Annotated in this window: 47 protein-coding genes and 1 tRNA gene (2 of these 48 running past the window's edge); 9 read left to right on the top strand and 39 right to left on the bottom strand. The window is 70.7% G+C overall.

Annotated features, from left to right (window positions below; all coding sequences use genetic code 11):
* The 5 genes in view from AC07VX_RS21030 to maiA are tightly spaced (at most 32 nt apart) and all read left to right on the top strand, a layout consistent with a single transcriptional unit that may run on beyond the window.
* A protein-coding gene (locus AC07VX_RS21030; protein ID WP_493166125.1) for a 3-hydroxybenzoate 6-monooxygenase crosses the window boundary here: on the top strand, positions 1–950 show its 3' portion. The gene continues 256 nt to the left of window position 1, outside the view; only the last 950 of its 1206 coding nucleotides appear in the window; its start codon lies off the left edge, out of view; its stop codon occupies positions 948–950.
* A complete protein-coding gene (locus AC07VX_RS21025; RefSeq protein ID WP_493166126.1) occupies positions 947–1987 on the top strand; it encodes a cupin domain-containing protein in 1041 nt (346 codons plus the stop codon). The genes AC07VX_RS21030 and AC07VX_RS21025 overlap by 4 nt, the downstream gene beginning before the upstream one ends.
* Before the next feature lie 24 nt (positions 1988–2011).
* A complete protein-coding gene (locus tag AC07VX_RS21020) occupies positions 2012–2716 on the top strand; it encodes a fumarylacetoacetate hydrolase family protein (protein ID WP_493166127.1) in 705 nt (234 codons plus the stop codon).
* 32 nt (positions 2717–2748) lie between these two features.
* Positions 2749–4125, top strand: coding sequence for an MFS transporter (locus tag AC07VX_RS21015; RefSeq protein ID WP_493166128.1), 1377 nt, complete (start codon positions 2749–2751; stop codon positions 4123–4125).
* A gap of 5 nt (positions 4126–4130) precedes the next feature.
* Positions 4131–4775, top strand: a complete 645-nt coding sequence (gene maiA, locus AC07VX_RS21010; RefSeq protein ID WP_493166129.1) for a maleylacetoacetate isomerase — start codon at positions 4131–4133, stop codon at positions 4773–4775.
* A gap of 21 nt (positions 4776–4796) precedes the next feature.
* Here the strand turns inward: maiA and ypfH are convergent, their stop codons facing one another.
* The 4 genes from ypfH to AC07VX_RS20990 are packed head-to-tail and all read right to left on the bottom strand — an operon-like array spanning position 4797 to position 7827.
* Entirely contained in the window at positions 4797–5870 is a 1074-nt protein-coding gene (gene ypfH, locus AC07VX_RS21005; RefSeq protein WP_493166130.1) for an esterase, read from the bottom strand.
* 9 nt (positions 5871–5879) lie between these two features.
* Positions 5880–6680: a dioxygenase family protein gene (locus tag AC07VX_RS21000; protein ID WP_493166131.1), complete on the bottom strand. Its 801-nt coding sequence runs from the start codon at positions 6678–6680 to the stop codon at positions 5880–5882.
* A 34-nt stretch (positions 6681–6714) separates the two neighbouring features.
* Positions 6715–7161, bottom strand: coding sequence for a DoxX family protein (locus AC07VX_RS20995; protein ID WP_493166132.1), 447 nt, complete (start codon positions 7159–7161; stop codon positions 6715–6717).
* A gap of 33 nt (positions 7162–7194) precedes the next feature.
* Positions 7195–7827 (bottom strand): NADPH-dependent F420 reductase, encoded by a 633-nt coding sequence (locus AC07VX_RS20990; RefSeq protein WP_493166133.1) that lies wholly within the window; start codon positions 7825–7827, stop codon positions 7195–7197.
* A gap of 122 nt (positions 7828–7949) precedes the next feature.
* Between AC07VX_RS20990 and AC07VX_RS20985 the strand changes: the two genes are divergently transcribed.
* Together AC07VX_RS20985 and AC07VX_RS20980 are read left to right on the top strand one after the other, a co-directional pair.
* Entirely contained in the window at positions 7950–8849 is a 900-nt protein-coding gene (locus AC07VX_RS20985; RefSeq protein WP_493166134.1) for a LysR family transcriptional regulator, read from the top strand.
* A 90-nt stretch (positions 8850–8939) separates the two neighbouring features.
* Complete coding sequence (locus AC07VX_RS20980; protein ID WP_493166135.1) at positions 8940–10112, top strand: MFS transporter; 1173 nt, start codon at positions 8940–8942, stop codon at positions 10110–10112.
* Positions 10113–10348: 236 nt separating this feature from the next.
* Here AC07VX_RS20980 and AC07VX_RS20975 read toward each other — a convergent pair.
* The 5 genes from AC07VX_RS20975 to hemC form a co-directional block, all read right to left on the bottom strand.
* Positions 10349–10425: transfer RNA gene (locus AC07VX_RS20975), tRNA-Arg, on the bottom strand.
* Positions 10426–10518: 93 nt separating this feature from the next.
* Positions 10519–11766, bottom strand: coding sequence for a heme biosynthesis HemY N-terminal domain-containing protein (locus AC07VX_RS20970; protein WP_493166136.1), 1248 nt, complete (start codon positions 11764–11766; stop codon positions 10519–10521).
* A 13-nt stretch (positions 11767–11779) separates the two neighbouring features.
* Positions 11780–12823, bottom strand: a complete 1044-nt coding sequence (locus tag AC07VX_RS20965; RefSeq protein WP_493166137.1) for a uroporphyrinogen-III C-methyltransferase — start codon at positions 12821–12823, stop codon at positions 11780–11782.
* 127 nt (positions 12824–12950) lie between these two features.
* Positions 12951–13700 carry a uroporphyrinogen-III synthase gene (locus tag AC07VX_RS20960; protein ID WP_493166138.1) on the bottom strand — a complete coding sequence of 250 codons (750 nt, stop codon included), beginning with the start codon at positions 13698–13700 and terminating at the stop codon, positions 12951–12953.
* The gene (gene hemC / locus AC07VX_RS20955; RefSeq protein WP_493166139.1) at positions 13697–14623 is read right to left on the bottom strand and encodes a hydroxymethylbilane synthase; all 927 of its coding nucleotides are present in this window, start codon (positions 14621–14623) and stop codon (positions 13697–13699) included. The genes AC07VX_RS20960 and hemC overlap by 4 nt, the downstream gene beginning before the upstream one ends.
* Before the next feature lie 52 nt (positions 14624–14675).
* Here hemC and AC07VX_RS20950 point away from each other — a divergent pair, with 52 nt between their 5' ends.
* The gene (locus AC07VX_RS20950) at positions 14676–14984 is read left to right on the top strand and encodes an antibiotic biosynthesis monooxygenase family protein (protein ID WP_493166140.1); all 309 of its coding nucleotides are present in this window, start codon (positions 14676–14678) and stop codon (positions 14982–14984) included.
* Here AC07VX_RS20950 and AC07VX_RS20945 read toward each other — a convergent pair.
* The 5 genes from AC07VX_RS20945 to AC07VX_RS20925 all read right to left on the bottom strand — a co-directional run bounded on the left by AC07VX_RS20945 (position 14965) and on the right by AC07VX_RS20925 (position 23446).
* Positions 14965–17184: a DUF6445 family protein gene (locus AC07VX_RS20945; RefSeq protein WP_493166141.1), complete on the bottom strand. Its 2220-nt coding sequence runs from the start codon at positions 17182–17184 to the stop codon at positions 14965–14967. The two genes, AC07VX_RS20950 and AC07VX_RS20945, sit on opposite strands and share 20 nt — an antisense overlap.
* 6 nt (positions 17185–17190) lie before the next feature.
* A complete protein-coding gene (locus AC07VX_RS20940; RefSeq protein ID WP_493166142.1) occupies positions 17191–18156 on the bottom strand; it encodes a cupin-like domain-containing protein in 966 nt (321 codons plus the stop codon).
* A 1-nt stretch (position 18157) separates the two neighbouring features.
* On the bottom strand, positions 18158–18853 hold the full coding sequence (locus AC07VX_RS20935; protein ID WP_493166143.1) for a SapC family protein: 696 nt from the start codon (positions 18851–18853) through the stop codon (positions 18158–18160).
* A gap of 268 nt (positions 18854–19121) precedes the next feature.
* Entirely contained in the window at positions 19122–22175 is a 3054-nt protein-coding gene (locus AC07VX_RS20930; RefSeq protein WP_493166144.1) for a TonB-dependent receptor, read from the bottom strand.
* A 533-nt stretch (positions 22176–22708) separates the two neighbouring features.
* Positions 22709–23446 (bottom strand): hypothetical protein, encoded by a 738-nt coding sequence (locus AC07VX_RS20925; RefSeq protein WP_493166145.1) that lies wholly within the window; start codon positions 23444–23446, stop codon positions 22709–22711.
* 63 nt (positions 23447–23509) lie between these two features.
* Here AC07VX_RS20925 and AC07VX_RS20920 point away from each other — a divergent pair, with 63 nt between their 5' ends.
* Positions 23510–24202: a glutathione S-transferase N-terminal domain-containing protein gene (locus tag AC07VX_RS20920; protein ID WP_493166146.1), complete on the top strand. Its 693-nt coding sequence runs from the start codon at positions 23510–23512 to the stop codon at positions 24200–24202.
* Between the two features lie 18 nt (positions 24203–24220).
* Here AC07VX_RS20920 and AC07VX_RS20915 read toward each other — a convergent pair whose 3' ends face one another.
* From AC07VX_RS20915 to AC07VX_RS20795, 25 genes are all read right to left on the bottom strand, one after another.
* Complete coding sequence (locus AC07VX_RS20915; protein WP_493166147.1) at positions 24221–27508, bottom strand: phage tail protein; 3288 nt, start codon at positions 27506–27508, stop codon at positions 24221–24223.
* Positions 27509–27510: 2 nt separating this feature from the next.
* A complete protein-coding gene (locus tag AC07VX_RS20910; RefSeq protein WP_493166148.1) occupies positions 27511–29427 on the bottom strand; it encodes an ATP-binding protein in 1917 nt (638 codons plus the stop codon).
* Positions 29424–31148 carry a hypothetical protein gene (locus AC07VX_RS20905; RefSeq protein ID WP_493166149.1) on the bottom strand — a complete coding sequence of 575 codons (1725 nt, stop codon included), beginning with the start codon at positions 31146–31148 and terminating at the stop codon, positions 29424–29426. The genes AC07VX_RS20910 and AC07VX_RS20905 overlap by 4 nt, the downstream gene beginning before the upstream one ends.
* Before the next feature lie 2 nt (positions 31149–31150).
* Positions 31151–32413 carry a hypothetical protein gene (locus AC07VX_RS20900; RefSeq protein ID WP_493166150.1) on the bottom strand — a complete coding sequence of 421 codons (1263 nt, stop codon included), beginning with the start codon at positions 32411–32413 and terminating at the stop codon, positions 31151–31153.
* A gap of 2 nt (positions 32414–32415) precedes the next feature.
* Positions 32416–34863 carry a hypothetical protein gene (locus tag AC07VX_RS20895; protein ID WP_493166151.1) on the bottom strand — a complete coding sequence of 816 codons (2448 nt, stop codon included), beginning with the start codon at positions 34861–34863 and terminating at the stop codon, positions 32416–32418.
* 18 nt (positions 34864–34881) lie between these two features.
* Positions 34882–37599: a phage tail protein gene (locus AC07VX_RS20890; protein ID WP_493166152.1), complete on the bottom strand. Its 2718-nt coding sequence runs from the start codon at positions 37597–37599 to the stop codon at positions 34882–34884.
* Entirely contained in the window at positions 37599–39785 is a 2187-nt protein-coding gene (locus tag AC07VX_RS20885; RefSeq protein ID WP_493166153.1) for a baseplate J/gp47 family protein, read from the bottom strand. The genes AC07VX_RS20890 and AC07VX_RS20885 overlap by 1 nt, the downstream gene beginning before the upstream one ends.
* 6 nt (positions 39786–39791) lie before the next feature.
* Positions 39792–40193, bottom strand: coding sequence for a GPW/gp25 family protein (locus tag AC07VX_RS20880; protein WP_493166154.1), 402 nt, complete (start codon positions 40191–40193; stop codon positions 39792–39794).
* The gene (locus tag AC07VX_RS20875; protein ID WP_493166155.1) at positions 40190–42160 is read right to left on the bottom strand and encodes a hypothetical protein; all 1971 of its coding nucleotides are present in this window, start codon (positions 42158–42160) and stop codon (positions 40190–40192) included. Before AC07VX_RS20875 ends, AC07VX_RS20880 begins: the two co-directional genes overlap by 4 nt.
* Before the next feature lie 124 nt (positions 42161–42284).
* Positions 42285–43001 carry a phage baseplate assembly protein V gene (locus AC07VX_RS20870; RefSeq protein ID WP_493166156.1) on the bottom strand — a complete coding sequence of 239 codons (717 nt, stop codon included), beginning with the start codon at positions 42999–43001 and terminating at the stop codon, positions 42285–42287.
* Positions 42998–44077 (bottom strand): phage late control D family protein, encoded by a 1080-nt coding sequence (locus AC07VX_RS20865; RefSeq protein WP_493166157.1) that lies wholly within the window; start codon positions 44075–44077, stop codon positions 42998–43000. Before AC07VX_RS20865 ends, AC07VX_RS20870 begins: the two co-directional genes overlap by 4 nt.
* Before the next feature lie 2 nt (positions 44078–44079).
* Positions 44080–44259 (bottom strand): hypothetical protein, encoded by a 180-nt coding sequence (locus AC07VX_RS20860; protein ID WP_493166158.1) that lies wholly within the window; start codon positions 44257–44259, stop codon positions 44080–44082.
* A 13-nt stretch (positions 44260–44272) separates the two neighbouring features.
* Positions 44273–45160 carry a CIS tube protein gene (locus tag AC07VX_RS20855; protein WP_493166159.1) on the bottom strand — a complete coding sequence of 296 codons (888 nt, stop codon included), beginning with the start codon at positions 45158–45160 and terminating at the stop codon, positions 44273–44275.
* A complete protein-coding gene (locus AC07VX_RS20850) occupies positions 45153–45629 on the bottom strand; it encodes a phage tail protein (RefSeq protein ID WP_493166160.1) in 477 nt (158 codons plus the stop codon). The genes AC07VX_RS20855 and AC07VX_RS20850 overlap by 8 nt, the downstream gene beginning before the upstream one ends.
* Positions 45629–48004, bottom strand: a complete 2376-nt coding sequence (locus tag AC07VX_RS20845; RefSeq protein ID WP_493166161.1) for a hypothetical protein — start codon at positions 48002–48004, stop codon at positions 45629–45631. The genes AC07VX_RS20850 and AC07VX_RS20845 overlap by 1 nt, the downstream gene beginning before the upstream one ends.
* Positions 48005–48007: 3 nt before the next feature.
* Entirely contained in the window at positions 48008–48460 is a 453-nt protein-coding gene (locus AC07VX_RS20840) for a phage tail protein (RefSeq protein ID WP_233390321.1), read from the bottom strand.
* Positions 48461–48473: 13 nt separating this feature from the next.
* The gene (locus tag AC07VX_RS20835; protein ID WP_493166162.1) at positions 48474–50528 is read right to left on the bottom strand and encodes a phage tail sheath family protein; all 2055 of its coding nucleotides are present in this window, start codon (positions 50526–50528) and stop codon (positions 48474–48476) included.
* Between the two features lie 20 nt (positions 50529–50548).
* The gene (locus AC07VX_RS20830) at positions 50549–51361 is read right to left on the bottom strand and encodes a hypothetical protein (RefSeq protein ID WP_493166163.1); all 813 of its coding nucleotides are present in this window, start codon (positions 51359–51361) and stop codon (positions 50549–50551) included.
* A complete protein-coding gene (locus AC07VX_RS20825) occupies positions 51361–51975 on the bottom strand; it encodes a Pvc16 family protein (protein WP_493166164.1) in 615 nt (204 codons plus the stop codon). Before AC07VX_RS20825 ends, AC07VX_RS20830 begins: the two co-directional genes overlap by 1 nt.
* 190 nt (positions 51976–52165) lie before the next feature.
* Entirely contained in the window at positions 52166–52888 is a 723-nt protein-coding gene (gene soxA, locus AC07VX_RS20820; RefSeq protein WP_493166165.1) for a sulfur oxidation c-type cytochrome SoxA, read from the bottom strand.
* Entirely contained in the window at positions 52885–53208 is a 324-nt protein-coding gene (locus AC07VX_RS20815; protein ID WP_493166166.1) for a thiosulfate oxidation carrier complex protein SoxZ, read from the bottom strand. Before AC07VX_RS20815 ends, soxA begins: the two co-directional genes overlap by 4 nt.
* Positions 53208–53618 (bottom strand): thiosulfate oxidation carrier protein SoxY, encoded by a 411-nt coding sequence (locus tag AC07VX_RS20810; protein ID WP_493166167.1) that lies wholly within the window; start codon positions 53616–53618, stop codon positions 53208–53210. Before AC07VX_RS20810 ends, AC07VX_RS20815 begins: the two co-directional genes overlap by 1 nt.
* On the bottom strand, positions 53615–53980 hold the full coding sequence (gene soxX / locus AC07VX_RS20805) for a sulfur oxidation c-type cytochrome SoxX (RefSeq protein WP_493166168.1): 366 nt from the start codon (positions 53978–53980) through the stop codon (positions 53615–53617). Before soxX ends, AC07VX_RS20810 begins: the two co-directional genes overlap by 4 nt.
* Entirely contained in the window at positions 53980–56130 is a 2151-nt protein-coding gene (locus tag AC07VX_RS20800; protein ID WP_493166169.1) for a xanthine dehydrogenase family protein molybdopterin-binding subunit, read from the bottom strand. The genes soxX and AC07VX_RS20800 overlap by 1 nt, the downstream gene beginning before the upstream one ends.
* On the bottom strand, positions 56127–56465 hold the 3' portion of the coding sequence (locus AC07VX_RS20795; protein ID WP_493166170.1) for a (2Fe-2S)-binding protein. The gene runs 156 nt beyond the window's last position; 339 of the gene's 495 nt are visible here — the last part of the coding sequence; its start codon lies beyond the right edge, outside the window — the gene reads right to left on this strand; its stop codon occupies positions 56127–56129. The genes AC07VX_RS20800 and AC07VX_RS20795 overlap by 4 nt, the downstream gene beginning before the upstream one ends.

The following is a 56465-nucleotide window of genomic DNA, read 5'->3' as shown; positions in this document are numbered from 1 at the left end:
TCGGGCGCATCCCGACCGGCGAGGCCTTCCGCCAGCGTTTCGGCAACCCCTACGCCGTCATTCACCGAGCGGACGTGCACCAGTCGCTGCTCGAAGGCGCCCAGGCCAGCGACCGCATCCGTGTGCATACCGGCACCACGGTGCAGCGCATCGACCAGGACGACGAGGGCGTCACCGTCCACGATGCCCAGGGCTGCAAGCACCGCGGACAGCTGCTGATCGGCGCGGATGGCGTCAAGTCGGCCGTGCGGCGCCAGTACGTCGGCGACGAGGCCCGCGTGTCCGGCCATGTCGTCTACCGCGCCGTCGTCGACCGCCAGGACTTCCCCGCGGACCTGCGCTGGAATGCCGCCAGCATCTGGGTCGGCCCCAACTGCCACCTCGTTCATTACCCGCTGCGCGGTGGCGAGCAGTACAACGTCGTCGTCACCTTCCACAGCCGCGAGCGCGAGGAGTGGAGCGTGCGCGAGGGCAGCCGCGCCGAGGTGCAGAGCTACTTTGAAGGCATCTGCCCCAAGGCCCGCCAGCTGATCGACCTGCCCAGGGACTGGAAGCGCTGGGCCACCGCCGACCGCGAGCCCATCGGCCAATGGGCCTACGGCCGCGCCGTGCTGCTGGGCGACGCCGCCCACCCGACGCTGCAATACCTGGCCCAGGGCGCCTGCATGGCGCTGGAGGACGCGGTGACGCTGGGCGAAGCGCTGGCCCGCCACCCCGGCGACCACGCCCGCGCCTTCGACCTCTACCAGCGCGCCCGCGTCGCCCGCACCGCCCGCGTCGTGCTGTCCGCCCGCGAGATGGGCCGGCTCTTCCATGCCAAGGGCGTCGAGCGCCTGGTGCGCAACGAGCTCTGGAAGGGCCGCAGCCCCGAACGCTTCTACGACGCCATGGAGTGGCTCTACGGCTGGACCGTCGAGAGCTGCCTGAACAACACGGAGACCCCGCAATGAGCACCGACCTCGGCCGCCTCGAAGACCTGCCCGACGACTACCGCATGGCCCTGTCCACCCAAAACCTGGTGCCGCTGTGGCCCAGCCTGCGCGCCCTGCTGCCGCCCGGCGCGCCGCGCCCGCGCACCCAGGCCACCCACTGGCCCTACGAGGCCCTGCGCCCGTTGCTGCTGCGCGCCGGCGAGCTCACGCCCATCGAGAAGGCCGAGCGCCGCGTGCTGGTGCTGGCCAACCCCGGCTTCGGCGCCGACAGCATGCAGGCCAGCGCTGCCGTCTACCTGGGCATGCAGCTGCTGCTGCCCGGCGAATGGGCGCCAGCCCACCGCCACACGCCCAACGCGGTGCGCATGGTGGTCGAGGGCCAGGGCGCCTGGACCACCGTCGACGGCGAGAAATGCGTGATGGAGCGCGGCGACCTCATCCTGACGCCGACCGGCCTCTGGCACGAGCACGGCCACGAGGGCAGCGAGCCCGTCGTCTGGCTGGACGTGCTGGACTTGCCCCTCGTCCACTACCTGGAGGCGAGCTACCACGTCGACGGCGCCCGCCAGGCGGTGACGCCACAGCGCAGCGAGCGGGCCTATGCCCGCGGCGGCCTGGTGCCCACGCCGGTCTTCGAGCGCTCCCGCAAGCCCTACCCGATGCTGCGCTACCCCTGGGCCGAGGCGCGCGCCGCGCTGCTGTCGCTGGCAGCGGATCTGCCCGCCTCCGAGGCCGCGCAGCTGACCTACACCAACCCCGAGACGGGCGCACATGCCCAGAACATTCTGGGCTTGCACGCACTGATGCTGCGCCCGGGCCAGACGCTGACCCTTCCCGCGCGCAGCCCGGCGGCCGTGTTCCACGTCATCGAGGGCGGCGCCACGGCTCAGGTCGCGGCCCGGCACTTCCATCTGGCAGCCGCCGACACCTGCTGCGCGCCGGGCTACACGCCGGTCACGCTCACCAACGCGTCGGCCAACGAGCCGGCCTTCCTTTTCATCGCCGACGAGACCCCGCTGCACCAGAAGCTGGGCGTCTTCGAGGTCCGCCCCTGATCCCCTGAACCCGAGAGCCCCACCATGACCACCTCCTACCTCTGGAACCCGCCGCCGGTCCAATCGCTGCCCGTGCGCGGCAGCGACCTGCGCCTGCCCGTCAACCGCCTGTTCTTCGTCGGCCGCAACTACCACGCGCATGCCGTGGAGATGGGCCGGCCCGTCGACAAGGCCATCGAGCGGCCCTTCTACTTCACCAAGTCGCCATCGACGCTGGTCGAGTCCGGCGCCACCGTGGCCTACCCGCCCGAGACCGACAACTACCACCACGAGATGGAACTCGTCGTCGCCATCGGCAAGCCGGGCTTCCGCGTGCAGGCCTCGGACGCGCCGGCCCTCGTCTACGGCTATGCCTGCGGCCTGGACATGACGCGCCGCGACCTGCAGCTGGTGGCGCGCGACAAGGGCCGCCCCTGGGACCTGGGCAAAGACGTCGAGCAGTCGTCCGTCGTGTCCGAGATCGTGGCCATGCCGCAGCAGGTCATCAGCCGCGCCGACATCGAGCTGACCGTCAACGGCCAGCCGCGCCAGCAGTCCAACATCGACAAGCTGATCTGGAGCATCCCCGAGCTCATCGCTGACCTGTCTCTGTTCTATCACCTGCAGCCCGGCGACCTCATCTTCACGGGCACGCCCGAGGGCGTCGGCGCCGTGAACCCGGGCGACCGCATCGAAGGCCGCATCGAGGGCCTCGGCGAGATCGTGCTGCACGTCGGCGCCGCCGAATAAAGACCCCAACAAAAGCACACCGGAGACAAGACATGACCGCCACCCCCGTATCCACTCCAGAAGCCAGGCGCAGGCACACGCTGACCTGGATCGTGACCCTGGCCATGGTCGGCCTCATCTTTGACGGCTACGACCTGGTCGTCTACGGCGCGGTGGTGTCCACCTTGCTGCGCGATCCCTCGCACCTCGGCGCCGTCACGCCCGCCACCGCCGGCCTGCTGGGCAGCTATGCGCTGTTTGGCGTGATGGTCGGCGCGCTGCTGGCCGGGCTGGTGGGCGACTGGCTGGGGCGCCGCAAGGTCATGCTGATCTCCTACGCCTGGTTCTCCGTCGGCATGGCCGCCACCGCCATGACCACGACGACGACGACCTTCGGCTGGCTACGCTTCGCCACCGGCCTGGGCATCGGTGCGCTGCTCGCCACCACGGCGGCCCTGGTGGCGGAGTACGCGCCGCCCGGCAAGAAGAACACCATCAACGCCATCACCAACGGCGGCATCCCGCTCGGCAGCCTGCTGGCGGCCCTGATCGCCATCGTGGCGATGCAGCACATCGGCTGGCGCGGCATGTTCTGGATCGGCGCCCTGCCCGCGGTGACGCTGCTGCCGCTGGCCTGGTTCAAGATGCCGGAGTCCATCGCCTGGCTGGTGTCGCGCGGCCGCATGGACGAGGCCCGCGCGCTGTCGGCGCAAACGGGCGTCCCCCTGACCGACACGAGCACCCCCCGGGTGGTGGCCACGTCGGGCGAGGGCGACAAGGTCGGTTTCGCCGGGCTGCTGAGCCGGTACTACCTGTTCCCGACCCTGGTGCTGGGCCTGATGAGCGCCACCGGCCTGATGCTGGTGTACTCGCTGAACACCTGGCTGCCGGAGATCATGCTGCGCGCCGGCTTCAACGCCAAGGGCTCGCTGTCCTTCCTGGCCGTGCTCAACGGCGGCTCCCTGTTCGGCGCGCTGGCCGCCTCGCAGCTGGCCGACCGCTTCGGCCCCAAGCCCGTCGTGGCGGCCTGCTTCGTCACCGGCGGCGTGGCCCTGGTGCTGTTGACGCTGGGCTTCCCGCTGGGCGCGCTGCTCGCCATCGTCGCCGTCGTCGGCCTGGGCACCAGCGGCACGCAGACGCTGATCTACGGCTTCGTCGCCAACTACTACCGCACCCAGGTGCGCGCCGCAGGCGTGGCCTGGTGCGCGGGCTTCGGGCGCCTGGGCGGCATCGGCGGGCCGATGCTGGGCAGCGCGCTGATCGGCGCAGGCCTGCAGCTGGACTCGATCTTCTACGTGCTCGCGGGCCTGGGCCTGCTGGGCGCGCTGCTGACGCTGCTCGTGCCGATGGCGCGGGCCCAGCAGGCCACGGCGCCGGCGCGCGAAGCCGCCGCGCAACCCACACCCGCGGCACTTCGCCGCGCCGCCTGAACGCCATGAAGCTCTACAGTTTTTTCCGCAGCGGCACCTCGCACCGGCTGCGCATCGCCCTCAACCTGAAGGGCCTGGCCTATGCGCTGGAGCCCGTCGACCTGCGGCGAGAGCAGCACCTGGGAGCCGCCTACAAGGCCATCCATCCGCAGGGCCTGGTGCCGGCGCTGCAGACGGACACGCCGGACGGCCCGCTGATCCAGTCGCCCGCCATCCTCGAATGGCTGGAAGAGCGCCACCCCGAGCCGCCGCTGCTGCCCGCCGATCCCAAGGCCCGCGCCCATGTGCGCGCCCTCGCGGCCATCGTGGGCTGCGACATTCACCCGATCAACAACCGGCGCATCCTGGAGGCGCTGCGCCATGACTTCGGCGCGGACGAGGCGGCCATCAATCGCTGGTGCGCCACCTGGATCACGGCCGGCTTCGACGCCATCGAGTCCATGCTCGCGGCCGACCCGCAGCGGGGCGAGTTCTGCTTCGGCAAGTCGTCCACGCTGGCCGATGTCTACCTCGTGCCCCAGGTCGAGAGCGCCAGGCGCTTCAAGGTCGACCTGCAGCGCTGGCCCCGCATTGCCGCAGTCGACGCCGCCTGCTCCGCGCTGCCCGCCTTCCGCGACGCCGCACCGGCGCTGCAGCCTGACGCCGGCTGAACACGACCGGGCGCGGGACGCTCAGGACACGGCGTTCGGGTCGAGGCTCGGCGCGATGACCGTGAGGGCGGCATGGCCGCGGTGATGCATGAACTCGCGCAGCACCAGCAGCGTCGCGGCCGCCTCGCGCCCCGGGGGCAGTCCTGCCAGGGCGTCGGTCCGGCCCTGCGCGGCGAGCGCCAGCCGATCGAACCATTGCTCGACGGCATCGACAGGCATCGTCGGCCCGGACACCGCGGCCCAGGGCTGCAGGCTCGCCGAAATGCTCCACAGCGGGCCCGGGTCCTGCCGTGGGCCGAGCCGCATGAGCTGGTCTTCGGTGAAGTCGATGGCCTGCTCGATCTCGTGCGGCAGCGGAGGGTCGTGGCGGAAAAAATCCCTGGCGATGCGGGCCGCGCCAAGGTCCAGGCGCTGCTCGGGCAGGCCGGGGCCGCCCAGCACCAGCTGTTCGTCGCCGATGTGAAGCTGCAGGCCCGGGAGGTCGTGCCGCTCGGCGAGCCGGCGCGCGACCGCGGCGACGACGCGGGCGTCGATGCCATGCCCCAGCCCGGGCAGTCGGTCCAGCGTGACGGCGGCGCCGAGAGCCTGCAGCCGCGCCAGCGCATCGACCGCGCCAGCCACCGGCATCACCGCGTCGGCGTCACCGTGGACGAGGTGGGTTCTCAGCCCGGCATGGGCGACACGCGGCGGCTGGGCGAAACGGCCCGACAGCGCGATGACGCGGCCGGTGGGCGGGCGCTCGAGCTGGGTCGATTCGAGCGCCATGATCGCGCCCTGCGAGAAGCCGACCAGCGTCGTTGCCGCCGGCCCGACGGCGCATTCGTGCTGCCAGGCCTGCACGGCCTGCACGAAGCCCGGCATGGCCGCCGCCACGCGCGCCGGTCGATTGCTCTCGGTGACGCCCTGCACGGAGAACCACTGCCAGCCGCGCCCGGCGGCCTCGGGCGCCTGCACGCTGACGATGAGCGCCTCGGGCAGATGCGGCGCGAGCGCCTGGCCCAGCGGCGCGATGTCGCGCGCGCTGGAACCGACGCCGTGGAACAGCAGCACCAGCTGTTTCGGAGCGGCGGGCCGCTGGACGACGAGGTGGTTCATCAAGAGCTCTTAGATTCGTTGCTCAGGCAGGACGCTGCCGAACACGAAGGCGTCCATCACCAGCATGCCGTGCGCGATGCCGCCCTCGGTGACGCTGGCCGGCCCGGACGCGTCGGCCGCGCCGGCGGCCACCAGCAGGGGCCAGAAATGTTCGGGGGTCGGGTGCGCCCGCCTGGCGTGCGGCGCGTCCTGCAGCGTCCGGCACAGGCGGTCGCCGTCACGCTGGACGACGGCTTCGCGCACCCAGGCCGCGAACTCGGTGGCATAAGCCTCGTCATGCCCCGCGCCCGAGCGGAACTCGGCCAGGTTGTGGGTCAGGCTGCCGGAGCCGACGATGAGCACGCCCTCCCCGGCCAGCGGTGCCAGCGCCGCGCCGAGGGCCCAGGCGGCGTCGGCGTCCAGTCGCGACGGCAGCGACACCTGGAACACCGGCACGTCGGCGTCCGGATAGAGGTGCAGCAGCGGTACCCAGGCGCCATGGTCCAAGCCGCGGCGTTCGTCGGCCTGCGGCGCCCACCCGGCATCGGCCAGCAGGCCCAGCGCGCGCTGCGCCAATTCGGGATGGCCTTCGACCGGATAGCCGATGTCGTACAGGGCCGGGGCGAATCCGCCGAAGTCGTGGATGGTCTGCGGCCGGGTGGCCAGGCCGACGCGCGGGCTCGGCGTCATCCAGTGCGGCGACACGACGAGGACCGCGCGCGGCCGGGGCAACGCCCGAGCCAGCGCACCCAGCCGCGGCCCGGCGATGCCGGGCTCGAGGGCGAACGTGGGTGCGCCGTGCGACACGAAGACGCTGGGCAGGCGGTTCATGAGGTTCGTGCTCCGCAGGAATGTCGGCGCGCGTTCAGCGCATGCGCCCGGCGATCGCCGCATCCGCCGACAGCCGGCCCGCACCGCTGATCAGCAGCGAGACCGAGACCGCCAGCAGGGCCAGCGCGTACTCGTAGCCGTTCTTGGCCATGAAGAGGCCGTTGCCGATGTGGACCGCGAAGATCGCCACGAGCATCGAGAACGCCAGCGCCGCGGCGGCGGGCCGCACCAGCAGGCCCAGCAGCAGGGCCAGGCCGCCGAAGAACTCGGCGCTGCCGGCCAGCAGGGCCATCAGATAGCCCGGCGTCAGGCCGAGCGAAGCGAAGAACTGGCCCGTGCCTTCCAGGCCATAGCCACCGAAGGCGCCGAACAGCTTCTGCGCGCCGTGCGCCACGAAGATGATGCCGACGGGGATGCGCAGGGCCAGCGGGCTCCAGCCGGCGTCGGTGGCCAGCACGCGGTCGATCAGACGATTGCTCATGGTGATGCTCCTGGGAGGTTGAAGGCGGAAGGGTCAGGACTTGTGAATCCAGGTCGGCGCGATGGCGGTCCCCAGACCGGCGCCGTAGCCCAGGTAGATGTTGAGGCCGGCCAGCGGTTCGAGGTAGCGGGCATTCGTCAACCCGCCGGCGTCGACCACGGCGAAGCCCATGCTCTCGGCGATGGCGCTGGCGGTCTGCTTGGCGCGCTCGCTGTCGCTGGCGACGAAGACGCTGGCCCGCTGGCCGTTGCCGAAATCGGCGCCTTCGGCCAGCACCTGCGCGAACAGGGTGTTGAAGGCCTTGACGAGCTCGACGCCGGGGACGGCCCGGGCGATCTCTTCGGCCGCCGAGGTGCTGTGGCCGAGGGTCAGGCCCATGTAGTCGGCGGTCAACGGGTTGGTGATGTCGATCACCACCTGGCCCTTCAGGTCGCCGAGGGCCTGCAGCGCGCCGACGGCGTCCGCGTAGCCGGTGGCCAGGATGACGGCGTCGGCACCGGCGGCAGCAGCTTCGGGTGCTACGGCGCGGGCGCCGAGGTGGGTCGCGGCGACACGGGCAGCCTTGGCGCCGTCGCGTGCCGTCACGCTCACCTGATGGCCGGCGCGGGTCAGTTGCGCCACGAAAGCCGAGCCCATGTTGCCGGCACCGATGACTGTGATCTTCATGACTGTTTCTTTGGGATGGAGCAGCGGGGCGCTGCGATGGATGAACTTTAGGAATACATGAAAAGGAGATAAACAAGGAATTCTTTGTTTAACTGTCTCTCCAATTGAGACAATTGACCGCGATGGACAAATTCCTGGAGATGAAGACATTCGTTGCCGTCGTCGACGCCGGCAGCTTCGTCAAGGCCGCGGACGCGCTGGAAGTCTCGAAGGCGGCCGTCTCCCGCTACGTGGCCGAACTGGAGTCGCGCCTGGGCGTGCGGCTGCTGCATCGCACGACGCGCAGGCTCTCGCTGACGCCCGAGGGCGAAGTCTTCGACGCCCGCTGCCGCGAGTTGCTGGGCGCGCTGGATGATGCCGAGTCGGAGGTGTCCTCGCACAGCGGCGAGGCCAGTGGGCTGCTGCGCATCAACGCGCCCTTCTCCTTCGGCCTGCTTCACCTGGCGCCGCTGTGGCCGGAGTTCATGGCGCTGCATCCCAAGGTGACGCTGGACGTGGCGCTGGCCGACCGGGTGGTGGACCTGGTGGAAGAAGGCTTCGACATGGCGGTGCGCATCGCACGCCTGCCGACCTCGTCGCTGGTCAGCCGGCCGCTGACGTCCACGCGCCTCGTGCTGTGCGCGTCGCCGGACTACCTGCGCCAGCGCGGTTCACCGAACCATCCGTCCGAGCTGGCCTCGCACGACGTGCTGACCTACAGCCTGTTCTCGATGGGCGAGCAGTGGGAGTTCACCGGACCCGAGGGGAGCGCCTCGGTCAAGGTGACGCCACGGCTGCGGACCAACAGCGGCGACACCTGCCGCGCGGCCGCGCTGCGCCACCTGGGCATCGTGCTGCAGCCCAGCTTCCTCGTCGGTGCGGATCTGCTGGCCGGCAGGCTGGTGGAGGTGATGCCGGCCTGGCGCTCGATCGAGCTGGGCGTCTATGCGGTCTATCCGACCCGCAAGTTCGTCTCGCCCAAGGTCCGCGTGATGATCGATTTCCTCGTCAACGCCTTCAGCATGCGCGCCTGGCCGGAATGACCGGGGAGCGCCTTCGCGCCCCCGGAGCCTCGGCCAGCGCCGACGGCATGATGGAATCGCGGCCGTGATCTCTCTGCGACGGGTCAAGTCATGAGGCCTTGGCCCAGCATCGTTCTGTACTACCTCTGCGGCGTCTTCGCGGCCGCCCAACTGGGCAAGCTCGCGGCGCTGGCCCCCCTCGTCTCGCGCGACCTGCAGCTGGGGCTGGCCGCGATGGCTGCGCTGACCGCGCTGCTGGAGGTGTGCGGCGCCTTGCTCGGCGGAGCGGCAGGCCGCCACCTGCCAAGGTTCGGGATGCACCGGGGCCTGAGCTTCGCGATGCTCGGCCTGGCCCTGGGCGGCGCGGGGGCCGCACTGGCTCACAGCATCCTGACTGCCGTCGCTGCCCGGTTGTGCGAAAGCCTGGGCTATCTGATCACCGTCGTCGCCGCGCCCGTGCTTGTCGCCACCTCGGCCCCGCCCCGCCGCCAGGCAGCAGCCATGCTGCTGTGGAGCACCTTCGTGCCAGTCGGCATGGCCTTCGGCGCCTCGGCCTACGCCTACGCAGCGGGCCTGAGCAGTTGGCGCTGGGCGCAGGGGCTGAGCGTCCTGCTCGGACTGTCACTCGGCATCTGCCTGCTCAGGATGCAAGCTGCTGCACGGAGCGGCACGCAGACCGCACTCCCAGCAGGAGGTGCCAGCAGACAGCGAACGGGAGCCGCTCTGTGGATGCTGGTGGCCTCATTCGGGGTGTATGTCATCACCCAGGTCGGCCTGCTGGCACTGATGCCGACCTTGTTGACCGAGGCGGGCCTGTCGATTTCCCAGGCAGGAACGTGGACCGCAGTCGCGGCGCTGGCCAACGTGCCCGCGAGCGCTGTCGCGGCCGGGCTCATGAGAAAACGAGGCAGTGTGGCTAACGCGCTGGTGCTGAGCCTGCTGCTATCGGCCGTGCTGTTCCCTTTCGCGTATCAGCTGGGCGCTGCGCCAGCCCGACTCGCGACAGTCGCCGTCCTGGTCAACTTCGTTTCCGGGGTGTTTGGGAGTCTCGTTTTCGCGTTGCTGCCGACAGCCGCCGGCAGCGCTGACCGGTTGAGCCTGGCCAGCGGGCGCCTCACGCAGTTCGGGGCATCCGGCGCCCTCCTCGGCCCGCCGTTCGTTGGCTTCATCGTCGAGCGCTGGAGCTGGCAGGCCGCCGGCATGGCGAGCTTGGTCCTGTCCCTTCTCGCCGCCGGTCTGGCGCTTTCAGCCTGCATTAAGGGCCGCGGCTTCGTATCGGCATAGATGCCCCGCGGTGGCAGCGGGTGAACGATGCTGCCCTCACCCGGCCGACCGTGACTCGTCGCGACACCGTGGCCCAGGCCGTGGAAATCCGCGCGGTGCTGGAACGGCGGCCTTGCGATGATGAAGTGCGAACAAGCGGTGACCGGGTGGGGAACCGCCCCCCCCAAAAATCCCCCGGCAAAGGAAAACGGGCTAGACGCTTTCGCATCTAACCCGTTGATTCGTTTTCTTATTATTGGTGCGGCTGGCAGGATTCGAACCCACGACCCCTTGGTTCGTAGCCAAGTACTCTATCCAACTGAGCTACAGCCGCTGAAGCCTCACAGTATAACCAGATTTTTTAGCCCTCAGCAAGAGTTGGCCAGTTTTTTTGAAAATAGTTCGCCGACGTACCTGGACACGAACTTCAAGGCAGGCGTGCCGCGGCCTCGAAGCAGCGGGCACGGCGGGACTCGTCTCCCTCCTGCTCGGCCAGAGCCGCCAGCGCCAGCCAGCTGCGCCGGCGCGAAGTGCTGGACATACTGACGTCGTCGACCACAGCTTCCAGCATCAGGCGCGCCTTGCCCCAGAGCTGACGTTCGGCCAGCGCATGGCCCAGCGCAAACGCCAGGGCGCGCTCGCGTGGGAAGCGCGACTGGGCCGATTCCAGGCGTTGCAGCCAGTCCGGCCCACAGCCTGCCAGCACGGGCACGAGGGCGTTGGCGAGGGCGGCGCGGTCGTCGGCTTGCAGCTCGGCGAGGTCGTCGAAGAAGGGGCGCAGCCAGCCGCGGCCGTCATCAGGCGCGCCGAGTTGCCCGGCACATTGCGCGGCGCGTGCGGCGACCAGCGGGTCGCGGCGGTCGGCCGGGTCGAGCTGCTGCCAGACCGAGCGCAGCTGATCGACGTCGCGGGCACCGTCCAGCGCCTCGAAGGCCAGCGAGCGCAACAGGCTCTGGGCCGCAGCCTTGGAGAAGGCCTGGTGCTTGGCAAGCAGGCGTGCGGTACGCAGCGCATCTAGTGGCTGCCTGGCCAGGCGTGAGGCCTGAAGACGCAGGCGCAACGCCTGGGTGCGGCGCGCGACGCCGGGGGCGAGCTCGCCCAGCACACTCAGCGCGCGCGTGGCGTCGCGGTCGTCCAGGGCCCATTCGGCGGCCAGCAGGCGGGCACCGTCCTCCTGGGCGCGAGCGCCGCCGGCACGATGGGCCAGGTCGAGGGCACGGCTCAGCTGTTCGTCGCGATGGCGGCGGTCCTGCAGGCGGTGGGCACTGGCCGCCGCCAGCAGATGCGCCAGGGCCATGAAGGACTGGTCGGCGGCCAGTTCGGGCGTTGCGGCCTGGATGTTGAGCGCCTTCTGCGCCGCCTTCTGGGCGCGGCTGAAGCGGGCGCCGAAGAGCTCGACCAAGGCCTCGCGCAGTGCCAACTGGGCGCTGCGCTCGCGCTGGGCCAGCCGCCATTCGCGCGCCCGCTTGGGCAACGTGGTGAGGGCCTCGATGGCCTGGATGGCCGTGACGAGTGCAAAGCAGCTCGCCAGCAGCAGCAGCAGGAAGAGGTTGAGCGAGATGTCGACGCGCCAGCCCGCCCAGTAGAAGCTGGCGAGGCCGTCGTTGGAGCCGAGGGTCAGCGCCGCGACGACGGCGACGGCGAAGAGCAGGACCAGCCAGATGACCAAGCGCATGATCAGCGCCCCTTCATCGACCGGCCGCGGCGGCGGTCAACGCAGCCAGCGTGTCATCCGGACGCGGCACGCTAACCTGGCGAGCCTGGCCGGCCACCTGGCGCAGCAGCTCCGTCACGCTGGCGACCTTGCGCGAGCGCGTATCGAAGTAGCGGTTGAGCATCTCCTGGCTGTCGCGCAGGTCGGACTGTGCCGTGTCGAACTGGCGGCTGAGCAGGGCCAGACGGGCGTTTAGCAGGCGCAGCTTGAGGTTCTCGCGCAGGAAGAAGCTCTGGTCGGGCGAGATCAGCGCCGCCTCGGGATGTTCGATGCGGGTCACGCGCAGCAGCGTGCGGGCTTCGCCCCAGACCAGACCGGTCCAGGTGGACAGCTGCTGCGTGGCCTGCCACCACCACAGCGAGAGCTTGCCGTCGGTGGCCGCGGCGGCCTGCTCGCGCTGCAGCTTCAGCGCGCGTTCGCGCTCCCTGGCCGCCTCGCCGTTGCGTTCGTCGCCGCGCAGCTTGGGCGCGACCTCGCCAGCCGAGATCAGCGGCAGCTCGTCGGCCATGCGAACGACCTCGTCGAGCTTGATCGTCAGCGTCGACACGTCGATGACGGCGACGGCCTTGACGCGGTCCAGGTCGCGCGCGACGGCGCGGCGCACGCCTTCCATGCGCGGCTGCTTGTAGCGCAGCAGGCGCTCGTCGGCCTGCTTGAGCGTGGCCACCAGCGGCTCGGCGCTGCCGGTGATCTGGGTCTGCTGCAGGGCCACGCGGATGGCGGCCTCGATGTCGCCGACGACGTTCTCGTCACGCGAGCGGGACATGGACTGGATCAGTTCCTCCAGCTGGCCGCGCTGCAGGGCCACCTCGGCCAGGCGGGCGTCCAGCAGCGAGACCTTGGCCGCCGTGTCGCGCACGAGATCGGCGGACTGCTTGGCGGCCAGGCGGGCCTCGGTGGCCTGGGCCTGGCTGGCTTCCTGGCGGCGCACCAGCTCCTGCTCCAGCGACTGCTGACGCGACAGGCTCTGCCAGGCGAGCACCACGCACAACAGCACGGCGGCGCCCAGCAGGGCCACCAGCCAGGGTAGCCAGGGTAGCCAGGCCGGCAGCACAGGGACGGGAGGGGGAGTCGGGGCGGCAGGCTCGGCTGCGGCTACAACGGGGGGATTCAACTCAGGCTCACTCACAGTGCGCCAGATTCTGTCAGAGGCCCTCCAGGGCCCGAGTCACAGCTTCAGGGGCCGGTCGCGCCAAAACCACAGGACGAAAACCGGCGGCGCGCGCTGCATCGGCGATGCGGGGATGCGTGGCGATGGCGCGCTGCCCATCGAGGGGCAAACCCTGCAGATGCGCGACGGCCTCGGCACTGCTGAACAACCACACAAAACCCAGGGGATCGGCCTGGACTGCCGCCAGCAGGGTCCGCTCGGCGGGCTCGAAGCGCGGGCCGGCGCGGTGGTAGACCGCAACGGCCTCAACGCTCGCCCCCGCTTCGGCCAGGCGCTCGGCCAGCCACTCGCGGCCACCGTCGCCGCGCAGCAGCAGGACGCGGGCGCCGCCCCAGTCGCGCATCGGTGACAGTTGTTCCCAGAGGTGTTCGGAGTCCAGGCTGGCGGCATCGGCGGCGGGCTGGACGATGAGGTCAGCCGGCACGCCCTGCACGGCCAGCGCCTGCGCGCTGCCGGGGCCCACGCAGGCGGCAAGCGTGTGCGCCGGCCAGGCCGCTGCGCCGGCGTGGGCGAAGAACTGCTCCACGGCATTGGGGCTGACGAAGACGGCCAGATCGACAGCGGGCAGCGATGCCCAGGCCGCGCGGACCGGGCCGGGATCGCGAGCGGGCAGGATCTCGATGAGTGGCAGTGCTGCCGCCTGCACCCCCAGCGCCGCCAGACGCGCCAGCCAGGCGGCGCATTGCGGCCGCGGGCGGGTGACGATCAGCGTGGGTGCCGTCATCCCGGCAGGTAGGAACCCGCGCCCAGCTCGCGCAGGCGCGCGGCGGCCTGCTGGCCCAGGGCCTGTGCAGCGGCCGCGTCGCCCACGGCCGAGACGACGCTGGTGCGCAGCAGCGGCGCGCGGTGGGTCTCGGCATGACCGAGGGCGGCGTCCAGACAGAGCCGGTCGCCCTGCCAGCGTGCATGGGCCGCCAACGGCAGGCTGCAACTGCCACCCAGCGCGCGCGAGACGGCACGCTCGGCCTCGCAGGCCAGCAGCGTCGGCCCATGGGCCAGGCTGGCGAGGGCATCGGCCAGCGCCTTGTCGTCGTCGCGGATCTCCAGGCCCAGTGCACCCTGCCCCGCGCACGGCAGCATCTGGTCGACCTCGAACAGCGCCCGCACACGGTGGGCCAGGCCCAGGCGCTTCAGACCGGCGGCCGCCAGCACAATGGCGTGGTAGCCGCCCTCGTCGAGCTTGCGCAGCCGCGTGTCGAGATTGCCGCGCAGCGGCTCGACGCGCAGGTCCGGGCGCTGGGCGAGCAGCTGGGTCACGCGGCGCAGGCTGGAGCTGCCCACCACCGCGCCTTCAGGCAGCTCGGCCAGCGAGGCGTAGTCGTTGGAGACAAAGGCGTCGCGCGGGTCCTCGCGCTCCAGCACGGCGGCCAGAACGAAGCCTTCGGGCAGCTCCATCGGCACGTCCTTCAGGGAATGCACGGCGAGCTGGGCGCGGCCTTCGGCCAGGGCCGTCTCCAGCTCCTTCACGAACAGGCCCTTGCCGCCGATCTTGGACAGGGTGCGGTCGAGGATCTGGTCGCCACGCGTCGTCATGCCCAGCAGCGCGGCGGTGATGCCGAGTTCAGCGGCCAGCCGCGCCTGCACATGCTCGGCCTGCCACAGGGCGAGGCGGCTCTCGCGCGTGGCAATCGTGATGGATTTGGTCATCGCAGGATTATCGAGGCTGGAAAATGGAGGGGATGACCTGCTGGAGAACTCGATGATCGTCACGGTGTTCCGCTCCCGCCTCAAGGACGAAGGCCGGACCGACTATTTCGACCTGGTGCCGCAGATGGGTGCGCTGGCGCAAACCATGCCGGGCTATGTCTCTCACAAGGTCTTCACGGCCGAGGACGGCGAGCGGGTCGTCATCGTCGAGTTCGAGGACGAGGCCAGCCAGCGCAACTGGTCGCTGAACGCGCTGCACGTGCAGGCGAAGAAGCAGGGGCGCGCGAACTTCTACGCCGAGTACAACCTGAAGGTCTGCGAGGTGCTGCGCGAGTCGAAGTTCAAGGCCGACGGCTCTTGAAGAAGGCGTTGATGGTCAGCCGGCCCGGGCCCTTGCGGTAGGCGGCCGGCGAGGCCCAGGCGATGTCGCCGGAATGAAAGATGCCGCCGTCGTAGAAGACGGCGCGGTTCCACCTGGCCGGCAGGCGGCCGATGACCTCGAAGTAGCGGTTGCCCTTGGTCATGTAGCCGGGCGGGATGCCGTATCGGTCGGCGAAGGCCGCGGCCCCGAGGCTGCTGGCGTCGCGCATGAAGGTCCGCGTGTCGGCCTCCGACATCAGCGAGCGGAAGAACACCGTACCGCCCAGGCCCGGGTCCTGGAAGAGGTAGTGGACCGAGGCACAGATCATTTCTTCGGCAGCCAGGCCGGAGTCGTCGCGGTGGCAGATGCGCTGGCGGGCGTCCAGCGTGGCGGCGTCCTGCGTGACGCGCGAGAAGCGGCCGAACATGCCCAGCGGTTCGCCGGCCCCCAGGCGCGCACGGAACTGACGCTCGAAATAGCCCTCCAGCTCAGCGCAGAGGCTCTCGGGCAGCGCCAGCTGCGGGCCCGGATAGGGGTGACCGGCGGGCGCCTCGAACTGCGCCGCCATGGACTCGGCCAGCGCGACGAGGGCCTCGGGGTCTTCGGCGAAGTCGTCGACGACGTAGACCCTGGAGCCATCGTCCAGCGTCACGGTGTCCAGCTTGGCCTTCAGGTTGATGCGCAGGGCCGGCGCCGCCGCCGCGGCCTCGGGCCTGGGCGCCGGGCAGAACTGGCCGATGAACTGCTGGTGCCTGGGCAGCTTCATCATCGTGCGGGCCACCTCCTTGCGGATGTCGCCGAGGAAGTCGGCGAGGCTGGCGTTGTCCATCTGGCGCGTGATGGGATGGTGGCTGGCCGGCGTGATGCCCTGCCCCATCATGACCTGCACCCAGGAGTTCTCGGCGAACAGGTCCCCCGCCTGGGGCGCGAAGCGGGCTGTGTCGCGGAAGAGCTGGATGCGGTGCTTAAGCGAGGCCGGGATCTCCATGTCGCGGCACTGGCGCCAGAACTCGGAATCACCCCGATTCGTCACGTGGTAGTGCAGGATGATGAAGTCGCGGATGTGCTCGATGGCGTCGCGGGCCTGGCTGTTGTATTCGTCGATGTCGCTCTGGCAGATGCCGTCGGCCGGGAAGAGCTCGATGAGGCGGGTCAGGCCCTTCTGGATGAGGTGGATGCTGGTGGACTCCAGCGGCTCCAGGAACCCGCTGGACAGGCCGATGGCAACCACGTTCTTCTTCCAGACGACCTCGCGCTGGCCCGGCGTGAACTTGATGACGCGCGGATCGCGCAGCACCTCGCCCTGCACATGAGCCAGCAACGCGGCCTTGGCCTCGTCGTCGCCGATGTGCTTGCTGCTGAAGACGACGCCGTTGCCGACGCGGTGCTGCAGCGGAATGCGCCACTGCCAGCCCCAGGGGTGGGCGATGGAGCGCGTGTACGGCACGGGCTCGCCGACGGAGGCCGTCTGCACGGCCAGCGCGCTGTCGCAGGGCAGCCAGTGCGACCAGCTCTCGTAGCCCACGCCCAGGGTCTGACCAAGGAGCAGGGCGCGCATGCCGGTGCAGTCGATGAAGAACTCGCCCTCGACCAAGCTGCCGTTGTCCAGCGCGATGCCGGTGATGTCGCCGCTGCCTTCGGCCTGGTGGACCTTGACGATCTTGCCCTCGATGCGCTGCACGCCCAGGGCTTCGGAGAAGCGGCGCAGGTACTGGCCGTAGAGCGTGGCGTCGAAGTGGTAGGCGTAGTTGATGCCGCCGTCGGGCAGCAGCGCGAAGCGGTCGTCCTGCGCGGCGCGCAGCTCCAGGCAGTAGTCGCCGTAGTCGCTGGCCAGACCGCGCTTGCGGCCCTCCAGCCAGAAGTGGTGAAAGCCGGCCGTCCAGTGCCCTCGGCCGGTCTTGCCGAAAGAGTGGAAGTAGTTCTCGCCGACGTTGCGCCAGCCCTCGAAGCTGATGCCGAGCTTGAAGGTGGCCTGCGTGGCCTGGATGAACTCCTTCTCCTCCAGGTCCAGGATCTCGTGCATGAAGTGCAGCGTCGGGATCGTCGCCTCACCGACGCCGACGGTGCCAATCTCCTCGGACTCGACGAGGCGGATGTCGTACTGCCGCCCCAGACATTTGGCGAGGCCCGAGGCCACCATCCAGCCGGCGGTGCCGCCGCCGGCGATGACAATGCGTCGAATGGGCTTGACTGGGTTCATGGCGGTCTAGCGATTGAGTCGGTGCAGCAGGGCCGCGCGCAGCTGGCGGGCGGCGTTCTCGTCGAGCGGGGCCAGCACGCCACGCGCGGCGGCGGGGACGTGAGCGGCGGTCTGTTCGTCGGCGTCGAAGATGTAGTGGTCGAACAGCACCCGCCACGCGTCGCGCTGGGCCCGTGGCAGGTCGCGCAGGCTGAGCAGGGCCAGCATCAGCGTGTTGAGCGGCGTGTCCATGTAGCCGGGCGACTGCCGCCACCAGAAGTTCACCAGCGCGTTGACGGGCGCCAGCGCCTCGACGCCATGCCACCACTGGCTGGGGATGAAGACTGCGTCGCCAGGCTCCAGCTCCACGACCTGGGCATGCTTGAGTGCCTCAGCGTAACGCGGGAAGCGTGCGAAGTCCGGCGTGGCCAGGTCGACCAGGCTGATCGGCTGGCCGGCTGGCGTCAGGTCCAGGCGCCCGACATAGAGATTGGCCACCTGCTCCGGGGGAAACAGCGTGAAGCGGCGCCGGCCGGCGACGACGCAGGCGATGTTGTCCGGCACGTCGAAATGCGCGGCAACGTGGGTGCGGTTGCCCAGCCACAGGCTGACGAGCGGATCGGGCACGCCCAGGTCCAGCGGATTGTCCCGCTGCATGCCGGGGAACGACCCCTCCAGTTCGGTGGAGCCCAGGTAGAGGGCATCCGGCGAGCCGGCCAGCAGCTCGTCCAGCAGCGCACCGAAGTGGCCGACCTCGCGCTGGAAGTTGAAGCCGGTGTGCTCGGCGTTGTAGAAGAAGCGGCCGGCAATCTCCGGCCCGCCGCGCCACAGCCCGACGCGGGCATGGCCGCCGAAGCGGCGCAGGTAGCTGCAGAAGTCCGCATCCGAGCGCTGCGCCGCCTGCACCAGTGGCCAGTGCCGCACAAGGCCGCGCAGCAGCACCGGCTGGGTGGATTGCAGAACGTCGGCGCCCAGCGCAGCGCTTTCAAGCATCTCAGCTCTCTTGCGCGAGATGGCGTCGGATCAGCGGCGCGAGGTTGGACAGGGAGGCGATGGCCATGTAGATCGGCTGCAGATATTCGGCCTGGTGCAGCAGGCCGATGGCACCGGCGTCCATCGCCGCGAGGCGCTCCTCGTTGATGATGAAGAAGCCCACCAGCTCGCCGTGCGAGCCATCGGGCCGCTCCACGTCGATCCTGACGGACTCCAGCAACCCGTGCGCGACCAGGGCCTGCATGAATTCGGGCGCCGCCTCCAGGCCTTCATGCAGCGTGCGCAGCACGGCGTTGGCCTGCTCGATGTAGTCGGTGGTGCCGCCGTGCGGCAGGAAGACGGCCTCGCCCTCGGCGCCCTGGCTGATGCGGGGGCTGGACATGTCCACCATTACCCGCAGTTCGTCCTCGGCCACGCCGATGGAGAAGGGCAGGCGCTGCATGGACAGTGGCAGGTAGTCGGCGTCCCAGCCCGCTTCGGTCAGGAACAGATTGCTCCCCTGCTCCAGACCGAACAGCGCCACTGCTTGGTAGCCGCCTTCGCCGTCGGGCTGGAAGAGGATGGGGTAGTGCGCCTGCACGCTACGGAACTCGTCGGGCGTGACCAACGCCGACATCACGTTGTCGCCCCATTGCGCGCCGCGCTGGGTGATGACGCGCAGGTCCTTGTGGGTGATGTTGTTGAGCAGTTGCAGCATGGATGTCTGGGCCAAAGGTAGGCCCGTTGATTGTGGCGTGCCTGAACATGCGGGCCGGGCGCCGGGCCTGCCTTGGGCCTGAGGCCCATGGCCTTCAGCGGGTATAGGAAGTCCGCAGAGACTGCGTGTGTCCGACGCCAGTTCCCAAGCCGGCCCGAGATGGCGAAATGCCTGGCGGTCAACCCGCCAGGCATCGCCACCCCCTCTGGGGGATCGACCAGGACAACCCGCGTTCAGCGAGGTTGCCCTGGGCGAGGGCTGAGCCGCTTCAGAAGCGATAGCGGGCGCCGATCAGGTAGCGACGGCCGGTCTGCGTCGCCGAGATCAGCTGCTCCTTGGCACGGCCATGCTGGCGGATATAGCCATCGTTCAGGTTGATCAGGTCGGCCTGCAGCGTCAGGTCCTTGCCGATCTTGTAGCCGATGGACATGTCGACCTGGCCATAGGCTTCGGTGTAGACCGGGTTGTTGCCCGCACCGTCGACCTTGGACGCCAGGAACTCACCGCGCCAGTTGTAGGCGGCCCGCACCGACCAGGTGTTGTCTTCATAGAAACCCACCAAGTTGGCCGAGTCGCTGACACCCAATAGCGCGGCCTGGGGGGTCGTGATGTTGGTGTTGTCGTACTTCATGCCGGCACGCGCAAAGGTGTAATTGGCCGCGATGCCGAAGCCGCTGTTGCCGAACGTGTGCTGCGCGTTCAGCTCCAGGCCCTTGATGTTGTCGCCCTTCTCGTTGGACGGCGTAGTCACCTGGAAGCTCAGCAGCGGGTCACCCGGCTGGCCGGCAATGGTGCCGAGGATTTCGCCCGAGGCATTGACACCGGTCTGCGTCACGCCCGGCTGGCCCTTGAAGTTGTTGAAGATGTAGTTGCGGATGCACAGCGGCTGGGCGTTGGCACCGCAAGCCGCCAGACCGGCCTTGTAGTAGGCGCCGCCGATGGGTGTGGTGACCCCCGGGATGGTCTGCGTGACGTTGGACGTGCCGACGAAGTTGCTGACCTTCTTGTAGAAGGCGCCTGCCGCGACATAGCTGCTCTTGGCGTAGTAGTACTCGGCCGAGAAGTCGAAGTTCTTGGACAGCAGCGGCTTGAGCGACGGATCGCCCTGCGAGCCCGTGCCGCCGCCGGCGTTGGCGCCAGCGCCGAAGTTCGTGCCGCCGACGAGATCGTTCCAGCCCGGACGGCCGATGTTGTGGCCGTAGCTCGCGCGGATCTTGACGTCAGGCGCCAGGTCGGCATCCCAGTCGATGCTGGGCAGCACATAGGAGTACTTGCCGGTCTTGGAGTCGAACACCGTAGCGCCGGAGGTCAGCGTCACCTCGTTCTGCGAGATCCAGGACGCCGCAGTGCGCGAGACCACCTGCGAAGACGAGTTCACCTTGGTGGACTCGTAGCGCAGGCCGGCCGACAGGTTCATCGGGATGGCCGTGTCGAAGGAATGATCCCACTGCGCGAAGGCGCTGCTGGACTTCTCGGTCGTGCGCCAGTCGTTGCCCAGCGAGTAGTCCGGAGCCGCAGAGAAGTAAGCCTCGGCCTGGGCCCGGGTCACGCCGCGCGAGGCCATCAGCACCTCGATCGAACGGGCGCGCAGGCTGTTGAAGTCGAACATGTAAAAGTTCGGGAACAGGCGCGAATCACCCGAGCCGGGGATCTGGCTGAAGAAGCTCGGCAGGCTTTCGGTACGGGTGGCCACGTTGGCGTACTGACCCTGCGAGCCGACGCCACCCCAGTCATTGTTCTGGTTGTTGTAGCTGGCCGCGCGGTTCTTGACCCGCGTGAAGCCCAGGCCGGCAATCAGCTTGTTGTCCACGTCGATGCGGTAGCTGCCCTGGGTCTGGAACTGATCGACCGTCTGCGAGCTCAGGTTGCTAACGAACTGGCTGCCCGTCAGCATCAGCTTGCTGGCGTCGAACTTGGTCGTCGGCAGGCTGACGATCGGGAACTTCTGGTCGTAGTACGCAATGGCATTGCCCTGGTTGAACAGGCCGAAGTCCATCGTCGAGTAGCTGCCGTAGGGGCTGTTCGGGCGGGTGTCGGACGTGGAGTGGTGGGCGTCGAACTCCACCTTCACGTCGTTGCTGACCTTCCACTCGGTGTTGAAGCCGGTCGAACGGACCTTGGTCTTGTCGCCGTAGACGCCGCCGTTGATGGCCAGGTCGTGGTCGTTGTTGGGGAACAGCGCCGTCTGGATGACGGGCGTGGCGACCGGGCCGCTGGTGAAGGTCGTCGAGGGAGTCGACGGGCCGAACGAGAAGTTGAACCAGCTGGACAGCTCGGCGTTCTTCTTGTTGATGGTGTTGTTGGCCAGCGTGTAGTCGAGCGTGAACTTGAGGTCCTTGCTCGGGGCGAACTGCAGCACCGCCTGGCCGTTGACGCGCTCGCGCTCCAGCGACGTCAGCGAGTAGCGCATGTCGGTCGACGTGGAGTACAGGCCGGTCGGTCGGTTGGCGATCGGGTCGGCGCCGGTCGCGGGCTTGGCGGGGATGCTGCCCCAGTCGCCCGAGTTGGCGGTGAAGGTGCGCCAGCCGTTCTGCGTATAGGCCTTGTTGGAGCCGGAGTCACGCTTGGAGTAGCTGCCGCTGATGGCCAGGCCCAGCTTGCCGTCGGCGAAGACTTCGCTGTAGATGCCCGAGACTTCTGGCGTGACGCTGGTGCCCTTAAAGGCTTCCGGCAGGCGGTTGTTGGAGTCGTCGTAGTTGGCCTTGATGCCCAGGCTGGCGATGCGGACCTTGCTGTCCAGCGGGCGCGCCGTCTTGATGTTGACGGTGGCGCCGATGCCGCCCGTCGGCGACGAGGAACGCGCCGTCTTGAAGACCTCCAGGGCGGCGATCGAGTCCGACGACAGGTTGGCGAAGTCGAAGGCGCGCGAGCCGTTCGCGCCGCCGTTCTCGTTGCTGATGACCCCGGTCGGCATCTGGCGGCCGTTCAGCAGCACGAGGTTGAAGTCGGGGCCGACGCCGCGGACGGTGATCTTCGAACCCTCGCCGCTGGGCGCGCGGTCGATGGACACGCCGGCGATGCGCTGCATCGATTCGGCGAGGTTGGAGTCGGGGAACTTGCCGATGTCTTCGGCCACGATGCCGTCGACCAGACCGCGGTTTTCACGCTTCAGGGTGACAGCGCTGTCAAGGGACTTGCGAATGCCCGTGATGACGACCGTTTCCAGCGATTGCGTCGACGCGGCTGGCGCGGCGGTGGTCTGCTGGGCCTGCACGGCGGCTGCGCCGGTCAGCAGCGCGACCGAGGACGCCCACGCTACCGGCTTGAGCCGGCGAGCGCGCTGGGGCTCGTGCCGCGTCTTGGAAATCTGAGGGTGTTTCATTTGTCTCCTTGCTTGCTCTGGCGGCTCAGGATCGAGCCGATTGACGAAGTTTTTTATGGCTTGTGTCCGTCGAATTTTGGTAGCGATACCAATGCGCCCCAAAAAAAGAGTCAGCCCCAAGCGCCGGGCCTACTGTATTTTTTTGACCCCCCTTGTTCTGCTAGGGTTTACGCGAGATGTCTTCCTGGATTTGCGCAATCCACAACACCCGCTTCACCCCTACTTTCTCAAGCCTCACCCGACGACTTTCGACGCGACGCCACATCATGGCGAACATGATTGGTAGCGATCTCAATTCCATCGCTTCAAAGATCGTCTCAGGCGGGAATCCAAAAATAGACAACGTTGTCTACGATAGACGATTCCGGGATTTGATTCAATGGTTCAGGGGTCTGTGGTTTTCCCGCAGCCGCCCTCGTCGGGACGGTCACGGCCCGCAGAGCGCTGCGCCGGGCGCCGGCCGGCGCAGCCAAACGCCTGAGGCTTGCGCCTTTGCCGACGACGCCCTCCGCCGTGCGACTGACGCGGGCAGGCTAGCTCGCGTCCCCGGGGCGCGTGGAATGCGTCCACGCAATGGACGTCGTCGTCGGCCAGGCGCCGGCCTCAGACAGGCGGCCGTTCACGCGCAGCGCCTCACGCGCCGCCGTCTCCAACAGGCGCACGAGGGCCTGCACCTTGGGCAGGTCGGCCTCGCTCATCTCGGTGCGCAGGTACAGATTGCCGCGCATGCTCATCAGCACGAAGGGATGGCCTTCGGGAAGCAGGTCCTGGCTGGCCTGCACAAGGGCTTCACCGAGTTCGCCCTCGACCCACGCGCCGGTCAGGTCCTTGGTGACGCCGACGATGCCGTAGCGCTGGCGCAGGATCTGCGAGGCCGCGTTGTTGAACTTGGGAAACATCACCAGCCAGCGCATTTCCTCGGGCGTGTCGGTGTCGACCCGGGTCTTGAGCGTGTCGGTGTAGGCCTCGAAAACGGCACGCTCCAGGTCTTCCATCAGCGTGCGGCAAACGACCATCATCTGCAGATCCGGGTGCAGCCCCATCTCGCAGCGCATGCGCAACTCGAACCCCGGCAGATAGCTGCGCTGGGACAGACCCCACTCGATGCGCAGCGGCCCGGGTTGGGCCTTGCGCGCATCGATGAGAAACCCCTGGCCGTCAGAAGTCTGCGAGAACTCGGCGCCACGCGCCTCGGCCCAGTCCATGATCGGACGCCAGCGGGCGGCGTTGGCACGCGTCACGAGCCAGTGCTTGACTTGCTTTACCACCATGGGAGTCGTGAGAAGTCTGAGAATGGGGACTGATTGCTGAGGCGCACCGCACGGAGGCGACGAATGATTGAAGTGTATTCATGGCCCACCCCCAACGGCCACAAGGTGCACATCATGCTGGAGGAGTGTGGCCTCCCGTACCGGGTGCATCCCGTGGACATCGGCGCCGGCGAGCAGTTCGCGCCCGCCTTTCTCGCGATCAGCCCCAACAACAAGGTCCCCGCCATCACCGATCCTGACGGCCCGGATGGACGGCCCATCTCGCTGTTCGAGAGCGGCGCCATCCTGCTCTACCTGGCTGGCAAGACGGGCAAGTTCCTGCCCGCCGATGTGCGCGGCAAGTACGAGGTGCTGCAGTGGCTGATGTTCCAGATGGGCGGCGTCGGTCCCATGCTGGGCCAGGCTCATCACTTCCGCATCTATGCGCCCGAAAAACTGCCCTACGCCATCGAGCGCTACACCAACGAGGCGAAGCGCCTGTACGGCGTGCTCAACAAGCGGCTGGCCCATGCCACCTACATCGGCGGGCCGGAGTACAGCATTGCCGACATCGCCGTCTTTCCCTGGCTGCGCTCATGGAAGAACCAGGGCGTGGAGATGGCCGACTACCCGCACCTGAAGGGCTGGTTCGACGAGATCGCCAGGCGGCCGGCCGTGCAGCGCGGCGTGGAGGTGCTGAACAGCGCACGCCGGCCGCTGACGGACGACAAGGCCCGCGAGGTGCTGTTCGGCCAGCGCCAGGTGCAGCAGCGCTGAGACGGGAATCTCCGCCGCCTATCTCGTGTCCCTGATCAGGATCCAGAGCTCGCCCTTCTTCTTTTTCGTGCGCGCATCCGCCAGCTTGAGCGACTTGGGCGTCGGCCCGGGCAGCGTGACGTTTTGCTCCGCCAGCGACAGGCCGTGCCGGTTGACCGACGACTTCAGCGGCCACAGGTTGTTGGGATGGTCTCCCGCGGCCCGGCCGATGAGCTGGATCTCGACGACATGGTCCGCATCCATGTCATCGGACTGCGGCCTGAACCCGTAGGGACGCAGAAGGTTGTTCAGCTTGGCGCCGCCCTTGGTCTTCTCGGGGTCGTACTTGAACTTCAGGCCCACCTGCACCTGGCGGTCGGCGCTGATGCCAAGCGTGCCCTCGCCGTGGGGCAGTGGTGCCGAGCCGGTGGGCGAGAAGGTCTGCACCTTCCTGCCCACCGCCTTCCACGCGGCCTCGGTGACACCGCCGCCCTTGAAGGCCTGGGCCGCCGTCCTGCCCGCGGCGCCAGGGTCGCCGGCAAGCTTGTTCAGCACGCCGTTCTGCGGCAGCCACTGGCTGGCATGCGGACCCAGGAAGATGGGCGCGTAGGCCGAGAGTCGCGGCTTGGGATAGCTCAGCAGCACTGGGTTGTCCGGCTCGCCCCAGTCATCCTCCGACATGATGGCCGGCAGCTGCGCGCCGATGCCGTTGAAGAGCTGGGTGATCTTGTCGGCGTCCTGCTGATCCTCGGCCTTCTTCATCTCGGTTTCGATCTGCCCCACCAGGCCGTCGATGGCGCCCACCGCCTTCCTGGCCGCAGCGCTCTTGGCCGTCGTCCGGCGCGCGTTGACGAAATCCTTCACCAACTGCGGGTTGCTGGCCACGAACAACTGGGCACCGGCCTTTTCGCCCCTGAACGACAGCGTGTGCGCTTCATCACCCGCCTTGAAGCTCAGCTTGCCCTTCCACCAGCTCAGCAGCTTCTTCGCGCCGGCCTTGACCTTGCCGAACAGCTTCTTGACGACACCGACGATCTTGCCGAGCACCTTGTCGATGGCGCTGTCGACCTTGCTCTGCACCTTCTTGATGAAAGTCTGGATCTTCTCGGTGATGCCCGACAGCCCCAGCAGCCGCGCGAGGAAGCCGATGACGACGGGGATGGCAGCTGCCAGCGACTTCTCGATCCACGCGATCGCGCCGCCGATGGCGCCGGTGGCGATGGAGTGCACGGAATTGATGACCGCCTCCACCAGCGCCATGATCTGCTGCGCCTTCTCGATGACGAACATCACCACGTTGTAGATCGCGATGATGGCCTGCACGATGGCCCCGGCCGGGTTGAACATCGACACGACCTTGGTCACGGCCTGCTTCACGACGGTCTCGATCAGCCAGTCCTGGATCGCGCCAATGACCATGTCCTTGAGCGTGGACAGGTCCTCCTTGACCTTCTCCCACAGCGCCGCCACGCCGCCCTGGAACAGCGCCTGCACATACTCCACCAGTTTCTCGATGACACCCACCGCCGTCTCGCCAATGAGCTTGACGGCCTTGGCGCGCAGCTTGGGATAGGTGATGCCCAGCACGTCCAGCACCAGCTTGAACACCGACATCAGGCTCAGGTCGCTGGGCAGCGTGACGCCCATGGCCGCGAGCGACCCCAACAGCCATCTAAAGAAGCCCGCCTTCAGGTGGGTCCAGATATTGCCCACGAAGGCGCTGAAGCCGCCCTTCACCGCCGCGATGAGGTTGCCCAGGAAACCGATGGGGTCGTCCAGGATGAGCTGGATGGTCTCCATGCCCTTCTTCAGCAGGCCCAGCAGCTTGGCCTTGAACTCCATCAGCGCCTTGACGATCTGGCCCAGCTTCTCGATGAAACCGGCCACCAGGCCCTTGTTCTCCTCCTGCATCTGCTTCAAGGCCTCGTCGGCCTTGTCGAAGGCTTCCTTGTACTTCTGCGCCAGACCCTGCGCGATCTCGTTCTTCTTGCTCTCGATGCCCTCTTCCAGCTCCTTGAAGCGGTCGCCCACCGCGCTCTCGGCGGCCTTGCCTGCGGCCTGCAGACTGGCCGGCAGCGAAGCGACATAGGCCTTGATCTCGGCCTGGCCTGCGGCCACCTCGGCCTTGGCCTCGGCCAGGCGCTTCTCCACCAGCGCGGCCACGCGGTCGATCAGCGCGTCCATGGCCCGGGTGAACACGGCCCGGCCCTGCGTGTAGAACACGTTGACCTCGTCCGGCAGGCCCAGGGCCGCATCGCGCAGCCAACGCGCCAGTCCGACAAGAGGGATGCTCAGGTAGCGGCGCAACTTGTAATCGAAGAGCTTGTCGTCGACGAAGCTCTTCATCTGCGCGATGGCCGCGTCCACGCCAGGGTCGAAGATGGCGCTGACCTCGCCGTCTAGCCCACCGAGCTTGGCCTCCACCTTGGTCTTGGTGCGGGTGTAGATGCCCTCAATGGTGGCCGCGACCTTGGCGCGCTCGGCTTCCTCCTTGGCGGCCTGCTGATGCTGACGGCTCAGCACCTTGGCATTGCCCGCGCCCTTGCGGCCGGCCATCAGCAACGCGCCCGTGCGCGCGCTGCCTGCGGCCTGCGCACCCGCCCTGGCCAGCACGCCGGCCTCCTTGGCGCGGAAGGCGACGGGCGCCTTGTCGGCCTGGGCCGCCACCTTGCCCTTGGCGTCGGCCACCGCCGTGAAGCGCGGGTCGTTGGCCTTGGTCAGGCTCTCCGGCTTGACTTTCTCGTCCTTGAGCGCCTGGTCGGTGTCCTGCTTGGTCTCCTGCAGCGACACCTCCTGCGGTGCGGCCGGCAGCGGCATGGCCTGGCTGCCGGCGATGGGTGGCGCGGCGGCGGGTGCTTCAGCGGGCAGCGGCGCGGTAGGCTGCTCGGGGATGGCGCCGGCATTGGGCGGCTGCTTGACCGCCTGGTCCGCCGGGCCGGTGGCGGCGTCCTTCTGCTTTGCGACACCACCACTGGCGGCGCCCTTCATCTGGCCCTGGGCGCCACCACTCATGAACTTCTCGGTGTCGCCCAGCGTCTTGGGCATGGCCTTGTCGATCTCGGCGCGCAGCAAAGCCTTGAAAGACGCGGGCTGGGGCTTGGGTGCCGGCGCTTCCTTGACCGCATCGACCACCTTGGCCTTGGCGGCTGCCATGCGCTCGTTGGCAGGGGGCTTGGCGGACTTGCTGGCTTGCTTGGCCTTGGTGGCGGCGGTGGGGTGCTGCTTGAGCTTGGTGGCGCCGGCTTTGGCCTGGTTGGTGACAGCGATGAAGCGTGGGTCGCTCTTGGGTTTGGCGACGCGGGGAGCAAAGCTGCGCGGAGCCAGCATGACTACAGCCCCTTCAGTGGGCACAACCCGCGTCCACGCCGGTACTCCCGCTGCAACGCCTCGAACAGCAACCCGGCATCGACGACAACCCCACAAGAAAGCGCCGCCGACACCGCGTCCAGCACCACATTGCGCACCTGCCCTCCCGCCAGCTCGCAGGCCTCGGCCACGGCACCCAGCTGCGCTTCGCTGAGCGCATGCGAGGGCGGCAAGTGCGCCCGCCACAAGCCCAGCCGCTCGGCCACCTCGGGCGGTCGGAAGGGGATGACGAAATCGAAACGCCGCATGAAGGCCGGATCGATGCGCGCCTGCGCGTTCGTCGTCACCAGCACCAGCCCCTGGTGGCTCTCCAGCCGCTGCAGCAGGAAGTTGGTCTCCAGGTTGGCGTAGCGGTCGTTGCTGGACCCCACCTCCGTGCGCGGCGCCAGCAGCGCGTCGCCCTCGTCCAGCAGCAGCATGACGTCCAGCGCCTGCGCGGCAGACAGCAGCTTGTGCAGGTTGCGCTCCGTCTCGCCGATGTACTTGCTGACCACCGCCGACAGATCCAGCCGGAACAGCGGCAGCCCCAGCTCGCGCGCCAGCACCTGGGCGGCCAGGGTCTTGCCCGTACCCGACGGCCCCGCCAGCAGCGCGCGCACGCCCGCGTTCAGCCGCACCGCGAAGGCCGGCGGCAAGGCGCTGCGCAGCCGGTCCCGTTGCTGGCAGCGCGCCGCGAGGGCCGCGAGGTCGCGCCGCAGCGTGTCGTCCAGCACCAGCGCGTCGGGCGGCGCATGGGCCGGGTCCAGCCGCTGCGCCAGCCGCGCCAGACCCGCGGCACCGCCGGCCAGCGCCGCGTCGCGCAGTGCCACCTCATCGCCCGCATCGGCGTGGGCGAGCGCTCGGCGGAGGTGGCCGCAGGCCAGGTGCAGGCGTGCCGCCAGGCCGGCAGCATCGGACAGCCCCGGCCGGGCCTTCTCGATGAGGGCCAGGCGCTGTGCGTAGGCAGGCAGCGGTAGCGAGACGACCAGCGTGTCGCCCGGCAGGCCGTCGAGGCCGTCTTCGTCGGCCGCCACGACGGCGTGGCTGCCGCTCAGCGCCGGCAGCCGCAGCGCCTCGCCCGGTGCAGCGTCCACGCGCAGCAGTGGCAGCGCGCCGCAGAGCGCCGCCAGCGCGGCCAGCGCGGCCAGCGTGGGCGGCGGCGGGCCGCCGCCCTCCAGCCGGCACTCCAGCACCGGCCGGCCGCGCTCGCGCGCCAGCGCCGCAACGAGGCTGCCGCGGCCGTTGTGCTCGGGGCCGCGCACCAGCAGCGGCTGCCCCGGCTGCCAGCCGGCCAGGCGCTCACGGGTTGCCTCGGTCAGCACGAGATCCTGCAGGCGCGGTGCGGCATCGGCTGCCCGCAGCCGCAGACCCGGCGCGGGGTCGGCAAAGGGCTCGCCGCGCAAGGCCGCCCAGCAGGCCTCGTCCACCTCGAAGCGCTGCGCCGCACGCGGCTGGCCCGGGTTCTCGGGCCTCAGCACGCCGGCCTGCAGCAGCACGCGCAGCGCCGGCCGCAGGCCCTGACCCGGCAGGTTGCCAAAGGCCTGCTGCAGCCAGGCCGGGCCGGGCTGGGCGCCGTCCTCGCCCAGGACTCCGTTCAAGGCCTCGAACAGCGGGCCAAAGCGGCGGTCCTCCTCGGCCAGGCCGTGCACCAGCCAAAGCTCGGCTGCCTGATCCGGCCAGTCGTGAGCGAGCGCGGCGAGGCCGGCGTGGACGGGCGCCTCGTCAGGCAAGTCCTCGAAGGCCGCGGCGTAGGCCTGGGCGAAGGCGAAGCGGCCGGCCACCTCGTCCTCGCCCAGCAGTTCCAGCGCGCTCTGCACGACGCGCCAGGCCGCCGCCAGCAGCAGCGCGCGCAGAGCCGTCGCGGCCTCGGGCCAGAGCTCGGGGGAGGTCTCGACTCTCATCGGAACTCGAAGCGCAGGCTGCAACCGGCCGACGGCAGCCAGCCGGGGTCGCGGTCCAGCCCGGCCAGGCGCCAGGCCACGTCATGGCCCGCAAGGTCGATCTCGGCCACCCACTCGGCCTCGCTGAGCCACAGCCGCGCCGGCTGCGCGAGCGTCAAGGCGCCGGGCCACTGCGCGGCGCGCAGGCCGAGGCGGGCGCACAGCCTTCGGCGCAGCACCCGGGCCAAGGCCGGCAGCCACGCCGCCCAAGGGCCGGCCTCCACGCCGGGCACGGCCGGCATTGCCTGCGGCACGGCCCAGTCGCCGCCGCGCGCGGCCAGCACGCCACGCAGCGGGTCGTTGGGCAACCGCCACGCGCTGGCCAGTGCCGCCAGCAGGGCCCACAGCGGCACCTGCAGGCCGGGGTCGCGCGGGCGGGTGAAGTCGGGGTAGAAGCCGTCCTCCAGCAGCGCGTTGACGACGAAAAGCAAGGGCACCTGGCGCGACGGCAAAGCCTGAGGCCAGGGCCAGGCAGCCTCGGCGGCCGTGGCCTCGACATCGCAGTGCCGCTGTCCAGCCTGCGAACGGTGCGGCGCAGCGGTAGGGGCCACGGGTGCTGAAGCCGACGCGGCGGCCCCACCGCTGCGCGGCTGCGGCGCCGGCATCTCGCTGCGCCCCGGGTGCAATGCCTCCCGGGACCGCGCGAGCACCGCCGGCGCACCGGCAGGCCTTGCGTTGCCCGCACCCACCCGCGACGACACATCAGCAGGCTCCGGGCCAGCCCCGGCAGACGAAGCTGCGGCAGGCGCAGCGCGCTGCTGCTGCGCGACTGCCGGTAGGCTACCCGGCAGGTGCGGCGAGCCGGCGGCAAGCTCGCTTGCACCGCCGGCCGCGTCGGGTGTCGAGCCTCCCAGCATGGCCGAGGGCAGCGTTGGCGGCGCCTTCGCTGCGGCGGCTGCCGGCAGCCCTGGGTCAACCGCCATCGCAGCGCCCGCCCGGACCACCCTGCCGGCCCAAGCCCCATCCGTTGCGCCGCCTTCAGGGCGGACACGGACACGCATCGGCAAGCCCCCCACAGCGCCGCGACGCTCATCCGCCAAAGCGCCGGTTTCAGCGTCGGCTTCGGCACCGGGCCGCTCAAGGGCCAGGCCTTGCCTGGCGATGACGGGCACGCTGGTGGCGACCAGCGGCTCTGCGCCCTCACCGGCTTGCAGGTGCAGCGGGCCTGCATCCCCTGCCTCCACCCCGTCCCACCCGGCCCGCTGCACCAAGCGGCGCGCCGCCGGCTGCGCCTGCGGCCGCGCGGCCCAGGCGGCTTGCCAGTGCGGCCAGGCCCGCCCGAGCAGGCCGCGCCACCACCAGCGGTCAAGGCGGCCATCGCGCGCGGCCAGGACCAGGCAGGCCAGCATCTCGGCCTCGTCGGCAAACAGCACGGCCTCGGCATTCGCCGCCACCGGGCCGAGCGCCGGCCGTGCGGCCCGGGCCAGGGCGGCGTCCAGGCGTTCGCGGCCCGCAGCGATCCAGTCCCGCCGCCACGCCGGTGGCGCGGGGCGCAGCAACGCGGCTTCGGGTGCCTGCAGCTGCAACCGGCGCAGCCACAGCAGGGCCTGCGGCGGCAGGCCGGCCGGCAGCGCGTCTTCGAGGTCGGCCCCCAGAGCCTGCAGGGCCAGCCGCGCAGCCACCGGCTGCGCATCCGCCGGCAGGCGGGCGCGCAGACTGCGGATGCTGAGCGGCGCGGCCATGGCTAGCGCCGCTTGCGGTCGGGCGCCTGCGTCAGGGCCGAGGCGGCGACGGACAGTTCTTCCTTCGTCGGTCCGCCCTCCCGCCGCTTGCCAGCCCGCAGGATGCGCGCGGCCGCCGAGGCAACCTTGGCCGAGGTGCGCTCGCCCAGGCCACCGCCGACGTGCGCGGTGCCTTCCGCGCCGCCGGTGGCGCGCAGCAGCAGGCGCTCGGGGTGGCCTTCCAGCTGGGCCAGGTGCAGCTGCGCGCCGGCGCGGCGCAGGGGTACGTCCTGCCAGCCGTCCAGCAGCGCGCGGGCGAAGAGTGCGCGGTTCAACACCTCGGGCGTGGCGGGAAGGCCCGCGGGCATGAGCTTGCGGAACTGCAGCAGCTCGGCTGCCGTCAGCGGCAGCGTCGGCGGCAGCCAAGGGAAGGCTTCGGCCGCGGACCTGGCCTCCATCAGCTGGCCGAGGAACTGGGCGGCGAAGGCCTGCATCTCGATGGCCCAGGACTGCGGCCACATCTGGTCCGCCGCCTCGCCAGGTGGAGTAGCCAGGCGGCGGCGGGCGCTGTCGGTGTCGATCCACAAGGGCTGGGCCTTGGCGTCGATCTGCAGCAGCGCCAGCGGCAACTCGTCAGCCGTCAGCCCGGCAGCCGCGGCGCCACCAGCGGTGCGCTGGCGCATCCACCAGCCGACGCGGCCGGCCGCGGGCACCGCCGTCAGCCCCTGGCCGGGCGACAGCAGGGCCACGGCCAGCTCGTTGCGCAGCGAGGCAGCGGCAGGCGCGGCCGAGGTCTGCACCTCCACGAGCCGCGCCCGCACCGCCGGCTGCTCGATGCGGCGGTTGCAGGCCCCCACCTCGCCGAGCAGCGTGGCTGCCCGCCCCTGCCCGCTCCAGGCGGGGCTGAGGGTCAGCAGGTAGAGACCCGCCAGCGGCTGCCCTTCGGCCAGGCCCGCGGCGCAGTTGCCGAAGCCGCTGAACGAGCTGCCGCGGCCAGCGCTGCTGAGATCCAGGTCGAGGTTGCCGATGGCGATGACGGCGCCCGAGGGCGTGACGCCCAGCCCCGCCGCGATGTGCAGCACGCTGCCGGCGCCGGCTGCCACCGTCAGGCCCTCGGCCGCGCCGCAGCCGACGAGCCGCGCCAGCCGCCGCTCGGCGTCGTCGCGCGCCTGCTGCTCGCGGGTCAGGTCTTCGGCGCTGAGCAGGCGGCCGTTGAAGAAGAAGCTGCGCGGCTCGCCATCGACCGCGATGACCTGGTTGAGCCGGGCGTTGAGGACGGTGCTCATGATCAGACTCGGGCGATGACCAGCCACTGCGGCGGGTCGAGCTTGGTGGCTGCGATGAGAGTGATCGAGCTGGGCGTTTTCATGACTTGGCGGCCATCGCCCTCGATGCCCGTCACGGCCAGCTCGCCGACATTGCCTGTGGCCTTGATGACGATGACGCGACCTTCGCTGATCTCGCCCGTCTTCGGGTCGGGCAGGGCCAGCACGCCGTTGACGGTGACGACGAGGACATGGTCCTTGTCGGTGACGCGCAGCTGGGCTGCGTTGCGCACGTAGCGGATGTCCCACTGCCCGACGTCCACCGCGGCCGCCTGGGGCGCAGCCGTCTGCACCAGCTCGCCGCTGCTGGCGTCCCAGCCGACCAGTGTGGCCGTCGTGCGTTGCGGCAGGGCCGCGAGGCTCAGCGCCTGGAAGCGCGGCGCGGCCGCAGTGTGCAGGGGCTGCACGGTGTTGATCGTCACGACGCTGCCGCCCGTCACCGCCGTCAGGCTGGGGGGGCTGGTGGCATTGCCGGCGGCGACGACCTGGGTGGCCGTGCCGCCGCCGCCCGCGTCGATGCTGAGCTCCAGCTGGCCGCGCGCCACCGCGCGCAGGTTGACCTGGGTGTTCTTGCCGTTCACCAGCGTGGCCAGCGCGTAGTCGCCGCCGCGCGCGGTCGCGCCCTTCACGCCGATCAGCATTTGCATGTCGCCCGGGCGGTCGCTCAGGCCGGTGCCGCCGTCCTCGATGCGCACCGGCGCCTTCTCGCCCGGCGCATAGACGAAGGGCGGCGGCTTGCCCGCGGCCAGCGCCGCCTCGTCGCCATCCCAGGGCCGGGCCGCGATGACGACGCCCCTGTCGTCGGTCGCCAGCAAGCTATTCAGCGGCGCACCGAGCACCAGTTCACCGTCGACGGCCAGGCTGCCCGTCACCTGAGCCTTGCCGCCCACGGTCAGGTCGCCGCTGAGGTCCAGGCCGGCAAAGTCGGGGCTGGCACCGGGGCCGATGTCCTGCACGGTGTCCAGGCGGATGGTGGGCGCATTGCCCACGTCCACGAGGATGTTGGGCGAGGGGCCGACCGGCTTGGGCAGGGCCGCTCCGGCCAGCGCACCCAGCTCGAAGCGGGCCGCCTGCGTGCCGCTGGCGGCGCGGCCGACCAGCAGCGCGCCCTTGGCCGGCGCTGCGTTCTGGCCCGTGCCGCCATCGGCCACGGGGATGGGCTGGCTCATTTCGGGGCCGTAGTAGTCGGGCTTGCCACCGCCGGGCCCTCCTGGCCACTTCACGGCGGCGACGATCCTGGCCTTCTTGTCCGTCGGGCCTGCGCCATCGGTCGTGTCGGCCACGATGTCGATGCGCGTCATCGCGTGGTCCTGCGTCTTGAAGTCGGCCAGCAGGTCCTGGGCATGGTCCAGCTCGGGGTCGCCCTTGCCGAGCACGAAGTGGGCCTCGCGAGGCGCGTCCTGGCTGCCGTCGCGCAGCAGCCATTCCTGCAGCAGGCGCAGATGCAGCAGTTGCGGGCGGCCCAGCACGCGCACGGCGCGCGTGCCGCTGGCACCCAACTTGGCGTCCACGGCGGCCAGCAGCAGCGCACGTTCGGCCACCGGCTCGGCAACGGGCACTGGGCCGTGGTGGGCCATGAAGCCGCTGCGCAGCAGCCTTGTCCAAACCTCAAAGGCCGCGGCGTAGTAGGCCGCCAGCTCGGCGCGCGGGATCTGCAGTTCCTTGGGCGGCGCCGGCAGGCTGACCTTGCTGGGCTCGGGCAGCGGCGGCGTGGCGGCGGCGGGCATGTCGCGCGTGTACGCATGCGGGTCGCCCCAGGCGGCGACGATGGCCTCCTTCAACCCGGCCTCGACCTGGGTCTGGAAGCTCGCCAGCGTCTGCCCCGCCGGCGCGGTGCTGCGGACCTTGATGCCGCGTATCCACGCGACGACGGCGCGCAGGGCCAGGTCTTCGCTTGCGTCAGGCGGCGTCCAGGAGAAGTCCAGCGCGAAGCTGTCGGCGACGCGGGCGTCGGCGCTCAACTCGCTCTCGTCGCGGCAGGGCTCGCCAGGGATGGGCACGGGCGAGCCGCTGGCCTCGGCAAAGCGCAGCAACACGTAGACGGTGGTCTTGCTCGCCGTCATCGCGTCGCGGGCCAATTCCGCGTCCAGCCAGGTCTGCAGGTTGGCGCACTGCTCGGCCGCCACGCCGACGAGGCGGCCGTCGGGCATCAGCGCCAAGCCCGGGGCCACACGCACCTGCTGGCCTTCGCTGCTCGATGCCGGCTTGGGCGCAGCCACGCCCAGGCCGGTGATGACGCCGTAGCCGATAGTCTCGCGCAGCGCGCGCTCGTCGCGGGCCGCGAGGTAGGCATGCTCCTGGCGAAAGTCGTCCACGCCCAGCACCATGCCGAAGGTGTAGTTCACGCGTTGCAGCGGATCGAGGGCCGCGTCGGGCGCGGGGGTGAAGGTGGAGCCTGTGCAGCAGCCCATGATCGTCTCCGGAAGGTTCTAGCGGTCCAGCCCCACCCGGTCGGGTGGCGGCAAGGGTCTTGGATGCGTCAACTGCCCGCCGCCCAGGTCGCGCTCGCCGAGCACGAGCGGGGGCCAGATGGATGCGGACGCCAGCGCCGCAAGTTCGGGCCGGCGCAGCAGGCCATGCTCCAGCCGCGTGTCGTGGCCCAGGCGCGCCTCGCCGACGCGAAAGAGCTCGAAGCCGAAGCGGATCTCGGCCACGGTGTGGGCCGGCTTGTCGCGCTCCACCGCGCGCTGCACGGCAGCACGGCGGCGGGCGAGTTCATCGAAGTCGAGCTGGGCCGTGTCGGTGGGCAGCGGCAGCACGACGCGGAAGCGGTGGGCCGGGCCCAGCGCGCGCACGATCTGCGCCTCGAAGCGCCACCAGTCGGCCAGCGCCACCGAGCCGGCCGGCAGCCCCAGCGGGCTGGGGATGCGGTCGAAGCCCCGCCAGGCCGTGCCCCAGGCCGCGTTCAGCAGCGAGATGCGACGCCAGCGGCGGGCGAGATAGTCCTGCCAGCGCTGGCGCAGCGGGGCGCAGGGCTGGGTGGCGTGGAGGTAGCCGTCGAAGGCCTCGTCAAGCGGGCGGGGTTCGTCCGCGGGCAAAGCGTCGAGCCGCCAGGAGGCCATCAGCGCGGCCTCCTCCTGCGCAGCGCGCGGCAGGAAGCCGAAGGCCTGCTGCAGCGTGATGAGGTCGCCCAGCAGGGACTCGTCGCCGGCCAGCCGCTCGACCAGCGCCGCCCTGCCCTGTGCTGGCCGCCAGGCAGCGGCGGCCAACGGCGGCGCGAGGCCGAAGAGCTCCTGCAGGCGCAAGCCGTGCTCGCGTTCGGGCAGGCGCTCGGGCGCCGCGAGGAAGGGCTCGGCGTCGACCGCCTCAGGCTCCCAGGCCAGCGTGGCCGCCAGCAACATGCCGGGCACCGTGCCGCGGCGCGCGTGCACGGCGGCGGCGTGGCGCAAGAGCGCGCGGCGGCGCACCGGGCCGATGGAGCCGTCGAAGCTCAGCGCCAGCCAGCCGGCGAGCCAGTCCAGCGTGGCGCGCGGCGCGGTGCGGGCGTCGAGCAGCAACTGGGCCGCGGCGATGCGGTCCTCCCAGCGCGTCAGCTCGCCTTCGAAGAGGGCCAGAAAGCGGCCGGTGAATTCGGCGCTGGTCGGGTCGGCGCGGTAGACGGCGGGCAGGTAGTGCTGCAAATAGCTGAAGCGCGGATACCAGGCGCGCAGGGCGGCCAGGCCCGGGCTCTGCTGGCCGTCGCCGCTGGCCTGGATGCGCAGCTGCAGGTAACGGCCAGTGGCGGCCTGCAGCAGGCAGGTCAGGGTCTGCACCTCCTTGCACGCACCGGGCGCGGGCTCACGCCAGGGCAGCTCGGAGCCGCCGGGGTGAGGCAGCAGGCCGGGCTCGTCGCGCCAGGGCTGCAGGGCCAGACCCTCGGCGGTTTCGGCGGTGCGGCTTTGCAGCTTGAGCAGGCTGCCGGGCGGACGGCGCGCATCCATGGCCACGCGGTGCCAGACGCAGCCGGGCGTGGCGCCGTCCCACACCGGGCCGACGAGCACGCCCTCGCGCTCGCAGCGCGGGCGCGGCAGCGTCAGCAGCGGCAGCCAGCGGTCCGACCCGGCGCAAAACGCCCGCGCGGACGGGAAGCGGTGCAGCACCTGGCCCGCGCCCAGGCTGGCCAGGCCGCCGGCCTGGTAGCGGCGCAGCGGAATGAAGTCGCGCTGCAGGTCGAAGGACCAGGTGCCGGCGTCGTCGGTGCTGGCCGCGAAGCGGAAGGCCTGGTCGCCGCTGGCCGCCAGCAGCAGCACGTTGAAACGCTGGTCGGCCAGCCATTCCAGCACCAGCGTACGGGTGGACAGCAGCGTGGGCTGGCCGTCGGCCGTCGCCTGCTCGATCTGCTCCTCCAGCGGGCCGAAGGAGGCGGCCTCCCGGCCCTGCCAGTCGACGACAGACAGGTAGAGCCCGTCCATCTGCAGCCTGAGCGCGAGGAAACGCCCCGCGGGCAGCGCCGCCACGGCCGTGGTTTCCGGGCCCAGCACGAGCTCGCAGGGTGGCTCGGGCGGGGCCGGCTCTGGCGCAGCTTCGGGAGCGAAGGCCGAGGGGACGGCGACGCGCGGCACGCAGGGTCGCAGGTCGGCCCCGAGCCGATGCAGGGTGCCGGCGGCAAACAGCGCCACGCCGCCATCGTCCAACGCCAGCAGGGCCTCCGGCACCGGCATGGCCGGCCAGGGCTGGGGCAGCGGCGGCCCGCCGCCGTGCAGGTCGAAGACCAGCAGGCCGCCGGCCGCAGCACTGGCGACGACGAGGTAGTGGCCGGTCGTCACGGTCAGCGCGTCCATGACCAGGGGCGCCGCGGGTCCGGCCGGCGCGCAGGGGCCGAAAGCGCCCGGTGCCGGGGCAGTCACCGGCGCTTCGGGCAGTGGCCAGAAATCGGTGATGTTGCCGCTACCGCTGGACCAGACGCGGATGGCCGTGCCCGCGGCGTTCAGCGCGTAGAGATTGCCGTAGGCATCGAAGACGCCGCCGGCCCGCGCCCCCGGCTCGGGCAGTGCCGCGGCGCTGCTGGCCTTGAACTCGAACAGCAGCGGCTTGAGCACCAGCTGGCCCAGCGCCTCTGCATGGGCGCTGTCGTCAGGCAGCCAGGACCAATGCGCGTCCGGCCTGGCACGCAGCAGCCAATCGTCCCGGGTGACCAGGGCGTGGAAGCGGCCGCCGTTGGCGTCCATCAGCAGTTCTCCGGCACGCGCGGGACCGGCAGGCGGACGGTCGGCGTGGCGCTGCCTTCGCCCGTGCCACCGGTCCCCTGGCCGATGAGATCGGACAGGGGCACCGGGTCGCCCAGGCTCACCGACAGCCCGGCGATCAGCGGCAGCTGCAGGCCGGCTAGCGGCATGCTGTCGCGCTGGGCGCCGGTCGAATCGCCCAGCAGCAGGCCGGTCACGCCGAGCACGCCGTCCACGCGCGCGGCCACGGTGGCCAGCTCCAGCGCGGCCACGGACTTGAAGAGGGGCCAGCCGGTCGTGCTCGCCTCGTTCGGCAGGGGTGAAAGGAAGGCCTTCAGGACCGCCCTGACGCGCTCGCGCACCTCGGCCACGCCCTGCCCCGCGTGCAGCTCGATGCCGACGCTGATCCACAACCCCGTGTAGGCCGGGCCGCGCAGCAGCACCTCGCAGGTGACAAGGCGGCGCGGCGCGAGCTGGGCGCAGACCGCATCGATGAAATCGGCGTCGGGCAGCGGGTAGTCAGGCCGGCGCGGGTCCTGGCGCGGGATCAGCAGGCAGGTGACGACGCCCGGCTGGTCGCCCGGCAGGCCCGGCGACAGCTCGGGGTGCCAGGCGGGCAGCACCTCCACGCGGCCGACGTCGGCCTGCGGCGTCTCGCGGATGATGGCGTCGAAGTCCTCGGCGCTGACGGCGCGCTCGCGATGACGCAGCACGAGGGGGATGCGCTTCTCACCGTCCGCCGCGCTCTCGGCGTCCAGCCCGCCGTCGGCCGGGCGCGGGTTGGCGACCTTCACGCCGGGCGGCAGCGTCGGCCCGAGCTTGATGGCGCCGGCGGCAACGTTGCCGGCGGTGCCCGCGGCCCAGTCGAAGCGCACGGCGATCTCGGCGCCGGCCGGCGGGCGGGCGCCGCGGGCACCGTCGCCGAAGCGGATCTCGCCGCTCTCGGCATCCAGTGCGAACACCTTCGCGCCGGGCTGGCCTTCGGCGGGCGCGGCCTCCAGCTCGTCGGTCAGCGCCCAGGGCTGGCTGGCCACCAGCAGTTGCATCGAGTCCGCCAGCACCTGGCCGTGGCTCAAGCGGCGGCGCTGCTCGGGCGAGCCGTCGCCCGGCGGCAGCAGTTCGCGGCTGACGCGGCTGCGCTGGCGCACGGCGGCGCAGTGGGTGCCGGCCCAGGCCAACTGCACGCCGGCATTGGCCAGGCCGTCGATGCGCAGCCACGTGATGAGGCGGGCAGCCAGGGGTTCGTCGGTCAGCTGCGGCGGCAGCTCGCCCACGCCAGCCTCCAGCGGCTCGGCCTCGGCCCAGGTGCCGATGTCGCCGGCCTGGGCGGGCAGCGTGACCTGCAGGATGCCGGCCTGCGCCGGGAAGCCGCTGGGCGCGACAGCGTCCAGCCGCCGGTATTCGCCCGGCGTGCCCGTGCCGTCCGCGCGGGCTTTAGGTGCCCAGGCGCTGAGGGCAGGCGGCGGCAGCGCGGGGCGGCCGGGCTGGATGCGCGCACTCGTCTCGGGTGGCTGGGGAATCAGGCCGATGGACAACGTGCGGCCGGCCAGTTCGGCGCGGGCGTTGGTGAGCTCGGCGGCGCTGGGCTTGGGTGTTGCCAGCAGCGCGATCCACAGCGCGCCGTCCACCGTCTCGGCACCGACGTCGATGGCCTGGGCCAGGTCGGCGAGCTGCACGCAGTCGTAGAGCTCGGGCTGGATGTCGGCGGCGCCGCCGGCGAAATCGCGGCCGGTTGCTTCGTAGAGCTGGCGGTAGTAGTCCAGCAGGGCCGGATCGGGCGTGCCAACGCGGCGCTTGAAGACGACGAGGCCGGTGACGGGCGGCAGGTCCAGGCCGGTGTCGCTGAGGAAGGGCACGGCACCAGCGAGCAGCGGCAGGCCCGAGGGCAGCGTGATCGTCTTGCGCTCGCCGGCCTCGTTGGAGAACTGCACGAGTGCGCGGGCCGGCTGGGCGGGGCGCAGACCGATGCCCAGCAGCTGCAGGAACTTCAGGCGGTTGCGCTCGGGGATGAGGTTGGCGCGGTAGAGCAGGCTCTCGGCCATGAAGGCGAAAAGCTCGACGAGGGTGACGCCGGGATCACCAGGTCCGGTGTGCGTCCACTCGGGCGCGTGCACGGCGGCCAGGGCCAGCGTGTCGCGCACGAGGGCGGCGTGGTCGCGGTCGTCGATGGCGGGGAGCTGGATGGGCATGTCGTGTTACCTCCCTTGGACGGGGATGGACAGGCTCATCCGGCCTGACTGCGCTGTGGCGACGAGGGTGAAGCTGAGTTCGGCGATGGCCGCTTCGGGGTCTGTCGGGTCGGCCTGCACCTTGATGGCTTCGACCTGAACGCGCGGTTCCCATTTGCCGAGCTGGCGGCGGATGGTTTCCTCGATGGCGCGCCAGGTGGTGGGCACGTTGGGCTCGAACAGGAAGCGCTCCAGGCCGGCGCCGTAGTCGGGGCGGCGCAGGCGCTCGCCCTGGGCGGTGAGCAGCAGGATTCGGATGGACTCGCGCACATTGGCTTCGCCGCTGCTCCAGGCGAGGCGACCTTCGGGAGTCAGGCGAAGCGGGAAGGCGACGCCTTTGCCGTAGAGGGCGGTTTCGTCCCGAGTCATGGCTTCTTGCCCTTCAACCCGGGAATCGGGAAGCAAACCATCAGGAACGGCAGCCACCGAAAGATCAGATCCAGCAACGTCGCAATGACGATCAGCAGAATGAACGCCACGATGGTGATGATCGGAATCGACAGCGAACAGATCGTGCCGAAGCTGTTCGCGCCCGAGCCCCCGCAAGGCCCGCCATCCGGCACCGACAAGTCCTTGTGGAAGGGCCATGGCAGCACCGACAGCACCAGATCGCCGAAGCCCAGCCGCCGCACCCGCTTCATCTGCCCGCACAGCAGGTCGCTCATGATGAAGGCGCTGTTCTTGCCGAACTTGCGCAGCCCGCCGGGCGAGGTGTCGAACGGCAGCGCGATGCGGATAGGCCGCAGCGGCGCTTCGGGGTCGAAGAAGCCGGCCAGCTCGAAGACCTCGCTGGGCTCGGACATGACCGCCGGATGCAGCGGCCCGCAGTCGCAGCGCTGGTGCACGAAGCGCAACACGTAGCGCGGCGGGCCGGCGTCGGCGGTCAGCGTGGCCTGCAGTTCGCGGGCGAGCCGTGCCGCGTCCGGCGCCTGGGCACGGGCGGGGCCCAGGCGGCCGGCATCGAAAGCCTCCTGGATGGCGGCCTCCAGATCGGCCTGCAGCCGCTCCAGCAAGGCATTGGCCTCGTCCTGCTTGTCGGCGAGTGGGTCTGGCGGCACATCGGACCAGCCCCAGAACGGCCCCTCGATCGCGCCGCCCCGCGTGGCCACGGCCAATGGGAAGGCGAAGCGGGGCCAGGGATCGCTGCCGTCTTCGTTCTTGGCGGGGAAGGCGAAACCGGAGCCGTCTAGCGCCTTGGACACCGGGGCGATGGCGGCCAGCGCTGCACGCAGGCTGACGACGCTCGCGACGTCGCGCTCCGGCGCCAGCACCCGCGGCGAGAAGACGCCAGTGAAATCGACCTGCCCGCGCCTGGTGGCGTCGAAAAGCGCGGCATCGAACCGCCCCAGCAGCGCATCCGCCAGGTCTTGGCCCGTGGAACCCGAGGCCAGCCTGCCGTGCACGTCGGGCAGGTGGGCAGCGAGCCATTCGTTCATGTCCTGCAGCAGGCGCCAGGAAGATTCCTGCAGCTGGTCGTTGGCGTTGGGCAGGCTGCTCAGGGCCGCGTTGTCGCGGGCGGCCGGCTTGTCGTCCCAGGGCGCATCGGCCACCGGCCCGCCAGCAGCATCGCGCGTGGCGCGGGCGCGCTCGATCAGGCCCTGCCAGGGCGCGATGAAGACCTGGCGCGCGCTGGCCTTGAGGTCGTCCGCCACGGTGGGCGGGGTCGGCGGCTGCTGAGGCGCGAAGCGGAAGTCGTCATGCCGCGCGGCCGGTATGAGACCGGCCAGCAGCTTGCGCGGTTGGCCGCCGGGGGCCGTGTAGGCCAGCGGGAAGACGGACAGCCATTCCTCGCTTGGCAGGGGCTGGCTGGCATCGGCCAGCGGATGCCAACGGCCGGGCTGGCCGGGCGCCTTCACGAACGCTGCCTCCCCCCCGCCCGGCAGCAGGCGGCGCAGCAGCATGCCGCTCCTGTCGCCGCTCGACGTGGCACGCGTGGGCAGGCCGGGCTGCTCGCACACGAGGTGGGCCGCCGCGACGTAGAAGCGCTGGTGCACAGGCTGGAAGAGCTTGAGCGTGGGCGGCGGCTCGGGCGACGGGGCAGGCGCCGGCAGGGACTCGCGCTTGAAGCCGAGCAGCGTGCGCTGTCGCGTCAGCGCGCGGGCCACGGCGAACCTGGGCGTTTCGAGAGCCGGCGCGGGCGTCGGTGCCGCGAGCTTCTGCCAGGACTCGGAGCGGGCGATGAACTCGGGCAGCGTCTGCGGCGCCTCGGCCAGCACGGCGAGCAGGCGGTCCATAAAGTCGTCGCTGTCGAAGCGCAGCAACGTGGGCGCGCCGTTCACGGGAGCGGCAACGAAGCTCTGGCCGCCCACCCATCTCAAGACATGCGAGGCACTCATAGGATGTTCCCCGAGGACATGTCGGCACCCCGCCCACCGGGTACGGCGGGCACCCCTCCGAGAGGGGCGGGCCTTGCTTGGGACGGCCCGGCACAGCGGCCCGACGACGGCGCAGTGAACCTACTCACAGGATGTTCCCCGCGCCTGGCGTGTAGGTCGCCGCGATGATGGTGTTGGTGATGACGGTGTCGGCCTGCACGACGCCCGAGAAGCGCGACATGCCCGCGTCCACGGTCACCATGCCCGCCGAGACCGCGACTTGGCTGGCGTTTACCGTCACCTTGGCCGACGCGGTGACGGTGATGCCAGACGTCTCCAGCTTGATGCTGTTGCCGTTGCTGTCTTCCAGCGTGACGGTGCCCGGGCCGTCCTTCAGCGTCATCGAACAGCCGCCCGGCGTTTCGAGCTTGATGCTCTCCTGGCCCTGGCTGTCGTCGATGGTGATGACGACACCGTTGCGGCTCTTGATGACCTTGTGGTTGTTCTGCGCGCTGGCGCTCTCGGGCGGCTTGTCCTGGCCGTTCCACAGGCCGCCGACGATGAAGGGCCAGCGCGGGTCGCCGCCCTGGAAGACGACGAGTACCTCGTCGTCTACCTCGGGCATGAACCAGCTGCCGCGGTCGTTGCCCGCGAACAGCGTGGCCATGCGCGCCCAGGCTTCGTAGCGCTGGCCATCGGCGTCCGGCGCCCAGGGCAAGGCGATCTTCACGCGACCCTGGTTGTCGGGGTCCATGAGGTCGACGACCTGGGCGACATGGGCACCGTACCAGCGGCCGCCCCAGCCTTGCGGGTGGCGGTCGGCGTAGAGCGCTTCTGCCGGGCTGAGATCGAAAAGGCTCATGGCGCCCTTCCAATCCAAGGACGCTCGGCGACGAACTCCGCGCGCAGGCCCTCGGCCATGTCGAAGCGGTGCGTCACCTCCGCCAGCGAATACTTGCCACTGAACAGCGGCCCCAGCCCCGTCAGCGCGACGCTGGCGCCGCAGCGCAGCCGTGCGTCCGGCTGGGCCGTACCGTGGCCGACGACGAAGCGGCGGTTGATCTGACGCAGCCAGGCTTCGGCGAGCTGGCGGGCTTCGTCGGCCGAGCCGGGGTGCAAGTGGGCGACGGTGTCCGGCCGCGCGCCGATCTTCTGCTGCAGCAGCGCCGCGCCGGCTTCGCCGTCGCCCGTCTCGCTGCCGAGCAGGCTGTCGGCATGGGCCGTCTCCTTGACGGCCTGCTTGTCCGCCACGCTCCAGCCGGCCACGCTCAACTCGGTGCGCTGCAGCGCGAGGTCGGCGCGCACGTCGAAGCCCATCAGCTTGCCGCCGTAGTCCAGCGACAGCGCGGTGCCGCCGCGGCGCTTGCGGGCAGCGAGGTGCAGCGTCGTGCCGTCCAGCCAGACCTCGGCCTCGCAGCGCCTCGCCTGTTCGCGCAGGAAGGCCAGGTCGCTCTGGTTGACCTGGGCCAGCAGCGGAAGCGTGGGCGAATCCCCGTCGACCTGTGCCGTCAGGCCGTGGTCGCTGGCGATGCGCTGGGCGGCGTCGGCGAGCGAGGCCTGGTCGAAGCTGCGCGTGCGGCGCTTCATGCGCAGGTCCTGCAGCCGATCTTCCACCTGCACGACCAGTTCCGCCTCGCCGGCACCGGCCTTGGGAAAACGCGCCTGCAAAGCCATCACGCGGCCGGCGAACAGCAGGTCGTCGCCCAGCTTCACTTCGAGCCTCTTGCCGAACTCCAGCCGGTCGCGGCCGAACAAGGTGTAGCCGGGCGCGCCGTCGCGCGTGCCCCAGTTGCCGAAGGCCAGCTGCGCCTGCGCCAGCCCGTCGATGCGCTCGCGGATCTCCAGCGCCATCAGCGCGGCGGCCAGGTCGGAGGCGATGCGGCCTTCGATCTCAATGGTGGGCCGGCCGCTGCCGAGAGGGATGGAGACTTCGGGCATGGTCAGTGGCTGAAGGTGCGCAGCTGCAGTTCGCCGGCCGCGGTAGCCATGCGGCGAGCGCGAGCGAGTTGCTCCAGATCGGGCTCGGGAGCGGGTGTTGCGGCCGAGGCGGACGGAGCGCCCGGCGCAGCGGGCGGCGCTGGCGCCGGACTGACCTCGAACTCGTGGATCTCGACGGGCATGGCGTATCCCGGTTCAGCCGCTGACGATGCGCGGCTTGGTGGCGGACAGGTCGATGAGCTGACCCGCCGGCATGGCCCGCGGGTTCTCGATGCCGTTGGCAAGCGCCACGGCCTGCCAGCCACCGCCCTGGAACGCGGCGCCGGTGCTCAGGCCCAGACTCACGCCGCCGCCGCCACCGGCCGACGCCCCCAGCGAGGTGCCGGCCGAAAGCCCTGCAGAGAATCCCCCGCCCGCACCACCGCCCGGCGAGGCCGCCGGGCTGCCGCCGCCGGGCGTGGCGCCCGACGCCTTGGCCGCGTCCTGCAGGGCCTGCAGCGACTGCCCGCCGGCCGCCGGCCACAGCGGCCGCGAGCCGGGCAGGGCACCATCGCCGCTAAAGGCCGGCACGAGGATTTCCTGCTGGATCATGTTCAGCGTCAGGCTGGCGCGCAGGGCCTCGCCCTTGGGCGAGAAGAACTCGACGTTCTCCTCGACGCTCTCGACGATGCCGTCGAACAGGAAGTTGCCCCAGGAGAAGCGCAGCCCTGGCGGCGTGCGCTGCGAGGTGTCGCGCGCACCGGCCGCGGCGGGCTTAGGGCGGATGAAGTACAGCACCTGGGCCGTGATGCGGCGCACGTCGTCGACGATGAAGGGCGCGCTCGTCGCCGCGGCCACGTCGAACCACAGCTGCACGGCGAGCTTGGTGGTGCCGGTGCCGACGAACTGGCGCGCAGCGCTGCCCTGGCTCTGGTTGCCGCCGCTGCCCGAAGCATTGGGTTGCTCCTTGATCTGGTTGGCATAGGACAGCTTCAGCGACTCGGGGTTGAACTGCACCGTCAGCGACTTACCGCCCGGCATCACGTCGCTCAGGTCGTCCTTCAGCTCGATGAGCCTGGCGTGCTGGATTTCAAGTTCAGGCATCTGACTTGTCCTCCCACTTGAAGGCTTCGTAGGCGATCTGGACTTCCTCCACGGCCAGGTTGCCGTCGCGTGCATTCAGCACCGGGCCTTTCAGCTTGACGGGCAGGCAGCGGGACAGCACGAAGCGCCCCCACTCGCTCTTGTCGTGGCGCAGCACGCTGATCGTGATGCCGGCGCGCAGGGCGGGGTTGGCGAGGGAGCGGTCGAACCACTTCCACAGGTCGGTGCCACGCGTGACGCCGCGCTTGAGCGTCAACTGGCCAAAGCTGACCGGGCCGGCCAGCCGGTGCACGCGGTTGGGGTTGCCGCCCTCGCGCAGCGTCTTGACCTCCTGGCTGACCTCCAGTCCGTCGCAGTCCGAGAAGGCGGCGCCGGCCAGCGGCTTGCTGTCGCCGTCGGGCAGGATCTCGACGACGAAGTTCAGCGTCGAGAACGGCTGCCATTGCTCGCGTTGTGCGTCGGCAGCCATCACCGTTCCTCGATCAGGAGTTGCTCGCCACTGCGCCGCAGGTGCAGCGTCAGGAAGCGCAGCGGCCGGCTCGGCGCCACCTGGATCAGCAGGCTGCATTCGCCGCGCTCGATCTCGCGCGTGGCGTCGGCGCCCGAGGCCGTCTTCAGCAGGTAGGACGACTTGGCATCCACGCCGCGGAAGGCGCCACGCTGCATCAGGCGGTGCAGCAGCGCATCGAAGCTCCGCTCCAGCCCGCGGCGCAGCGTCAGGTCGTTGGGCTCGAAGACGAAGCGCTGGCCCTCGCGACGGCACAGCCGGCGCAGCAGGATGAAGAGGCGGCGCACGCCGATGGCGTTCCAGTCGGGGTCGGTCGACAGCGTCTGGCTGCGCACGGCCGCAATGCCATCGGCACGCAGGGCCAGCGGGTTGAACCCCAGCGCTTCGAGGGCGTCGGCGCCCTGCACTTCCCCGGCCAGCGCGAGCGCCTCGGGCAAGGGGTCGGCGCCCGGCGCACCCCAGGCGCCGTGCAGCCGGCTGCGACGGGCGAGCAGCCCCATCAGGGCGCCGCCGGGCGGGTGGGCACGCAGGCGGTCGTCGGCATCGCGCTGCAGCAGCCAGGGATGGTGGATGGCGGCAAAGCTGGCCGCGCTCGCGGCCTCGGCGGTGTCGACGAGCTGCCCCTCGGCCCGCAGCGCGGCAACGTGGCCCGCCAGGGTCGGCGCCTTCCAGTCCTGCGGCAGGGCCAGCAGCGCGAAATGCTCGCGCGAGGCGGTACACAGGGCCAGCAGCGCGCGGTTGACCAGGGTGACGGCTCCGGCGTCCGTGGCCGGGTTCGCCCGCCAGCCCGTCGCACGCACGTCGAGCTCGCTGGCTTCGCTCCACGCACCGGTCAGGCCGGCGCGCCGCGCGCGGGTGCGCAGCCACCAGGCGCCGGCGGCGAGCTGCAAGGTCAGGTCGGCGTCGGGACCGGGTGCGCCGTCGGCCACGACGCGTGCGTCGGAGAAATCCGGCTGGCCGGCCAGCTGCACCTCCAGGCGCTGCGGCCCGCCGTGGTCGCGCGCGTCCACGCGCAGGCTCAACGTGAAGGCGCGGCTGGCCGGAAGCACGGCCGGCAATACGGGCACGGCAGCAACGAAAGCGAGGTGCGGCGGCGGCGGCGGCACGGGCGGCGGTGGCGCGCAGTCGTGGAAGGTCGTGGGCGGGCAGGTGCAGACGGGGTCGGGCGTCGTCGTGACGATCACGTCGCGGCGCGGCAACGGCGTAGTCCTGAACCAGCCGGGGTGGACGGCGTCCGGCACCAGCACCCAGCTGGCTTCGTCGGCGCAGGCGTCGTCGCGGCCCAGCGCGCCGTGCAGGCCTTGCAGGCGCCTGGGCCGGCCGCCCAGGAACCGCACCTCGTCGGCCCAGTTCATCAGCAGGCGGCCGCGCAGGCCGGGGTGCCAGGCCGGGTCGAGGAAAAGGCCGGCATGGAAGTCGGCCAGGCCATTGCGCGCCAGCGCATCGCCCTCGGCGGGCCGGGCTGCCGACCACGCAGAGAAGTCGGACGCCAGCCCGATCGGCAACAGCATCCAGTCGTCGGCAGGCAGGGGCGTGCCGCAGAGCGGCCAGCCGTCCTGCGCCACGCCGAGGTCATAGGCCGTGTCGGCATCCGGCGCGAACCAGGGCAGAACGGTCGCACCGGGCGCCAGCCCGCAACCATCCAGGTGCTGAACGCCAGCCTCGGGCGAGCGCAATGCAAGGTCGACCTGCACACGCTCGATCAGCCAGTCGGCCGGGTCGACAGACGTGGCGCTGCCGTCCGAACGGCGCCAGTCCAGCGGCCGGGCGTCAGCGGCGCCGAACACATAGTCGCGCTCGACGCGCACCCAGGCGGGACCGGTCGGCACGGGCGGCGCCGGCCGGCGCGCGCGCAGCAGTTCACCGCGCGCAAGACGGGCGCCCGGCTGCAGCGACTCGCTGCGCACCCGCGCCGCCAGCTCCAGCCGGTCGGCCCAGGCGCCGGGGCTGCAGGCCCTCAGCTCGACGTCGGCGCCGTCCACGCGCCAGCCACTGTCGCTGCGCGTGGCCAGCTTCAGGCCAGGCACCGCGAACCGCGCCGACGCGGCGCCCTCGCCCGCCACGCGGATGACGTGGCAGCGCCGCCCGCCGCCGGCGAAGAAGGCCTCCACCGCCGCCGGCAGATGAGCGGCGAGGCGCTCCGAGGGGTCGTCCCCGGCCTGGACGAGATCCAGCGTGCCGCCGAACACCGCGCCATAGGCCGCCGCACTGTCCAGCGCCACGGGCCGGTGCAGCGGCCCGCGAGCGGCGAAGCCGACGAAGACCGGCACGTCCATGACGGGCATGCCGTCGCCGCTTGGCGTCGGGTCGTCAACGATGCGGACCCCGACGGGCATGGATCACTCCATCTCCAGGCGTTCATAGGACAGCGTCAGTTCCTCCATCGCCACGTCAGTGCCCTTGGCGTTGAAGGGGCCGGAGACGTGCTTCATGATCCGCGCATTGATGAGGCGCCAGGTCTGCACGGTCTGGCTGCGGTCCTCGTTCTTCAGCTCGACGGTGACGGTGCGCAGGCCGTTGGTGGAGCCGTTGCGCACGTCGTCCAGCCATTTGTAGAGGTCCAGCGAGCCGATGACGCCGCGCTTCATCGTCACGTCGGTGGCCTTGTTCAGGCCGGCCGTCTTGATGACGTTGTTGAAGGCGTAGTTGCCCGGGCGGTACTCGGTGATGGTGACTTCCATGCCGATGCCGCTGACTTCCTGGAAGCCGGCCTGGGGCGTGTTGGTCACCCCGTCGCCGAGGTTAACGTGGAAGTTGAACTGGACGTAGGGGCGATCACGAACGACGGCCATGTCTGTCTCCTAATCAGGACTTCTGATCCGCGGTCCATTGACCGATGCGGAAGATGACGAATTCAGCAGGCCTGAGCGGCGCCACGCCGATCAGGCAGACCAGCCGCCCGTTGTCGAGGTCGTTCTGCGTCATCGTGGAGCGGTCGCAGCGCACGAAGAAGGCCTTGTCGGGCTTGTCGCCCAGCAGCGCACCGTTGGCCCATTCGTTCATCAGGAAGTCGCGGATGGTGGCGCGCACGTTGGCCCACAGCGCCTCGCCGTTGGGCTCGAAGACGGCCCACTGCGTGCCCTTGTCGATGGAGCGCTCGAGATACGCAAAGTAGCGCCGCAGGTTGACGTACTTCCACTCGGGGTCGGAGCTGATGGTGCGCGCGCCCCAGAGCCGGTTGCCGCGGCCCTCGAAGAAGCGGAAGCAGTTGATGCCCTCGGGGTTGAGCACCTCCTGCTGGGCCGTGTTGATCAGCGTCTCGAAGCCGATGGCGCCACGGACAACTTCGTTCGCCGGCGCCTTGTAGACGGCGCGCTCGGTGTCGTTGCGGGCGTAGATGCCGGCGACGAAGCCCGAGGGCGGCAGGTTGAGCGGCTGGCGGGTGACGCCGTCGAAGACCGTCACCCAGGGGTAGTAGAGGGCTGCGTACTTGCTGTCCAGCTTGGCCTTGAGCTTGCGGACGTCGGCGATCTTCATGCCCTCGTGCGAGTCGAGCACGGCGATGCGGTAGCGCATCTTCTCGGCGTGGGCGATGAGCAGGTTGGTGATGGCGGCCACGTCGTCGGCGCGGCTCGCGGCCTTCCAGGTGGAGCCGGGTGCGGCGACGATAGAGATGTCCTCGATGGCCTCGAACTGCTTGAGGCCGGTGGCGTAGTCCTGCGTCGGGTCGGCACGGCCCTCGTACTCGGCTCGGCCGGGCAGCAGGCCGTCGTTGCCGCCGGCCAGCCAGGCGGTGGCCTGCAGGCCGCGCTCGAATTTCTTGCGCAGCGACACGAGTTCGTTCTGGCCGGCGTCGTCCCACTCGATCTGCGTGATCTTCAGGTCCAGGCCGGTGCTCAGCGCATCCAGCGCCTTGAGCAGGTCGCTGCCGTTGTCGATGCGATTGGAGCTGGCGTCGCTGCCGTTGAGCAGCACCACCGGCAGGCCGGCGCTGCTCGGGCCGGCGAGGCTGAAGAGGTCGAAGACGCCGTCGGGCACACCGGCCGTCTTGTGCGTGGGCTCAAGCGGCAGGCCGCCCCAGGCGCCCAGCGAGCGGCCATCGGCCGTCAGCACTTCCAGGCTCAGCGACACCGGACGGATGGCGTCGCCGCTGCCGGGGGTGAGCGTCAGCGCGAAGTCGGCCAGCGCGAAGCTCGTGGCGCCGCCCGGTGCGCCGGCCGGGGCCACGCCGGCCGAGAAGCTCCAGACGCCGGCCACGCTCTTGCGCGCCACGTACAGCGGCAGCTCGGCGATACCGCGCGCGGTGGTGGGCGGGTTGGCACCGGTGGCCGGGCTTGACAGGGCTGCGCCGGCCGTCGAGATCCAGACCACGTCGCCGTCGGCGAGGTTGGCCAGCGTCGCGACGAGACCGCCACCGCCGCCGGGGTCCGGCAGCGCGCCCAGCACATTGGGCCCGAGCTTGACGCCGAAGCGCAGCTGCAGGTTGCCCATGGCGCCGGGGTAGCGCGCGACGATGCGGAACTGGTCGGGCGCGCTGCCGACGAGCAGGCGGCCGTGGCCATCGGCGTAAGGCGCGGCGCCGAAGCCATCGCTCAGCACCGTGGGGTAGTTGCCGCTGCGCGGGCGGAAGACGCGGCTGGCGTACAGGCGCTTGCCGCCCTCCTCGAAGAAGCTGCGCACGGCCTGCCAGAGGTAGTTGGCGCCGATGGTGCTGCCATCGGCACCGAACCCCATCAGGCTGCCGTCGCCGTAGCTGCGCTCGAACTCAGTGAGGCTGGTGAGGATGTCCGGCGCCTCGGTGACGGGGCCGTAGCGGCAGGGACCGATGAAGCCGGTAGTCGTCGTGCTGACGCCTTCGATGGACTTCGATCGGAAGGACACCTCCTCGACGAACACTCCGGGCGCAAGATATTCGGGCATGACGGTCTCCTTCGTGGAACTCAAATGGGCGCCAGGCGCAGTTCGCGGTGCGCGGGCGGCAGGCCGAGGGTGGCGAGGATCAGCGGCTCGCCGGTGGTGAAGGCAGGGGGCAGATAGGCCGCGCTGCCGCCGGCATCGGCCAGGGCGCGCACCTGAGGCTGGCTTGCAAAGGCCAGCACGTCGGGCGCGCCCAGCCCCAGGGACGCGGGGCCCAGCGCCGGATCGGCAAAGACGAGCAGCGCGGCCGCCGGGCCGGGCGGCGAACCGGCACGCTGGGGCCGCGGCCGCGGCAGGTGCAGGCTCAGGCGACCTTCGGCGTCGCTGGCGCCCTCGTGCAGCCGCCCGTCGCCGTCGGCAAGACGCACATGCGCCCAGGCGGCGGGCGTGGCGTCGGCCTGCCACAGCAGCAGGCCATAGACGCTGGCCGAGCCGGGCGGTGCGCGGCGTGCCGGCGCCGACAGCAGGCTGACGCGCAGCAGCCGCGAACCGCCGAGCACGGTGCCCGCCACGATCTGCCCCACGGGCGTGGCCGGCAGCGGCCAGGGCAGACTCAGCGGCAGGAAGCGGGCCTGTTCGTCGCGCACGACGACGTCGGCGAACACGGGCGCCGCCGCGTCGGGGTTGCGCCAGCGCTCGGGCAGCTCGGGCCAGTGATGCACACCGGAGGGCGTGACGACGGCGCGGCCGAGCAGCTTGCCGCCACGCCTGAGCACCAGGCTGCAGCGCAGGCCGTCCTGCACGGGCGCGCCGGTGGCGGCGTCGACGAAGGCGAGCGCGTCGCCGGCCGGCAGCAGCAGTTCGTCCAGCGGCGGCCTGAGTTGGGTGGCGACCATCAGGCCAGCCCTCCAGGCGTGCCGACGCCGAAACGGCGCTCGACGACCCGGGCGCCGCTCGGCTCGGGCTGATCGATGTCCAGCAGCACCATCCGCGCGACATAGGTCATGCCAGCCTGGAAGCCGCTCTTCACGCGGTCCCACAGCGCGAGATAGTCCGCCGCGTTCAGCGGGTCGGCGATGAGCTCGACGGTCTCCTCGGGCTGAAAGACCGTCGGGCTGCCCTTGGTGTATCGGTTGATGACCTCGCCGCTGAGCGCCGGCAGCTGGTGCAGGAAGGCCAGCGCCCAGCCCAGCATCTGCGTCTGCTTGTCGGCCGTGGCGGCGATGGGCAGCATCAGAAAGTAGAGGTCAACCGGCAGCGAGGGCTTGAAGACGCGGCCGTCGCGCGTGCGCCGCGGCGGCAGGTTGCGCGGCGAGCCGCCGATGCCGACGCGCCAGAGGACAAGATAGAAACCCTCGGCCGGCGCGGCCTGTCCTTCGGTGAGGCTGCCCAGCGACGCGAGCTCGAACTTGGCCGACGCGCCGAGCTGCAGGTCGGCCACGGGGCAGGCCTCGCGCATAAGTTCGAGCACGCTCTCGCCCACCGCGCGGATGGCCGCGTACTGCGCCATCAGCGCCCCCGCCTCGGAGCTTGCTTCAACCTGGTCTCCTGCCCCGGTTCACCCAGGGCGAGGCCATCCTAGGAAGGGGTGCAAGCCGCGGTCATCCTGCTTGTTAGGGACAGCTCCCGGGCCATCCTCAATCGGGAGAAGCTGATGCAGGCGACAGGTCCGTTCTCTTGCTTTTTGATCTCGCTCAACCTCAGGGGCGCACGCCCGGAGGCTGTATCACGAGGCCGGCGGAGCGGCGCGCGAGATAGGTTTGCAGCGCCAGCAGTTCGGCGCTGTCCCAGTCCCACACGGTGGCACGCACGCCGTTCAGGCAGCCGCGCAGGCGGCGCTGCAGGCTGCCGACGGACTGCCACTCCAGGCGGTAGACCGGGTAGTCGTCGACATGGGCCTGCGGTATCAGGCTGCCGCCCAGGCGCAGGCCGGCACGCTCGTCGTGGCACTGGGCACAGGAGAGGTTGAGGGCGCCGATACGGGTCGTGTAGAGGCGCCGGCCACGGCTCGCCGCGGCGTCCAGCTCGGCCCCGCCGGGTGGCGCCAGCGGCAGGCCGCGCGACTGCCGGGCGACGAGGGCCGAGAGTGCCAGCAGCGGCTCGGCCTCGGGTGCCCAGGCCGGCTGCTGCTGATGGCGCACGCGGCAGCGCTGGATGCGGCCAGGCAGGTCGATCAGGCCATGATCCCAGGCCGGATAGCGGGTGGCGGCCCCGCGCAGCTTCTCGGGCTCGCCATGGCAGCTTGCGCAGGACCTGGGGCCGGCATCCCACAGCTCCCTGCCCAGCGCCAGCGCAAGCTGGGCCGGGTGCTGGGCGTCGTCGGCCTGCAGCGTGCGCAGGGCCGGGCTCATGGTGTCGCGGCCGGAGCGGCGCTCGTCGGCCTGCGCGGCCAGCGCGACGAAGAGCAGCAGCCAAGCTCTCATGCGATGGCCAGCGGCCGCGTCTCGTGGTGCTCGAAGCCGTTGTCGCCGCGCCAGCTGAAGCTCAGCTCGCCGGGCCTGTCGACGCCCAGCCAGAACGCCAGAAAGGGGTTGGCCGAGACGGCGGCGTAGAGATCGGCGGCAAAGACGATCTCGCCGTCGAGTCGGCATTCGAAGCGGCGCACGAGGTCGCGCGGCAGGCGGGCGCCTTCGTCGCTGCTGCGGTAGCCCGTCTCCATCGCGTGGGCCACCGTCGCCCTCACCTCGAAAGCTTCACCGGCCTTGATGGCGGCAGGCAAGGTGATGACGGCCCGGGTCGCCATCAGGGCTCCACGCAGGCGGCCAGCGTCACGATGACATCGACGCCGGCCTGCCAGCAGCGACCATCCGCTGCCCTGGCCACGGCGACGATGCGCTGGCTGCGCGCCAGGCGCATGCGAGTGCTGAACTCCGGCCTGGCGCTGGCGGCGCCGAAGGCGGCATGCACGACCTCGGGCTCGGGGTTCAGCGGCGTGAACAGGGCCAGGCCCACGACCGGCTCGCTCGCGGCGACGCGAACCGGTACTGCGTTGCCGTTCTCCACCAGTTCGGCAATCTCGATCTTCAGCAAGCCAGGCTCGGGGTCGCGCCCCGCCCAGGCGCGGATGGCGGCACGCATGGCCTCCTCGCTCGCAACGGCCCGGGGCAGCCGTGCGAACACGGCGGCAGCGACGACGAACTCGCGGCGCCTCATTTCGCCAGCGTGCCGAGATAGGCCACGATATCGTCGAGCTGCTGCTCGGTCAGCGCCGCCCTGCCCGCCCAGGCCGGCGCCACGTCGCGCAGGCCCTCGGTCGAGCGGAACGGCGGCATGACGGTGGCGGGGTTGAAGCGGCGCATGTCGGCGATGCGCTCGCGCAGGCCCTGCGGGTTCAGCCGTGTCGCCACCGCCTCCAGCGGCGGCGCGAGATTGCCCTGGTTGGCATCGCCCGCGGCGGTCAGCGCATGGCAGAGCAGGCACAGGCTTTGCGCGCGGTCGGCCACGAGGGCTCGGCCGCGCTCCACCTCGCCGGCGTGCGCGCTGGCCACGCACAGCAGAGCCAGCAGTGCACGCATCAGGCGAGCGAGTGCTTCCTGAGCGGCAGGTCGCGCACGCGCTTGCCCGTGGCCGCGAAGATCGCGTTCAGCACGGCAGGTGCAGCGACGGCAATCGTGGGCTCGCCCACACCGCCCCAGAAGCCGCCCGAGGGCATGCAGATCGTCTCGACGGCCGGCATGTCGGCCATCTTCAGCACCGGGTAGCTGTCGAAGTTCTTCTGCTCGACGCGGCCGTCCTTGATCGTAATCTCGCCAAACAGCGCCGCCGACAGGCCGTAGACGAAGCTGCCCTCCACCTGAGCGGCGATCTGCTGCGGATTGACGGCGTGGCCCGGGTCGGTGGCGGCGACGATGCGGTGGATCTTGAGTTCACCCTTCTTGCTGACCGACACCTCGGCGCAGGCCGCCACGTAGCTGCCGAAGCCCATGATCTGGGCCAGCCCGAGGTACCTCCCCTTCGCGCGCGGCTTGCCCCAGCCCGCCTTCGCGGCCACGGCGTTGAGCACGGCCAGGTGCCTGGGTGCGCCGGCCAGCAGCTCGCGACGCAGCTCCAGCGGGTCGCGCTTGGCGGCATGGGCCACCTCGTCGACGAAGCACTCCAGGTAGATGGCGTTCTGGTTCAGGTTCACGCCGCGCCAGAAACCCGGCGGCACCGGCGGGTTGCGCATCGCGTGGTCGATCAGCAGATTCGGCACCGCGTAGCCCAGGGCGCCTTCCGCGCCGCCGGCGTTCAGGCCCTGGAAGACGACCGGGTCCTTTCCGTCCTTGATGTTCTGCGGAAAGAGGCCCGCGATGATGCTCTGGCCCGAGATGCGCATGTGCAGGGCCGTGAGCTTGCCGGCGGCATCCAGGCCCGCCGTCAGCTTGCACTGGGTGACGGGGTGGTAGCGGCCGTGGGTCATGTCCTCCTCGCGGCTCCAGATCAGCTTGACCGGTGTGCCCGGCAGCTCCTTGGCGATGGCCACGGCCTGGCGCACCCAGTCGTGCACGGCGCCGCGCCGGCCGAAGCCGCCGCCCAGGTGCAGCTTGTAGACCTCGCACTGCGCCGGCGGCAGGCCCGAGGCCTCGGCGGCGGCGGCCAGCGCCGCCTCGCCGTTCTGCGTCGGCGTCCAGACCTCGCAGCGCTCGGGACTCCACTTGGCGGTCGCGTTCATCACCTCCATCGTGGCGTGGTTCTGGTGCGGTGCGCTGTAGATGGCCTCGACCTTCCTGGCCGCACCGGCCAGCGCTGCGGCGACGTCGCCCTGCGTGCTGCCGACGGCGGCATCCGGCGCATCCAGCCCGGCCTTCAGCGTGGCGGCCACGTCGGCGCTGCCGAGCCTGGCGTTGGGGCCCTCGTCCCAGACGATGGGCAGGGCTTCAAGCGCGGTCCTGGCCCGCCACCAGGTGTCGGCCACGACGGCGACCGCCGTGTCGCCGACCTTGACCACCTTCTTCACGCCGGGCCGGCCCTCGATGGCCGCCGCGTCGAAGCTCTTCAGCCTGCCGCCGAAGACCGGGCAGTCCTTGATGGCCGCGTTCAGCATGCCGGGCAGCTGCAGGTCCATGCCATAGACCTGGGAGCCGTCGAGCTTGGGCCGGGTATCCAGCCGCTTCATCGGCCGGCCGGCCAGCTTCCAGTCCTTGGCGAGCTTGAGCTGGATGTCGGCGGGTGCCGCCAGCTTGGCGGCCTCGGCGGCGAGCGAGCCATAGCTCAGGCGCTTGCCGCCATGCGTGACCCAGCCGGAGGCCGTCGCGCATTCCACGACCGACACATTCCACTGGTTGGCGGCCGCCTGGATCAGCAGCGCCCGCGCGAGCGCACCCCCCTTGCGCACGTACTCGTGCGACTCGCGGATGCCGCGGCTGCCGCCCGTGCTCATGCTGCCCCAGGCGCGGTTGCGCGCGAGGTTCTGGCCGGGCGTCGGGTACTCGGTCTTCACCTTGGCCCAGTCGCAGTCCAGCTCCTCGGCAACAAGCTGGGCCAGGCCGGTCAGCGTGCCCTGCCCCATCTCCGAGCGCGCGATGCGGATGACGGTGGTCTCGTCCGGCAGCACGTGCACCCAGGCGTTCAGCTCTGACGTGCCTGCCGACTGAGCGAGGCCGGGGACATGGAAGCCCACCATCAAGCCGCCCGCGGCGGCACTCGTGGCATGCAGGAAGGACCGGCGAGAGAGAGCGGCGCTCATGCCTGGCTCCCTTCGATGACGATGGGGATCTGCCGGCGCTGCACCTGGCCGGCGGCGAGATGGATGGCGGCACGCACACGGTTGTAGGTGCCACAGCGGCAGATGTTGGTCATGGCCGCGTCGATGTCGGCATCGGTCGGCTTCGGCTTGGCCTTCAGCAGCGCCGCGGCGGCCATCAGCATGCCACTCTGGCAGAAGCCGCATTGCGGCACATCCAGCGCGTCCCAGGCCTTCTGCAACGGGTGGCTGGCGTTGGGCGCCAGACCCTCGATGGTGGTGATCTTCTGCGCCGGCGTCAGCGCCGAGGCCGGCATCACGCAGCTGCGCACCGCCGC

It is taken from the genome of Roseateles sp. GW821-FHT03B02, from assembly GCF_059421025.1.
The sequence above is the reverse complement of the archived record's forward strand: the minus strand, read 5'-3'. Positions and strand labels throughout refer to the sequence as shown.

Bases quoted from the DNA above. Each gene is read 5' to 3' on its own strand.
- AC07VX_RS20830 (WP_493166163.1), bottom strand. From the start codon at position 51,361: ATGGTCGCCACCCAACTCAGGCCGCCGCTGGACGAACTGCTGCTGCCG.
- AC07VX_RS20865 (WP_493166157.1), bottom strand. From the start codon at position 44,077: ATGCCCGAAGTCTCCATCCCTCTCGGCAGCGGCCGGCCCACCATTGAG.
- AC07VX_RS20895 (WP_493166151.1), bottom strand. From the start codon at position 34,863: ATGGGCTGCTGCACAGGCTCCACCTTCACCCCCGCGCCCGACGCGGCC.
- AC07VX_RS20940 (WP_493166142.1), bottom strand. From the start codon at position 18,156: ATGCTTGAAAGCGCTGCGCTGGGCGCCGACGTTCTGCAATCCACCCAG.
- AC07VX_RS20935 (WP_493166143.1), bottom strand. From the start codon at position 18,853: ATGCTGCAACTGCTCAACAACATCACCCACAAGGACCTGCGCGTCATC.
- AC07VX_RS20885 (WP_493166153.1), bottom strand. From the start codon at position 39,785: ATGCCCATCCAGCTCCCCGCCATCGACGACCGCGACCACGCCGCCCTC.
- AC07VX_RS20870 (WP_493166156.1), bottom strand. From the start codon at position 43,001: ATGAGCCTTTTCGATCTCAGCCCGGCAGAAGCGCTCTACGCCGACCGC.
- AC07VX_RS20930 (WP_493166144.1), bottom strand. From the start codon at position 22,175: ATGAAACACCCTCAGATTTCCAAGACGCGGCACGAGCCCCAGCGCGCT.
- AC07VX_RS20995 (WP_493166132.1), bottom strand. From the start codon at position 7,161: ATGAGCAATCGTCTGATCGACCGCGTGCTGGCCACCGACGCCGGCTGG.
- AC07VX_RS20925 (WP_493166145.1), bottom strand. From the start codon at position 23,446: ATGGTGGTAAAGCAAGTCAAGCACTGGCTCGTGACGCGTGCCAACGCC.
- AC07VX_RS20960 (WP_493166138.1), bottom strand. From the start codon at position 13,700: ATGACGGCACCCACGCTGATCGTCACCCGCCCGCGGCCGCAATGCGCC.
- AC07VX_RS20985 (WP_493166134.1), top strand. From the start codon at position 7,950: ATGGACAAATTCCTGGAGATGAAGACATTCGTTGCCGTCGTCGACGCC.
- AC07VX_RS20920 (WP_493166146.1), top strand. From the start codon at position 23,510: ATGATTGAAGTGTATTCATGGCCCACCCCCAACGGCCACAAGGTGCAC.
- AC07VX_RS20970 (WP_493166136.1), bottom strand. From the start codon at position 11,766: ATGCGCTTGGTCATCTGGCTGGTCCTGCTCTTCGCCGTCGCCGTCGTC.
- AC07VX_RS20875 (WP_493166155.1), bottom strand. From the start codon at position 42,160: ATGAGTGCCTCGCATGTCTTGAGATGGGTGGGCGGCCAGAGCTTCGTT.
- AC07VX_RS20800 (WP_493166169.1), bottom strand. From the start codon at position 56,130: ATGAGCGCCGCTCTCTCTCGCCGGTCCTTCCTGCATGCCACGAGTGCC.
- soxX (WP_493166168.1), bottom strand. From the start codon at position 53,980: ATGCGTGCACTGCTGGCTCTGCTGTGCGTGGCCAGCGCGCACGCCGGC.
- AC07VX_RS20905 (WP_493166149.1), bottom strand. From the start codon at position 31,148: ATGGCCGCGCCGCTCAGCATCCGCAGTCTGCGCGCCCGCCTGCCGGCG.
- AC07VX_RS20810 (WP_493166167.1), bottom strand. From the start codon at position 53,618: ATGAGGCGCCGCGAGTTCGTCGTCGCTGCCGCCGTGTTCGCACGGCTG.
- AC07VX_RS20815 (WP_493166166.1), bottom strand. From the start codon at position 53,208: ATGGCGACCCGGGCCGTCATCACCTTGCCTGCCGCCATCAAGGCCGGT.
- AC07VX_RS20880 (WP_493166154.1), bottom strand. From the start codon at position 40,193: ATGACTCGGGACGAAACCGCCCTCTACGGCAAAGGCGTCGCCTTCCCG.
- maiA (WP_493166129.1), top strand. From the start codon at position 4,131: ATGAAGCTCTACAGTTTTTTCCGCAGCGGCACCTCGCACCGGCTGCGC.
- AC07VX_RS20845 (WP_493166161.1), bottom strand. From the start codon at position 48,004: ATGCCCGTCGGGGTCCGCATCGTTGACGACCCGACGCCAAGCGGCGAC.
- AC07VX_RS21025 (WP_493166126.1), top strand. From the start codon at position 947: ATGAGCACCGACCTCGGCCGCCTCGAAGACCTGCCCGACGACTACCGC.
- AC07VX_RS20855 (WP_493166159.1), bottom strand. From the start codon at position 45,160: ATGCCTGAACTTGAAATCCAGCACGCCAGGCTCATCGAGCTGAAGGAC.
- AC07VX_RS20990 (WP_493166133.1), bottom strand. From the start codon at position 7,827: ATGAAGATCACAGTCATCGGTGCCGGCAACATGGGCTCGGCTTTCGTG.
- AC07VX_RS20910 (WP_493166148.1), bottom strand. From the start codon at position 29,427: ATGAGAGTCGAGACCTCCCCCGAGCTCTGGCCCGAGGCCGCGACGGCT.
- AC07VX_RS20915 (WP_493166147.1), bottom strand. From the start codon at position 27,508: ATGCTGGCTCCGCGCAGCTTTGCTCCCCGCGTCGCCAAACCCAAGAGC.
- hemC (WP_493166139.1), bottom strand. From the start codon at position 14,623: ATGACCAAATCCATCACGATTGCCACGCGCGAGAGCCGCCTCGCCCTG.
- AC07VX_RS20900 (WP_493166150.1), bottom strand. From the start codon at position 32,413: ATGAGCACCGTCCTCAACGCCCGGCTCAACCAGGTCATCGCGGTCGAT.
- AC07VX_RS20835 (WP_493166162.1), bottom strand. From the start codon at position 50,528: ATGCCCGAATATCTTGCGCCCGGAGTGTTCGTCGAGGAGGTGTCCTTC.
- AC07VX_RS20860 (WP_493166158.1), bottom strand. From the start codon at position 44,259: ATGCCCGTCGAGATCCACGAGTTCGAGGTCAGTCCGGCGCCAGCGCCG.
- AC07VX_RS20890 (WP_493166152.1), bottom strand. From the start codon at position 37,599: ATGGACGCCAACGGCGGCCGCTTCCACGCCCTGGTCACCCGGGACGAT.
- AC07VX_RS20980 (WP_493166135.1), top strand. From the start codon at position 8,940: ATGAGGCCTTGGCCCAGCATCGTTCTGTACTACCTCTGCGGCGTCTTC.
- AC07VX_RS21000 (WP_493166131.1), bottom strand. From the start codon at position 6,680: ATGAACCGCCTGCCCAGCGTCTTCGTGTCGCACGGCGCACCCACGTTC.
- ypfH (WP_493166130.1), bottom strand. From the start codon at position 5,870: ATGAACCACCTCGTCGTCCAGCGGCCCGCCGCTCCGAAACAGCTGGTG.
- AC07VX_RS20825 (WP_493166164.1), bottom strand. From the start codon at position 51,975: ATGGCGCAGTACGCGGCCATCCGCGCGGTGGGCGAGAGCGTGCTCGAA.
- AC07VX_RS21020 (WP_493166127.1), top strand. From the start codon at position 2,012: ATGACCACCTCCTACCTCTGGAACCCGCCGCCGGTCCAATCGCTGCCC.
- AC07VX_RS20840 (WP_233390321.1), bottom strand. From the start codon at position 48,460: ATGGCCGTCGTTCGTGATCGCCCCTACGTCCAGTTCAACTTCCACGTT.
- AC07VX_RS20945 (WP_493166141.1), bottom strand. From the start codon at position 17,184: ATGAACCCAGTCAAGCCCATTCGACGCATTGTCATCGCCGGCGGCGGC.
- soxA (WP_493166165.1), bottom strand. From the start codon at position 52,888: ATGAGAGCTTGGCTGCTGCTCTTCGTCGCGCTGGCCGCGCAGGCCGAC.
- AC07VX_RS20950 (WP_493166140.1), top strand. From the start codon at position 14,676: ATGATCGTCACGGTGTTCCGCTCCCGCCTCAAGGACGAAGGCCGGACC.
- AC07VX_RS20850 (WP_493166160.1), bottom strand. From the start codon at position 45,629: ATGGCTGCCGACGCACAACGCGAGCAATGGCAGCCGTTCTCGACGCTG.
- AC07VX_RS21015 (WP_493166128.1), top strand. From the start codon at position 2,749: ATGACCGCCACCCCCGTATCCACTCCAGAAGCCAGGCGCAGGCACACG.